The following is a 55804-nucleotide window of genomic DNA, read 5'->3' as shown; positions in this document are numbered from 1 at the left end:
AAGGCTGCCCAGGGCAAGGCCTGCGTCGCAGTCCGCAAGGACGGCGTTGCTGTCGACATCGACGGCGACTATCCGGAAACCCTCGCACGCATTGCCGCCAACAAGACCGGCGTCGGCGTATTCGGCCTTTCCTTCTACGAAAACAACGCCGACAAGCTCAAGGTCGCGAGCATGAGCGGTATCGTTCCGTCCACCGAAACGATCGCCAACGGCACCTACCCGGTTTCCCGCCCGCTGTTCTTCTACGTCAAGAAGGCACATCTCGGCGCTGTTCCGGGCCTGAAGGAATACGTCAACTTCTTCGTATCCGACCAGATGATCGGCCCTGACAGCCCGCTCGTCGAATACGGCCTGGTTGCCGCTCCGGATGCCGAGCGCGAAGCGATCCGCAAGGACGTCGAAGCCGGTAAGGCTATGTAATGACTTTTGCCGGCGCGGTGCCTTTTGGTCCGCGCCGGCATTGCTTATGCCCTGCGCGCCGGCGGTTCCGGAGCTGCAGGGTTGAATTCCTTCTCCATGATTGGAAGCTGAAGGCAGGCTGATCAAGCTGCCGGGCTTTTTGGGGCTATGGGCCTGGGGACGTAACGAATGAGCACATCCATCATACTTTTGTGCCTTATGGTGATCGGAGTCGCCGCCTATCTGGTCGCGCGCAACCGTGCCACGGCGCTTGCCGGAGGCAGATCCTCCTCACTGCATTCACGGCCGGCCTATTACGGCGCCTATGCGGCGATCTGGGCAGTTCTTCCCGCCCTCATCGTCCTTGGCCTCTGGCTCTCCATCAGCCCCGGCATCATCCAGTCCTCGGTTCGCGGCGCTTTTCCCGAAGACATCAGGGCTCAAGTCTCGGTCGAGCAGGATCTCGGCTATTCGACGGTGGCAACGGTTGCCCGTGGCCTGACGATGCTGACATCGGATGAAACTGCTGCGGTCGGCAACGATCCGGCTGCGCTGCAGGCCAAGCTCCTCGAAAAGGGCGTGCCGCTTGCCAGCCAGCCGCTGCCTTACATGATCGACGCCGCCAGGACGCTCAACGCCATGAGCATGACGAGCCGCATCGCCATGACGGCGATCGTCTTCGCTCTCGCCGTTGCCGGCGCCTTCTACGCGCTGCGCTCCATCGCTCCCCGCTTCCGCGCCCGCAACCGGGTCGAGCGCGTCATGCTCTGGGGCCTGCTGCTCGCCTCCTCGATCGCCATTCTGACGACGATCGGCATCGTGCTCTCCATGCTGTCGGAAGCCGCCCGCTTCTTTGCGGCCGTTCCCGCCATGGACTTCTTCTTCGGCACCGTCTGGGATCCGCGCTTTGCCGGCGCCGGCAGCTCGTCCTTCGGTCAGTTCGGCCTTATCCCGCTGCTGCTCGGCACGATCTATATCGGCCTGGTCGCCATGCTGGTCGCCGTGCCGGTCGGCCTCTTTGCCGCCATCTACATGGCCGAATACGCCTCGATGAAGGTGCGCTCGATCGCCAAGCCGCTGCTTGAAGTGCTCGCCGGCATTCCGACGATCGTCTACGGCTTCTTCGCGCTCGTCACCGTCGGCCCGTTCCTGCGCGATTTCTCCGCCCAGGTCAGCGGCCTTCTCTCCGGCAACTACAGCAATTTCATTCAGGCGCAGAGCGTTCTGACGGCCGGTATCGTCATGGGCATCATGCTGATCCCTTACGTGTCCTCGCTGTCGGACGATATCATCACCGCCGTGCCGCGGTCACTGCGTGACGGTTCGCTCGGTCTTGGTGCCACACGCTCCGAAACCATCAAGAAAGTGGTCTTGCCCGCAGCCCTTCCCGGCATCGTCGGCGCATTGCTGATGACTGCCTCGCGCGCCGTCGGCGAAACCATGATCGTCGTGCTGGCCGCTGGTGTGGCTGCCCGCATCCAGATCAACCCCTTCGAGCCGATGACGACGGTGACCGTCAAGATCGTCAACCAGCTGACCGGCGACCTTGAGTTCACCTCGCCGCAGACACTGGTTGCCTTTGCCCTTGGCATCACCCTGTTCTGCATCACGCTTTGCCTCAATATCTATGCGCTCTACATCGTGCGCAAATACCGGGAGCAGTACGAATGACGGATATTGTTTCTCCCACCGCCGGCGTCACCGTTTCCAAGGCGCCAGCCCGCCGCGATATCGGCATCAAGCGCCGCTATGCCGCCGAGCGCCGGTTCCAGGCCTATGGCATCGCCGCCATCACCTTCGGTCTCGTCTTCCTCTTCATCCTGCTGTGGACGGTGATCGGCAAAGGTTATACCGCCTTCCAGCAGACGGCGATCACCCTGCCGATCGAATTCGTTGAGAAGACGATCGACCCCGACAATAAGCGTGCGACCGACCCTTCGGTGCTGATCGCCGCCAACTATCCGGTTCTCCTGCGTGACGCGATCGTCAAGCAGCTGAACATCAATGCCTCGAGCCGTCCCGACGTGCGCGATGCATCCGCCATGCTGTCGAAGAGTGCGCCGATCCAGCTACGCGATATGGTGATCGCCGATCCGTCGATCATCGGCAAGACGGTCAATGTCACGGTGCTCGCCGACGCCAATGTCGACAGCGCCAACAAGGGCCAGATCGACCTCTTGGTCGATGAGAAGAACCGCAAGGTCAACGACAAGCAGGTTGGCTGGATGAACGAGCTGAAGGCGAGCGGTGCTCTCCACAAGCAGTTCAACACCGGCCTCTTCGTCAACGGCAACTCCAGCCGTCCGGAGGCCGCAGGCCTGGGCGTCGCCCTGATCGGCTCGCTCTACCTGATGCTGATCGTGCTCGTGCTTTCTCTGCCGATCGGCGTCGCCGCCTCGATCTATCTCGAGGAGTTTGCGCCGAAGAACAAGCTGACGGACCTGATCGAGGTCAACATCAACAACCTCGCCGCGGTCCCTTCCATCGTCTACGGTCTGCTCGGTCTTTCCGTCTTCATCAACTTCATCGGCCTGCCGCGCTCGGCTTCGCTGGTCGGCGGCCTGGTGCTGACGCTGATGACCCTGCCGACGATCATCATCGCGACGCGTGCGGCACTGCGCGCCGTGCCGCCGTCGATCCGCGCCGCAGCGCTCGGCCTCGGCGCTTCGAAAATGCAGATGGTGTTCCACCATGTGCTGCCGCTCGCCATGCCCGGCATCCTGACCGGCACGATCATCGGCCTGGCGCACGCGCTCGGCGAAACCGCGCCGCTGCTCTTGATCGGCATGGTCGCCTTCGTCGCCAATGCGCCGACGACACCGCTCGATCCCTCGACGGCTCTGCCCGTACAGGTCTATATGTGGGCCAACGAGGCCGAACGTGCCTTCGTTGAGCGTACTTCGGGTGCCATCATCGTCCTGCTCCTGTTCCTGATCGTCATGAACATGGGCGCCATCCTCTTGCGTCGTCGCTTCGAGCGCCGCTGGTAAACGGAGTTACAAGATCATGAACATGTTGACGGAAGCTGCAGTTGAGAAGGCGCTGGATCAGAAGATGAGCAACGTCCCGTATAAGATGATCGGCCAGGATGTCTCGGTTTACTACGGCGAGAAGCGCGCGCTTTTCGATGTGAACCTGAACGTTCGCGAAAACACCGTAACCGCCCTGATCGGCCCGTCCGGCTGCGGCAAGTCGACCTTCCTGCGGTGCCTCAACCGCATGAACGACACGATCGACGGCTGCCGCGTCACCGGCAAGATCACGCTGGACACCGACGATGTCTATGATCCCGATATCGACGTCGTCGAACTTCGCGCCCGCGTCGGCATGGTCTTCCAGAAGCCGAATCCGTTCCCGAAGACGATCTATGAAAACGTCTCCTACGGCCCGCGCATCCATGGTCTTGCCAAGTCGAAGGCCGATCTCGACCAGATCGTCGAGACCAGCCTGCAGCGCGCCGGCCTCTGGAACGAGGTCAAGGACCGCGTGCATGAATCCGGCACCGGCCTGTCGGGCGGTCAGCAGCAGCGCCTCTGCATTGCGCGCGCCGTCGCCGTCAGCCCGGAAGTCATCCTGATGGACGAACCCTGCTCGGCGCTCGACCCGATCGCCACCGCCAAGGTCGAGGAACTGATCCACGAGCTGCGCGAGAACTACACGATCGTCATCGTCACCCACTCCATGCAGCAGGCCGCGCGCGTCTCGCAGCGCACCGCCATGTTCCACCTCGGCAATCTCGTCGAGGAGAACGACACCGACAAGATGTTCACCAATCCCGACGATCCGCGCACCCAGGACTACATCATGGGTCGCTTCGGCTGATTTTGGCGACACCAAGCCTTCCCGTTATTCGAGGATAAAGCCCATGGCATCGACACATATTTTTTCTGCCTATGATGATGATTTGAAGTTCCTGTCCAGGCGGATTTCCGAAATGGGCGGCCTGGCCGAGCAGATGGTCGGCGAATCTGTGCGGGCGCTGGTCAACGGCGATACCGCGCTGGCGCAGAAGGTCATCTCTGACGATGTGATCCTCGATCACGCCGAACGCGAAATCGGCGATAAGGCGATCGTCACGATCGCCCGCCGTCAGCCGATGGCCTCGGACCTGCGTGAAATCATGGGTTCGATCCGTATCGCCGCCGATCTCGAACGCGTCGGCGACCTCGGCAAGAACACTGCCAAGCGCGTCATCGCCGTCCAAAGCACCGGCGTTCCCCGCAAGCTCGCTCGCGGCCTCGAGCATCTGTCCGAACTGGCGCTCGTCCAGCTCAAGGAAGTGCTCGACGTCTACACCAATCGTTCAGCCGACAAGGCGAATGCGATCCGTGAACGCGACAACGAGATCGACGCGATGTACACATCGCTGTTCCGCGAACTCCTGACCTACATGATGGAAGATCCGCGCAACATCACCAGCTGCACGCATCTTCTCTTCTGCGCCAAGAATATCGAGCGCATCGGCGACCATGCCACCAACATCGCCGAGACGATTTTTTACATGGCGACAGGCGCGCAGCCGGAAGGCGATCGTCCGAAGGACGACAGCGCCAACACCGTCGGCGCGGTCACCGAATAACGCCCACACCAGTCAATTGCGTGCGCGCCCGTCCGGGCGCGCAAAGAGGTCGCAGCCAATTTCTGAATTTGCGCAGGATGCATTGCTTAAATCACCCTGGTTTAAGGATCATGCGCGAGGAGATCGAGACGCATGATCCCGAGAGTTGCAGTTGTTGAAGACGAGGAAGCCCTCAGCGTGCTTCTTCGCTATAATCTCGAAGCGGAAGGCTTCGAGGTCGATACCATCCTTCGTGGTGACGAAGCCGAAATGAGGCTTCAGGAGCGCACGCCCGATCTTCTCATCCTCGATTGGATGCTGCCGGGCGTCTCCGGCATCGAGCTCTGCCGGCGCCTGCGTATGCGGCCGGAAACCGAGCGCCTGCCGATCATCATGCTGACGGCGCGCGGCGAGGAAAGCGAGCGCGTCCGCGGATTGTCGACGGGCGCCGACGATTATGTCGTCAAGCCCTTCTCGACCCCCGAGCTCGTTGCCCGCGTCAAGGCAATGCTGCGGCGTGCCCGTCCCGAAGTGTTGTCGACGGTGCTGAAATGCGGTGACATCGAGCTCGACCGCGAGACCCATCGCGTCCATCGCAAGACCCGCGAAGTCCGCCTTGGCCCCACCGAATTCCGCCTGCTGGAATTCCTGATGTCGTCGCCGGGCCGGGTCTTCTCCCGCTCGCAGCTTCTCGACGGCGTCTGGGGCCACGATATCTATGTCGACGAGCGCACCGTCGACGTCCATGTCGGCCGCCTGCGCAAGGCGCTGAATTTTTCCAACATGCAGGACGTTATCCGCACCGTCCGCGGCGCCGGTTATTCGATGGAAGCCTGAGGGCTTCCATCTGAGCCTGCTGACAAAGCCCTGGCAAAGCCCGCGACGTCATCCTCGGCCTTGTGCCGAGGATCTGCGCACGCCAAATTAAGCATCTGAAAATAAACGGTTTTCCCTCAAGTAGTTGAGGTGATCAGATGCTCGGCACAAGGCCGAGCATGACGGAGGGAAGCCTGAGCTTCCATCCGCGCATTAAAAAACGGGCCACTCGGCCCGTTTCTACATACTGACGATGGCTGCCCGCGTTCAGCTTGCCCGCGCTGCCGCCCGGCGGCGTTCGTTGACCGGCTGGTAGGCAAGCTTCTGGTGATAGCTGCAATAGGGCGAATTGTCGGGGGACTCGCAGCCGCAGAAGTGGAAGTCGTCCTTCAGCGGATCGCCGACCGGCCACTTGCAGGTGCGCTCGGTCAGTTCCGTCAGGCCGAGGCGGCGCGAAATCGGCACCACCACATTGCCTCTCGGCACGTATTCCATTTCCTCGATCGTTTCGATCTCGATCTCTTCCTTCAGCATCGTCGCGCCCTGCTGGCGGGTAACGGTGCGGGTGGTGATCCGGGAGGCGTAGTTCGGCGCGCGCGGCGCCGATGTATTGCGTTTCGGCGTTCGCGCCGCGGTGTTGGTGCCGCCGGCCTTGGCGCGGCCCGGAAGGCTTAGCCGGTGCACTTTGCCGATGACCGCGTTTCTGCTGACCCCGCCGAGTTGCGCAGCGATCTGGCTGGCGCTCAGTCCTTCGGCCCAAAGCTTCTTGAGTTTCTCGACCCGCTCGTCTGTCCAGTTCATGCCCTGTCTCCACCTTTTGCGTTGGTGATGGCAGAATCCCTCACCGTTGTCCCGGGAGCTCCGAAACAAGAAACGCTTGATCAATTTTGGTGACTAGTTCCGCCGCATGCAGTCTAGTAATTGATCTTTAACCTAGTGTGAGGCTGACTCCGTGACAAGAGTCGCATGAATCCGGATGAATCGAATTCGTAGTTTTCCCCAACTTGCTGCCTCTGCGTGTCATTTCTGCAATAATGCCTGTTGAAGACTGAGAATGCCGCTGTACACCCTTGCTGCATAGGCTAAGGGCGCAGTTTTGTTGACATTGCAGCGCGAAAAGGAAATAGTGCCAGTGGCCGCCGCAAGGCGGCATTTTTAATTTTTCGGGCCTGGTTTCCTTAGCCGGAGTCATTGCCCGGCAACTTTGATGGAGATCGCGCAATGGCTGAAGCCACGCCGCTTTATGACACCTATTCTCGTGCCCCGCTGCGGTTCGAGCGAGGCGAGGGCGTATGGCTGATCACCGAAACCGGCGAGCGATATCTCGATTTCGGCGCCGGCGTCGCCGTCACCTCCGTCGGCCACAGCAATCCGCATGTGGTCGGCGCGCTGAAGGAGCAGGCCGACAAGGTCTGGCACCTGTCGAACATCTATGAGATCCCCGGTCAGGAGCGCCTGGCAAAACGGCTGACGGACGCCACCTTCGCCGATAAGGTGTTCTTCACCAATTCAGGCGCCGAGGCGCTCGAGTGCGCGATCAAGACGGCACGCCGCTATCAGTTTTCCAAGGGCCATCCCGAGCGCTTCCATATCATCACCTTTGAAGGCGCCTTCCACGGACGGACGCTGGCGACGATCGCCGCCGGCGGCCAGGAGAAATATCTCGAAGGTTTCGGCCCCAAGGCGCCGGGTTTCGATCAGGTGGCTTTCGGCGATATCGAAGCGGTCCGCGCCGCGATCACTGAGGCCACGGCCGCCATCCTCATCGAGCCGGTACAGGGCGAGGGCGGCGTCCGCCCTGCCACCCCTGAATTCATGAAGGCGCTTCGCCAGCTCTGCGACGACAACGGCCTGCTGTTGATCCTCGACGAGGTCCAGACCGGCGTCGGCCGCACCGGCAGGCTCTTCGCCCATGAATGGTCGGGCGTGACCCCCGACATCATGGCTGTCGCCAAGGGCATCGGCGGCGGTTTCCCGCTCGGCGCCTGCCTTGCCACCGCCGAGGCCGCCTCCGGCATGAAGGCCGGCACGCATGGCTCGACCTATGGCGGCAATCCGCTTGCCATGGCCGTCGGCAGCGCCGTGCTCGACATCATCCTCGCCGATGGCTTCCTTCAGCAGGTGCGCGACGTCGCACTGGTCTTCCGCCAGGGCCTCGCCTCGCTGAAGGATCGTTATCCCGATGTGATCGAGGATATCAGAGGCGAGGGCCTTTTGCTCGGCATCAAGGCCGCCGTTCCCTCGGCTGAACTGCTGCAGGCGATCCGCGCCGCCCATCTGCTCGGCGTACCCGCCGGCGACAACGTCATCCGCCTTCTTCCGCCGCTCGTGGTCACCGCCGAGGAAGCCCGCGAGGGGCTCGTCCGCATCGAGCGCGCCGCCGAGAGCATCCGCGCTTCCAAGGTCAAGAAGACGGCTTGAAGAAATTGCCGCCTTCGGGCGCAGCACAGGTAAGAAGACGATATGAGCCCTAAACACTTCCTCGATCTTTCGGCGGTCACATCCGCCGATCTCAGAACGATCATGAACGATGCGCTCGCCCGCAAGCAGGCCTTCAAGGCAGGCACGGGCGACAAGCCGCTCGCCGGCAAGATGCTGGCGATGATCTTCGAGAAGCCGTCGACGCGCACCCGCGTCTCCTTCGACGTCGGCATGCGCCAGCTCGGTGGTGAAACGCTGTTTCTGTCCGGCACCGAGATGCAGCTCGGCCGCGCCGAGACGATCGGCGACACCGCCAAGGTGCTGTCGCGCTATGTCGATGCGATCATGATCCGCACCACCGAGCACTCGCGCCTGCTGGAGCTGGCCCAGCATGCGACCGTGCCGGTCATCAATGCGCTGACGGATGACACCCATCCCTGCCAGATCATGGCCGATATTATGACCTTCGAAGAGCACCGCGGCCCGATCAAGGGCAAGACCATCGCCTGGACCGGCGACGGCAACAATGTGCTGCATTCGCTGGTCGAGGGTGCCGCGCGTTTCGGCTACCGCATGAACATGGCCGTACCCCTTGGCTCCGAGCCCAAGGATCACTATCTGAACTGGGCCCGCAATGAGGGCGCCGAAATCATGCTTTGCCATGATGCCGACCGTGCGGTCGCCGGCGTCGATTGCGTGGTGACCGATACCTGGGTCTCCATGAATCAGGAACATCGGGCCCGGGGTCACAATGTCTTCCAGCCTTATCAGGTCAACGCGGCCTTGATGGCGAAAGCCGGCAATGATGCATTGTTCATGCATTGCCTGCCCGCCCATCGCGGTGAGGAAGTGACGGACGAAGTGATCGACGGTCCGCAATCCGTGGTCTTCGATGAGGCGGAAAACCGTCTTCATGCGCAGAAGTCGATTCTTGCTTGGTGCCTGGGCGCGATCTGAACCATAATCGGACGTCGCGAGTTACAAACTCGCGACCGCGTGAGCGAAGGGCACGCTGGCCCATCGCTCTGAAAACTAGGAGTGAAAGCCATGGCAGAAGCTGCAGCCGCCCTCGGCCAGTTCGATTTCGCCGGCGATGACCATGTCGTCCCCTTCCAGGTGGAGGGGCTGGATGTGCGCGGTCGCGCCGTCCAGCTCGGCCCGATGCTCGATGCGATCCTCGAGCGTCATCATTATCCCGCACCCGTTGCCCGGCTGCTTGCCGAAGTCGTCGTGCTGACGGTGCTGCTCGGCACCTCGCTGAAGTTCGACGGCAAGTTCACGGTGCAGACCAAGGGCGATGGCCCGGTCGATCTTCTCGTCGCCGATTTCTCGACGCCGGAAAATGTCCGCGCCTATGCCCGTTTCGATCAGGCGCTGCTCAACAAGGCGATCGAGTCTGGTGAAACCGAGCCGGAGCAATTGCTCGGCAAGGGCGTGCTCGCCTTCACCATCGACCAGGGCAAGTTCAGCCAGCCTTACCAGGGCATCGTCGCGCTCGACGGCACCACGCTGGAAGAAATTGCCGGCGTCTATTTCCGCCAGTCGGAGCAGATCCCGACGCGCGTGCGCCTTGCCGCGGCCGAGCTCTTCGATCGCGACGATGCCGGCAAGCCGCGCCATCGCTGGCGGGCCGGCGGCCTCGTCGCCCAGTTCCTGCCGGAAGCGCCGGAGCGCATGCGCCAGCCGGATCTCCACGGCGGCGACGGCGACACCGGCAACCGCCCGCATGGCGAGGACGATGCCTGGGTCGAAGCCCGTTCGCTGGTCGAAACCATCGACGCCGATGAACTGACCGACCCGCTTGTCGGCACCGAGCGGCTGCTGTTCCGCCTGTTCCACGAGCGCGGCGTCCGCGTCTACGAACCGCGCGCCGTCTTCGACCGCTGCAGCTGCTCGCGCGACAAGATCAAGGGTGTACTGAAGGGCTTTTCGGCCGAGGAGATCGAAGCCAGCCAGGAAAACGGCGAGATCGCCGTCACCTGCGAATTCTGCTCGACCACCTACCGCTTCGAGCCGGCCGAGCTCCAGCCGGCGGAGTAGGCGCGGTTAAGGACACGTTGAACGAATACAAAAGATTAGCGATGATCCAGCACAGTGACTCGACTTTCGGTAGTCGCTGTGCACCTATTCTCCAACTGGTTCAGGGATGGGGACTTCATGCGCTTTTTTTATTTCGTACTCGCATTCATGGCTGCGATGCCACGAATTGGCTTGGCTGATGATAAGGCAATCCAATGGAAAGAGGTCGGGGGCTGGACCGTGGCTGTCGACCCGACTTTAGACAATGGCTGTTTTGTTCTGACGTCCTTTGATGACGACACCATTTTTCGTCTTGGCTTCAATTTCCGAAAAAAGGACAAACCTCTGTACATTCTGCTCGGAAATCCGAACTGGAAATCCTTGGAGAAAGGTAAGCATTATCCCATCGAACTGTCGTTAGACCAGACTCAATGGACGGCTGACGCGAGAGGTCTGGATCTCGACGGCCTCAAATCATTGTGGATCGATACCGACGATACCGACTTGATTGAGGAGTTCTCTGGTAAACTGAGTTTCCGCGCCCGCTTTAACGGAAAAGAAATTGCTGCCCTCGGTCTGAAAGATTCCGAGAGGGCAGCGGATGAGTTGCTCGCCTGCCAAAAGGCGGTAAACGATGCGGTCATGAAACAGCCGGCGCCGCCACAATCAAAAGATCCGTTCGAAGCAAAGCCAGGCACCCAGGCCTCGGATCCTTTTGACCTTTAGCAGATTGATGACTGGGCAAGCCCGAGGATTTACGACCGCGGGCACGGCGTCCATGTTGGTACTGACTGGAAGGCTGCAGCCGGCCGCGTCCGAGCGCCGTGTTTGCACTGACGAAACGACCGCGAACCTACGCTCTCAATTGAGCACGCGCAGCAGTCCAGGCGAATCCAGCGAGAAGGCGGGGATGTCGACATCGAACATCTCTCCATCGTCCGTTTCCATCTGGTAATGGCCGAACATCAGCCCTGAGGGCGTGTCGAGCGGGCAGCCGGAGGAATATTCGTAGGTGTCGCCGGGGCTGAGCCGCGGCTGCTCGCCGACGACGCCGGGGCCGGTCACCTCGTCCACCTGGCCGTTCTGGTCGGTGATGTTCCAGTAACGATTGACCAGCCGAACGGCTATGTTGGAATTGTTGCTGATGACAATCCGGTAACCCCAGACATAGCGATCGTCTTCCGGATCGGATTGCTCCTCCAGATAGAACGGCTCGACGACTACTTCGATCTCTCTTGTGAGGGCGCGATACATGCCTTGCACCTTAGTCAAGATATGTTACCCGTATCTTATAAGAGGCCCTGTCCGTCAAGAAACGGAACAATTATCATCGCTGAAATGGCTGTGATCCGAAGGGGTTTCGATCGTTAAGCCTAATTGTCAGTGTTAATTCCGTTTCGGAACGCCGCGGCAGACGAACTTGTTCCCCCCCGGTCTCACCTTGGTGAGATCCGGCACGGCCGAACTCCAAGCATGTCGCGCAAAAATGTGCAGCGGTTTTGCGATAACGACATGCGTAAAACAAAAACTAAAGCGCGAGGAGCGAATGCGACGCGCTTTAGAGGTCCGGCCGCCTTTACCCCTAGATCAGGCCGAAACCTTGGCAAGCGCCCGCGCGAAATCCTCGATCAGGTCGTCGGTATCTTCGATGCCGGCCGAAAGGCGGACCGTACCAGGCGAGATGCCGAGTTCGGCGCGGGCCTCTTCCGTCAGGTTCTTGTGCGTCGTCGTTGCCGGGTGGGTGATCAGGCTCTTGCTGTCGCCGAGATTGTTGGAGATCTTGATGATATCGAGCGCGTTCTGCAGCGCAAAGGCGGCATCCTTGCCGCCCTTCAGCTCGAAGGCGACCAGCGTCGAGCCGCCGGTCATCTGCTTGGCGATGATATCGGCCTGCGGATGATCCTTGCGGCCGGGATAAATCACCTTGGCGACCTTGCCTTGCTCGGCCAGGAAATCGGCGATCTTTGCGGCATTCTCGGTCTGCTGGCGCACGCGCAGCGGCAGCGTCTCGATGCCCTTCAGCAAAGTCCAGGCGTTGAACGGCGACATGGCCGGGCCGGTATGGCGGAAATAATCGTGCAGGTTCTCGTCGATCCATTCCTTATCGGAAAGCACGACGCCGCCGAGGCAGCGGCCCTGTCCATCAATATGCTTGGTGGCGGAATAGACGACGATATGGGCGCCGAGCTCCAAGGGCTTCTGGAAGAGCGGTGTCGCAAAGACGTTGTCGACAACGACCTTGGCGCCGATCTGGTTGGCGAGCTTGGCGACGCCTGCAATATCGATCACTTCGAGCGTCGGATTGGTCGGGCTTTCCAGGAAGAACACCTTCGTCTTCGCTGTGATCGCCTTTTCCCAATTCGCCAGATCCCGGCCGTCGATCAGCGTGCAGTCGATGCCGTATTTCGGCGCCAGCGTCTCGACCACCCAGCGGCAGGAGCCGAACAGGGCACGCGCGGCGACGATATGATCGCCTGATTTCAGCTGGCAGAGGATCGCCGCGGTGACGGCGGCCATGCCGGAAGCGGTGGCGCGGGCGTCTTCGGCGCCTTCGAGCATGCACATGCGCTTTTCGAACATGTCGTTGGTGGGGCTGCCGTAGCGGGCGTAGATGAAGCCCTCCGTCTCGCCCTTGAAGCGGGCTTCGGCCGCCTCCGACGTCTCGTAGACGAAGCCTTGGGTGAGATAGATTGCCTCGGACGTCTCGCCATATTGCGAACGCAGCGTGCCGCCGTGGACGAGTTGGGTTGCCGGGCGCCAGGTCTTGCTCATGCCATCACCTTCACATAACAAAAAAACCGGTCGCAAAAGCAGACCGGTTTCAACCCGGTCTTTTTAGCCACTTGTTTAACGTGGCTGCAAGCCGACCGGCCAAATCACCACGGGATAATTCTGCAATACTGCTGTTAGCTGCTTGCGTCAATTCCCCGAGTTTGGTTTTGTCGGCGGCAAATGATGGATGAGGCATGATGGCTCGCGAAACGGGAATTCTGGCGGATCGCGCGATCTCCGCGCTGTTCGAAACGGGGCGTCTGATCTCCGAACGGGAGCTGGACCGCGACCAGATCCAGCCGGCAAGCCTCGACCTGCGCTTGGGCGCCAAGGCGTTTCGCGTACGCGCCAGCTTCATGCCCGGCCCCTCGCATCTGGTTTCCGACAAGCTCGACCGGCTGAGCCTGCATGTGATCGACCTCTCCGAGGGGGCGGTGCTCGAAACCGGCTGCGTTTACATCGTGCCGCTGATGGAGAGCTTAGCGCTGCCGGCCGACATGTCGGCCTCGGCCAATCCGAAGAGCTCGACCGGGCGCCTCGACATCTTCACCCGCGTTATCACCGATTACGCCCAGGAATTCGACAAGATCCCGGCCGGCTATTCCGGCCCGCTCTATCTCGAAATCAGCCCGCGCACCTTCCCGATCGTCGTGCGCCGCGGCTCTCGCCTGTCGCAGATACGTTTCCGCGTCGGCCAGGCCCTGCTCGGCGAGCCGGAACTTCTGAAGCTGCATGAGAGCGAGACGCTGGTCGCCAGCAAGCTGCCCAACGTTTCCGGCGGCGGCATCGCGCTGTCGATCGACCTCGCCGGAGACAAGGAAGGCCTGATCGGCTATCGCGGCAAACATCACACCGCCGTCGTCGATGTCGACAAGAAGGCCCAGCACGATATCTATGATTTCTGGGAACCGCTTTATAGCCGCGGCCGCAACGAGCTGATCCTCGATCCCGATGAGTTCTATATCCTCGTCTCGCGCGAGGCGGTGCACGTGCCGCCGGATTATGCCGCCGAAATGACGCCCTTCGATCCGCTGGTCGGCGAATTCCGCGTCCATTATGCCGGCTTCTTCGATCCAGGCTTCGGCCATGCCCCTGCCGGCGGGCGCGGCAGCCGGGCCGTGCTCGAAGTGCGCAGCCACGAAGTGCCCTTCATCCTCGAAGACGGCCAGATCGTCGGCCGCCTCGTTTACGAACATATGCAGGAAAAGCCGGCAAGCCTCTACGGCTCCGGCCTCGGCTCCAACTACCAGGCCCAGGGCCTGAAGCTCTCGAAGCACTTCCGCATCTAGCCTTCCCTGCGGCCGCGACTTGACAGCGGCCCCCATCTGTTGGAAATCTCGCATCGGTCGCGGGTGTAGCTCAATGGTAGAGCAGCAGCTTCCCAAGCTGAATACGAGGGTTCGATTCCCTTCACCCGCTCCAACTGCCCCGGCCGTCCGTTCGCCGCCTTTTGAAGGCGCTTCGTGATCTTTTATGAAAAGGGTTGCGCGCAGGCATCGGCTCCTACAAGGATACAGATGGCGCCTCGGCCGCGCGCAACCCCTAGCTTCGCCTTTATTTGGTCTTACTGACGCTCGTCTCAATTCTCCCCAATTGAGACCTCACGTAGTCGCCGTGGCGAAGCTTTGCGAATTCGTCGGTGGCTTGTGCCGGTGCGCTCTTGAAAACGTACCATTGACCGTCCGGTTCGCGTTTCTGATAGATCAGGCCGCCCTTCTTGCGGTGGCTGAAGCAGGTGATTGCCGTCGCCGTTCCGGTCTTGGCGTGCCAGTCGGCGTTGAAGCAGAGTTTACCCGACTCCGTGATGAACCAGCGGCCCATGCCGAAGGACGGCGAGCCATTTTCCCGTGACCAGGCGGTAAAGCGACGCGCCTTTGCGGAGAAGTGGCCGGCGCCGGCTTTCCACATCCAGGAATTCTGGTTGTAGAGCCGATAGATTTCCGCGCTGCTCATCGGCTTTGCGGTCTCGATCCCCGCAGGCTCATTGGTTCCGGCAGCGGACGCGGCCGTGGCGATACCGCTGGTCAGGGCCACGGCCAGGAGCATTTTTTGAAGCATGGACATGTTCAGGTTCCTTCTCGTTCAATTGATGCCTTGGCGGACGACCCGCCAGTCGGGGCGGCCATAGCCGTCCGGCCACGGATAGACTTCACGGTCGTTGAAGTAGACAACGGCGCTGAGCGCCGGGAACTGGGGATAGCGTTTCGTTACGCTCTCAGCCCAGTTTCGCACGAAGGAATCGCCGCCTTCGTATCCGAGTTCGGCAACCATGATGGGCTTTCCGTAACCGGCGACACGGGCGTATCCGGGCGCAAGGTGCTCGGCAAACGTCTGGTCACGGCCAGTCTTGTCCCTGTCGTATTGCTCCAGGCCAAAGACCGAGAGCCCGATAAGATCGACGACATCATTGCCGGGATAAAAGGCTTGAAGCCCCTCATTGCCCTTCGGTGACCACATGTATTTGGCCGTCTTCAGGTGGACCTTGCAGACCTCCACCATCCGGCGATAGGCCTTGGCATAATCGGCGCCCTGCCAATGCGACCAGGAGAACTGGCTGTCGGTTTCGTCCATTTCCTGTCCCCAGCGAATGATGACCGGACTTTTCAGCTTGGCAGCAGTCGAGCAGACGGCGGCCATGTTCGCATCGCGCGAACCGTCCAGGATGCTGTGCAGCAGTTCCTGCGAGGTTTGGCGCCAACCGGTCGACCAGGTCCAGGGCTCGACCGAGATCAGCAGGGTGCGGCCACGCGCTTGCGCATAATCATCGGCGAGGGCGAGCGTGCCCAGATCGACATCTTCCCAGGGCAGGAAGAGGTGTTCGATCTTCGAATCGGGCGAGGCGCCTAAATCTCCGTGCGGATCATAGGCGCCGAACGTGATCGACTCCTTCGTGACGACCGGCATTTTGCTCGGCGGCGCAATGGACGATGTCGTCATTGCAAGCGGCTGCCCTTCGGCAACGCTGCCCAGAGCGGTCGGCAGGACCGCGACTCCCGACAGCAACAGGCCGGTTAACGACAACAGGGCTATTTTGGATGGGCTATGCATTGTGTATTTCCTCCACGCTCGGCCGCACATCCGGGTGAGCGGCATCCGTTCTCAGTTGGATTTCCTCCGGATCGGAAATCCATCGTGGTTTGAAGGAGATCGTGCGCAGGGCGGTCCCGCCCCGGCCTGCACCGGAGGCGGCGTAGCGCTCTTCGAACAGCTGAAGGCGGCCGCTGCCCCAGGCGAGTGCCTCGGTCGCATCCTTTCCGCGCATGATGGTTGCAGTCCCCGGCAACGCGACGAGCGCAAGAAGCACGGTCGCCATCGCCGGACGGTAGAAACGCGGTGCCGCCGCAACCGTATTTTCCTTCGAATGGCGCCCGACGATGACCAACAGCAGCGCGCAGTAGATTGCCGCGTTCAGGATGGTAAAGAAGTATCCCCCCTTGGAGGCGCCGGCATCGCCGATTGCCAGGGCGGGCAATACCGCCATGAGCGCCAGCAAAGCGTAGGGCGCCAGGACACGCACCGGCAGCAGATCGACTTCGGACCGGCCTTTCGGCGTGACACGGAAATCGACGAAAGAGCCTGTCACAAAATCGTGCACCGCAGCCAGCGTGCCGGCGAGCGCCCAGGGCCAGCGCGCGAAAAGAAAGAGCATGCATTCCCAGCTCAGGATCTTGGCGTCGTAGGGGCGGAACGAGCTGCTGGCGCGCCAGCGATAAGCCATCACCACGAGAGCGATAGAAAGCGGTGCGAAATGCGCCAGGAAATCGGGATAGGTCACCGTCACGAAATTCTGGCCGCGCACGAGCGCGATGATCGGCAGCGCAAACATGAGCAACATAAAGAACGCAAAAAGCGGATACCAGAGTTGCGAAAAGAGGAACTGGAACTTGAGCCGGGGCGGCAGCCGGCCGACGAGGCTCGGCGAGTACCGCAACAGCACCATGACCAGGCTGCGCGACCACTGGAATTCCTGCGTCACGAGATCGCTGAAGGTTCTGGGGCCGTCACCATGGGCGATGGCATCCAGCGCATGCACACCCCGCCAGCCGCCGGCATTCATCATCAATGTCGTCGAATGGTCTTCAGCCAACTCCGGACCGAGGCCGCCGATCTGTTTGAGGGCGACGGTACGTACCGCGTAATGCGACCCTATGCACATCGGCGCCAGGCCGCCATTGTAACCGGCTTGGAGCGAGCCATGCATGCTGGCCTCGGCATAGAGCCTTCCACGTGCCGACCAGCTTTCGGAAGCGTTCTTGTCGCAAATGCTGGGGGCCGAGACATAGCCGACCTTTGGATCGGCGAACGGACGCAGCATGTGGAAGAGATAGTCGGGCGCGGGAACATGATCCGCATCGAGTTGCGCCACGAAATCGTAGCGGCTGTAGCCGTAGTGGTCGTAGAAGAAGGCGAGGTTGCCTTCCTTGCACCGCGTGCGTCGGGGCCACGACGTCTGATGGTAATCGGATCGCCCCTTGCGGGTCGAGACGAGGACCCCGTGGCCAGAGCACCAGTCGAGAGTCTCGGGGGAAGGGTCTTCGTCGGCAAGCCAGGTGTCGTGTTCCACCTCCTGGGCAAGCATTGCCAGCAGGGTTTCACGGACGACCGAGAAGGGTTCGGCCGGCGCCTTGGTCACGACCATGGCCACTCGACTGCCCGCCGGCAGGCGCAAGGGACCGTTCGGTCTTGCCGCCCGATAGAAGACGACGATGAAATAGGCCGGCAGAGCGGTAACCCAGGCAAGAACGAGGCTCACCGTAATTGTGCCGAAAGCATCGACGTGATGGCGCGGCTCCAGCCACCAGATCCAGAAATAGGCGAAGGCGCAGGCCCATACGGCCGCCGAGAACAGATATTCGGTCCGCCGATGCCCGGTCAGAACCGGGACAAGAAGCGGCTCGTGGGAGGGTCCCGGAGCATGCGTCGCTTGGGTAATCGCAAGTTCGGTCACGCGCGCGCCTCCAGTCCGAAGAACGGAGCCGCCGTCCGCACGATGGTTTCGAGATCGGAATATCGAGGCTGGAAGCAGAGCGTCTCGCGGGCCAGGCTGGCGTCGGCGTAGAGGCTGGGCGGATCGCCCGGCCGGCGTGGATGGATGACGACCGGGACTTCGCACCCGGTCGTTTCCTGGATCACGCGCAGGACTTCCCTGATGGAAAAACCCCGCCCGGTGCCGAGGTTGACAGCGAGGTTTGCTCCGCCTTTGGCGAGATGGGTGAAGGCCTGAACATGGGCGCGCGCGAGATCTGCGACGTGAATATAGTCCCTTATGCAGGTCCCGTCAGGGGTGTCATAATCATCGCCGAATATTTCCAGGTGCGGTATCCGGCCGGCCGCGGCCAGCAGCGCCCGCGGAATGAGATGGGTTTCCGGAACGTGCCATTCGCCAAGCTCGCCGTCCGGATCGGCTCCACAGGCATTGAAGTAACGCAGGGCAACATACCGCAGGCCGTAGGCCGCCGCATAATCGGCGAGCATATGCTCGAAGATCAGCTTGGTCTTGCCGTAGGGATTGATCGGAGCCTTCGGCAACGTCTCATCGATCGGCAGCACGGAGGGGACGCCGTAGACGGCGCAACTCGATGAGAAGATGACGTTCTGAAGCCCCGTCTGCCGGCAGGCATCGATAAGCGACAATGCACCGCAGACATTGTTGTTGTAATATTTCGCTGGGTTCTGCACGGACTCGCCCACGTAGGCCGAGGCGGCAAAGTGGATGACGGCATCGGGAGCATATTTCTCGATGACCTCGATTAGGCATGACGTGTCGAGGACGTCACCTTCGACGAAAGGGCCCCAGCGCACGGACGAACGGTTTCCCGTCGTGAGATTGTCGTAGACGACAGGCTCAATCCCCTCCGAGCGGAGGAGCTTGGCGGTGTGGCTGCCGATATAGCCGGCACCGCCCGTGACAAGGACCCGGGGCGCAGCCATCAGACCGCCTCCAGTTCGCGTGCCGGACGGGTGAGAAGGCCATCGAAATAGTCGATCGTCTGACGCAGACCGCTCGACAAGTCGATCTTCGGCCGCCAGTCGAGTTCCTGCATGGCAAGCGAAATATCGGGGCGACGCTGACGGGGATCGTCAACCGGCAGAGCGCGATGGATGATTTGCGACCGGGAGCCGGTCAATCCGATCACCTGCTCGGCCAGCTCCCGGATCGTGAATTCGCCCGGATTGCCGAGATTGACGGGCCCCGTCAGCGACGACGGTGAGGCCATCATGCGGACCATGCCGCTGATGAGATCATCGACGAAACAGAACGAGCGGGTCTGGGAACCGTCGCCATATATCGTGATGTCTTGCCCCGTCAGGGCCTGAACGATGAAATTCGAGACGACGCGGCCGTCGTCCGGACGCATCCGCGGGCCGTAGGTGTTGAAGATGCGGATGATCTTGATCTCGACGCCGTGCGTGTTGTGGAAGTCGAAGAACAGCGTCTCGGCGCACCGCTTGCCCTCGTCATAGCAGGAGCGTGGCCCGAACGAATTGACGTTGCCCCAGTAGCTTTCGACCTGCGGGTGGACGTTCGGGTCGCCGTAGACTTCGGAGGTCGATGCCTGAAGGATACGTGCGCCGGTGCGTGCGGCCAACTCCAGAAGGTTGAGGGAGCCCAGCACGCAGGTCTTTGTCGTATGGATCGGATCGGCCTGATAATGCGGGGGCGATGCCGGGCAGGCGAGGTTATAGATCTCGTCGACTTCCAGATCGAGCGGGTGGACGATATCGTGGGCGACGACATTGAAGCGATCGACTCGCTTCAGATGGGCGATATTGCGCCGCATGCCGGTGGAAAAATTGTCGAGGCAGATCACCTGGTGTCCGGCGGCCAAAAGCGTCTCGCACAGATGTGATCCGAGGAAACCTGCACCGCCGGTGACAAGAACTCTCTTGGGAGAAAGAGGTGTTACGGATGGATAATTTGCATCACGAGCCGAAATTTGAACAGAGCGCGCACGAATCTTGCCAAGATAATTCAAGACTACCTCCCGTATTTTCAGATTTTGCTATGTGATCTTCGATCTTTACTTCGCCACACGCGAAACCAGGCCGTTCGACCATGTGAATATTTTATTCGTCCGGTTTTCTTTGGGAAAGTACCGATGTTTATTTAGATACAGCTAAAGGAGGCAGTTGTCGTTATCCTCACGTCCTGGAAATTATCGCTCCGTACATTTCAGAGCGAAAAGGAATATGATAAACAACTTATGGAGGAGACTCTTCGGGCACTTCCGCTTTTTCAGACGGAGTTCTGCGGAGATTTCAGCCGCAAAAACAATTGCTTTTCTCAATTTCCATGGCTCGGGTCGGGTTATGCGCTGGAGGAATTGGATGGCTACAGGGTCTGAATCCGACGATGATCCTGCCGCGGAACAGGAACGGCCGGCGCATATGGAGCGGCGGCGCTGGCCGCGTGAACCGGCCCTGCGCAAGGAACGCCCACCCCACGCCCCCCCTGCACTCGTGCCGCTGCGATTCTCGACGCAGGACCTGCCACCGGCAGAACAATTCCAGGCCTGGCGGGCACATATGGCGCCGCTCGTGGATGTTCATCTGCCGGAGGGAAAATCACCGGAAGACGGGTTCCTCGCGGAGCAGATCGGCTGGCATCTCGGCGATATCCTCATCGTCCAGCAGCGCGCGCATGCCCACAGATATATCCGCGATCAGGCCATGCTTCGATCGAGCCCCATCGACCATTGGAACGTCGGCCTGCAGCGCAGCGGCCAAGCCTGGACCGAGGTCAACCGTCGTGTCACCGAGACCGGTGCCGGTGAGATACTTTTCATGTCTCTCGGCAGCCCCTATCGCGGACGGACGACCGATACCGAAGCTTTGCTCGTGTTCCTGCCGTATGAGCTGCTGGCCCGCGACGCGAGCCTTCTCCAGAGCGCCGGCAACACGGTTCTTTCGGGCAGCCACGCCGAGTTGCTCATGGGCTATCTCACGGGTCTCGAAACGAACCTCGGCAATCTGACGATAGAGGAAGTGCCCCGGATCATCCAAACCATCGGCGATATGGTCGTTGCGGGCGCCGCATCGTCCACAAGGACTGACACCGGCCAAAACCAGACCAACATGGGACTGATGGAGCGGGCGCACCGCTACATTCACGTCAATCTCCATTCGGAAAACTTGACACCGGACATGATGTGCCGCGCGTTGGGGATTTCGCGTACGCGGCTTTACCAACTGTTTGAGGCGAGCGGAGGCGTGCTCAATTATATTCGCAAGCGGCGATTGCTGCAGGCCTATGCGGATCTCAGCAATTCGGCCGACCACAGGCCGATTTCAGAAATCGCAGAAGCCGCCGGTTTCGAGGTCGCCGCCAATTTTACGCGCGCCTTCATCCACGAATTCGGGCTGAGCCCGCGTGAAATCCGAAGGACGATGGCAACCCAACAGCGGCCGGCTCCGGCCATCCGCTCGACGCGGCGTTACGGAAAAACGATCGGTGATTGGCTGGCCCTGACGGGTTAGTCCGGCTCGGGCAGGCTATACTCGATGTCACAAAATACCGCTTTTCTTCACACGTCCATCTCCAAAATCTAATCCCCGAAGAACCGGATCGGCTTGTATTGGCGGTGCGCGATGATCAGGCTTCGGTCTGGCTGGATGATGTAGGTTTCCTCCACCTGCCGGCCGTACTGGTCGATGAAATCATGTGGGAAGCTGGAGCCGGGCGGCGATTTGGTGAGTTTGGTGCGCGGCTGGCCACTATAGGTGATGCTGCCGGGGATGGGTTCGAGGCCCGGTCCGTCGTAGCTGACGGTGTTGCATCCCGCGAGAACGAGCGTGCCGACGAGGCCGATGACTGCAGGTTTCATGTCCATCCCTCCCAATGCCATGAATAGTATCACTCTACGCCTCGCCGAATAGGGCTCACGACACGAATGCTCATGCCGCTCTTCAATCCTTTGAGAAGCATCCCTGGGGACGTCGTGATCGAGCGACCGGACGCGACATCCACTTATTGATATTAGGGCGAAGATCCGGCTCCTCCAGGCGTGTGACCCATCCGTTGCCGAAACACCTTGCGCGGCGGCTGGCTATTCTATTGCACGGCGCCCGGAAACATCCTCGTCGAGATCGGCTGGTGGCCGGGTTAGGTCCCCAAATAGAAAGGGCGGCCGGAGCCGCCCTTTCCAATGCCTGTTTCGATCGGCTCAGAATTCCGTCCAGTCGGGATCCTGGCTTGACGACGTGCTGCTGCCGGCGCCGAAGGCGTTGGCGATTTTCTGGCCGAGCGCGCGGGCCGGCGAGGCGGCCGGGCGGGCGGTGCCTTCGCGGGCGACGCGGACCGGAGCTGCCCTGGCTGCCGGGCGGGCGGCAGCGCGTGGTGCTGTGGCGATTGGCGCGCTGGCGGTGAAGCCGCCGGTGCCGGTCAGCCTGAATTGGCCGAGCAGGTTGTTGAGCGCTGCCGCTTCGGTGGCGAGGTTGTGGCTGGCGGCGGTGGATTCTTCGACCATCGCCGCATTCTGCTGCGTGCCCTGATCCATGGTGTTGACGGCGGTGTTGATCTCCTGCAGGCCGATCGACTGTTCGCGGGAGGCTTCGGCGATCGCGTGGACGTGCTGGTTGATCTCCTGCACCTCCTGGACAATCGCGTCGAGCGCCTTTCCGGTTTCGCCGACCAGCGAGACGCCGGTCTGCACATGCGAGCCGGAGGTGCTGATCAGCGCCTTGATCTCCTTGGCGGCCTTCGCCGAGCGCTGGGCGAGCTCTCGCACTTCCTGGGCGACGACGGCAAAGCCCTTGCCGGCTTCGCCGGCGCGGGCCGCTTCGACACCTGCGTTCAGAGCCAAAAGATTGGTCTGGAAGGCGATGTCGTCGATGACGCCGATGATGTTGGAGATTTCACCTGACGACTTCTCGATCTGCTGCATGGCGGAGACGGCCTTGCGGACAACCTCGCCGGATTTCTCGGCCCCGAGGCGGGTGCGGGCGACGAGCTGACTTGCTTCCTCGGCCCGCTTGGCTGCGTCACGCACCGTCGTGGTGATCTCTTCGAGCGCGGCTGCCGTCTCTTCGACGGAAGCCGATTGCTGTTCCGTCCGCTGCGAAAGCTGGTCTGCGGAGGAACGAATCTCGTTGGCGCCGGCGCCGATCGCCCGGGCATTGGCGCCGACCGTATGCATGGTTTCGTTGAGCTTCTCGACCGAGTTGTTGAAATCCTCACGCAGCGCATCGAGATGCGCGACGAAGGGCTCGGCGATATGCGAGGCGAGATCGCCGGCGGCAAGGCGGCGCAGGCCGTCGCCGAGTGCGGTGACGGCGCGGTCGAGCTCGGATGCTTCGCGGGCCTTCTGCGCTTCGCGGTCGCGGCGCTCGCTGTCGCCAATGTCGCGGTCTGCTTCGGCGCGCGCTTCGATCCGGGCGCGCTCGATCGCATTGTCGCGGAAGACCGAAACGGCCTTTGCCATCTGGCCGACTTCGTCGCCGCGGTCGAGGCCGCTGACATCGCTTGTCGTATCGCCCTCGGCAAGCCGCGTCATGCGCTGGCGCAGCTGCATCATCGGGCCGGCGATGCCTATCTGGGCCACGACCACGCTGAAGCCGACGGCAGCAAGAACGGCGATGCCGATCAGAACGAGACAGAAGACGATCCGTTCGCTGACGGAAGCCGAGAGCGCATCGCCGCCATCGTTGAGCATCGCCATCATCGCATCATTGTTGGCGATCATCTTCGGCGTCAGTGTATCGAGCTTGGCATTGATCAGGGCAACATTCGCCTGGGCGCCGGCGCCGTCCTTGGCTTTGCTCTGTTCGATGATCTTGTTCGCCAGGGTTTCGATCTCATCGATGCCCGCCTGGATTTCATCGATCGCCGGCTTGCGGCTCGGCACCAGCGCCAGCGCCTGCTTCATGCGGTCACGCGCCTGCGGCAGCTTGCTCGGTGTGGCGAGCGCCGTCTGGAATTCCGGCGTATCGGGCTTCATGTCGGCAAGCAAGCTTACCTGCAGCACCGAGGCCACCGCCGATGCGCTGGCACGCGCGCTCAGCATCGAGGCCTGCGCCTCATGATCGATGAAGGCGCTGTAGGCGGCGTCCGCACGGCGGAACTCGGAAATGACATAGATCAGCCCGGCCATCGTGATCAGCCCCAGGAGCGCCACCACCGATATGATTTTTGTGCGGATTTTCAGATGTTTCAGCATGGAAATGTCACCCGATCGACGGGGCGTGCTCGCGCGCCCGGTGCTTTGAAATCAATTGTTGCAGAAAACGCTGCTTCAATATCGCGGTTTAGGGATTACGTTTGGGCTGACGCTTGCATCATGCGATCGGCTGGCGGGGTCCGATGTCGTCGCAACAAATAAGAGGCGATATTCTTTAATTCCGCGCTAACACGAGGCGGTGGCTGGCTGTGATTTTTAGGGACTGAGAGATTGGGTCCCATGGCCCCCCAAAGACCAAGCCGCAGAGCACCGGCATTCAAGAGAGCCTCATCCTGAGGTGCCCCGCAGGGGCCTCGAAGGGCGAGGCGGGCATTCCGGCGTCGGATCTATGCAAGGAGCGGCGTTGCGGCGTGTCCTTCGAGGCTCCGGCCCTTGGCCTGCGCACCTCAGGATGAGGGACCTTGGAGGGCGCCGCGCTGCTACGAGGCCGATGAGTTCGTGACCGTCATCCGCTTCCCTCGCTCCCACGCATATTCCCCACCACGCATGACTCTGATACATCTTGCCGACGCCGTACGCTTCGCGCTTAACCCTGAGACCACAATCACGATGATGCAATCCAAGCTGGCATCCCTGACTCTGAAGGGTTTTTTCACGCTCGGCCTGTTTTTCGGCGCGCTGCTTTCAAGTTTTGCCGCGTCGGCCCAGCAGGCTGCACCTTCGCTGCCGCTGCTCTTCGACGCGCGCGAACGTCTTGCGAGGCCCGATCTCTCCTCTCTGGTGCGCCTGCGCTTCCTGACGTCGGTCGATTTCCCGCCCTTCAATTTTACCGATCAGAACGGCAAGCTTTCCGGTTTCAATGTCGACCTCGCCCGCGAAATCTGCAGCGAGTTGGAGATTTCAGACAAGTGCCAGATCCAGGCGCTCCCCTTTGCTGACCTCAGGGATGCGCTCGCCGCCTCTCAAGGGGATGCCATCATCGCCGGTCTTGCCGTGACCCCGGAGCTGCGCCGGCAATTCGTCTTCTCCAGACCTTATCTGATGCTGCCGGCGCGCTTCGTGCGCAATCTCGCCGTGCCGCTCGACGGAAAGACCGCTGCCGCGCTTTCCAGCCATCCGGTCGGCGTCGTCAGGGGGACGGTGCATGAGGCGATGCTGGCCGCCTTTTTCCCCACGCTCAAGGCCGAGCCGTTCGATACGAAGGACGCCCTGCTTGCGGCGCTCAAGGACCGCAAGGTCGATGCCGCCTTCGCCGATGCGCTGCAGCTTTCCTTCTGGGTCTCTTCGCCGGCCTCGGCCAAATGCTGCGCGCTGTTCGACGGCCCCTATCTCTCCGAGCATTTCCTCGGCGAGGGCATGACGATCATGCTGCGGCAGAAGGACAGCGTGCTGACGTCAGCCATCGACCACGCGCTCGCCACGCTGTCGCGCAACGGCCGCCTCCAGGAAATCTATCTGCGTTATTTCCCCTACGGGCTCTATTGAAGCTGCAGTCCAAATTGTGCGTTCAGCCCTTGCGGAAGCGGGCAATCGCGCTGCGCTCGATCGCCGCGCAGGTCAGCTTGTCGAGGCCGAGCCGGTCGCGCAGCAGGCTGAGCAGCCGCAACTCCTCCGCCTTGACCGAGAGATCGGCGGATGCCACCTCGACGGCCAGTGCATAGGCCGTGTCGTAGAGCTTTGCGGGCAGGGTATCGCGCACGGTTTCGAGCACGACGTCGAGGCCTTCCGGCCCGGCCAGCAGCGAGGCGCAGTCGCGCGCCACCGCAATCAGCTTGTCGTCGTCGAAATCCCGGAAAACCGGCAGGAATCCGATCAATTGGCCGATCCTTGTCATTTCCCTGTCGTTCATCGTGCTGTCGACGGCGGATGCCATCACCATCACGTAGATCAGCGCATCATGGGCGGAAAGCGGCTTGTTCATCTCTGATTCCTTTTTCGGTCAGCCCAGATTAGGAATTGGCGACAGCCATTACAAGGGATCGGCCCGATCCCGGGCTGTCCGACCGCTGTTATGGCTGCCGGTTTAATGGCGGCGTGGATCGTCGCCGTAGAGGCCTTTTCCTGCCTGCCTGGCCTTTTCGGCGGCGGCCGCAAGCGGCGAACCGGCCGCCGGTTCCGCCCAGCCGTTTTCGGCGAGCCATAAGCCGAGATCCTCTGTGCCGAGCCGGCAGGCAGTCGTTACTGTTTCCTTCCATTCCACCGTCTCGAGATCGCAGCTGACGCTGCGGTTGCGCAACAGCAGGCGCAGCGCCGTCTTCGCCATCATGCCGCAGGGCCATTGCCGACCCGCCGGCCCGCATATCCTGTCGGTCGGTGTTGGCACGATGCCGGCAAGCAGAAGCCGGCGTTCGCCAAAGGAAAGAATGCCGGCATTTTCGACCATCGGCCGCGCCAGTTCCACCGCCTTTTTCGCGGCTGGACTTGCCGTTTCCCCGGCCGGCGTTTCCGCTTGTTGCGGTACATCGGCCGGTTTGGGTGCCCCGCTGTCGCCTGGGTCTGGGGACGGCGGAGCCGTTGGCTCCACTGAGCGAGCGATCATTTCGGCACGGTCGTCCGAGATTGTCGCACGTTCGCCGGCTTTGGGAGCAGCATCCGCAGCTGCCGTCACCGTCTCCTCTGCGGACGCCATGTCTTCCCCGGCCGTGCCGCCGCCAAGCCTTGCTTGCCCTGCCAGCAGCAGGCCGGCCACCACCGCCATCCCCGTGATACCTGTGATGAAGGCGGCAGGACGCATGGAATATCTTCCTATTGGCTGGCCCAGATGATCCGGGCGATCCAGTCGACGTCGGAAAGCTCGAGGGTGCGGTTGGGATGTTCGGGATTGAGCGACATCAGCTCGATCGACCGCGGGCTCTGGCGCAGCAGCACCTTAGCCATCACCTCACCCTCATTTGTGCGCACGACGACGCGGTCGTTGCGGCGCACCTGTGCCCCCGGCTCTACGATCAGAACGTCGCCGTCGCGGTAGAGCGGCATCATGCTCTCGCCCTGCACCTCCAGCGCATAGACGCCGGCCTTTTGCGACGGGGCTGCCGGAAATTCCACAACGTCCCAGCCCTGGCCGGCCGGAAAGCCGCCATCGTCGAAAAAGCCGCCGGCGCCCGCCTGGGCGAAGCCGAGCAGCGGAATGGAGCCGCCTTGCTGGGGAAATGCGCTTTCCTGTTGCTTGACCTGCTGCTCGGAGGGGCCGGCGTCCGGCCGCATGAAGGCCAGAAACTCCTCCATGCTCGCCCCTGTCGCATCGAGCACCTTGGCGATCGATTCCGTCGAGGGCCAGCGCAGTCGCCCGTCGGCGGAAAGCCGTTTCGACTTGTTGAAGGAGGTCGGGTCAAGGCCGGCGCGGCGCGCAAGACCGGATGGCGTCAGCTCGTGCCGTCCGGCAAGCCTGTCGATCGCTTCCCAAATCTGGTCGTGTGACAGCATGTGCGCCCGATCCCTGCGCGGCTGTTTCAACGGCGCGCTTCAACCGGGCGGAATGTTAACCGACCGGTCCGCCCGAGTAAAGATAAAGGAGGAATAAAATCCTGTCACATCAGGCGTGCCATGCTCAGGCGACCATCGCCATGTTGATCTTGCCGAGCTGGATGACGGCCTGCGTCCGGCTGTCGACATCGAGTTTCAACAGGATCGCCGAGACATGCGCCTTGATCGTCGCCTCGGAGACGCCGAGTTCGTAGGCGATCTGCTTGTTCAGCAGCCCTTCGCCGAGCATGGTCAGCACCCGGCTCTGCTGCGGCGTCAGCGTATGCAGGCGGTGGATCAGGTCGGCGACATCGGGATCCTGCTCCTGCCCGTCGCGATAGCTTTCCGGCGTGGCGATGTCGCCGGCAAGCACCGTTTGGATGCTGCGGCGGATGTCCTCGATGCCTGAGGATTTCGATATGAAGCCGGAGGCACCGAGTTCCAGCGCCCGGCGGATCGTCGTCGCATCGTCGGTCGCCGAGACGATGACGATCGGCAGGCTGGCGAATTCGGAGCGCAGCGCCATCAGGCCGGAAAAGCCGCTGACCCCGGGCATGGCGAGATCGAGCAGCATCAGGTCGGCATCCGCATGGGCGCCGGCGGCCCGGCGCGCGGCGGCGAAATCGCCGGCCTCGACGATCGACTGCCGGCCTTCCATGCCGATCACCGCCTGGCGCAGCGCGTCACGGAAAAGCGGATGATCGTCCGCAATAATGATGGTCTGTTCCTGCATCGAAAACTCCCTCCCAAGAGCCCGATCATGCCGGCATGTGCCTCCGCCCCTCCGCGTTGCATACCGGCTTGCTCATAGTGACTATATCAGATCAGGTCTTCTGCGGAAGGGGATTGGTGTTTTCCTCGGCCTGGAACTCCTTCACCATCCCCATGAAACTCTTCATCATCCGCTCCATGATGCTGATCGAACGGTCGACCTCGGCGTCGCTCGGCAATGCGCGCTGGATGACACCGCCCTGTTCGAGCGCCGTCACCCGCTTTGCCAGCCGGTCGAGTTCGTCCTCATAGGCCGCCCGTTCATCGGCCGCCATCCGGCAGACGAGGGCGTCGTCCTTGTCCTGGCAGATCGACATTGCCCCGGTCTGCCGGTCGAGCCGGACGAAATGGTCGCCGCTCTTTTCTAGCTGGAAGCGGCCCGCATCAGGTTCGACGGCCGCGGCCGCAAGCGGCAGGAGAGTAACGCCAAGTGTGAGAACCAAAACCTTCATCGTCTCATCCTCCGGATTTTGCCAATTGCTGTCCCGTTTTTCGGCGCCGGGGCGTGGACATCGCCGCCTCTTTCCGGCAAAGCCCTCGTGACCGAGGACCAGCAATCGCGAGGCCATGATGACCGTGACACCGACCCTTTACAAGATCGTGACGGAAACGCTCTGGCAGCAAGCCAGACAAACCGGCACTTTTCATGGCGCCGGCATCGATCTCAAGGACGGCTTCATCCATTTCTCGACAGCGGACCAGGTGAAGCAGACCGCCGCCCTGCATTTTGCCGGCCAGTCCGGCCTGCTGCTGATTGCCGTCGATGGCAGCGGCTTCGGTGACAGGCTGATCTTCGAACCCTCGCGCGGCGGCGATCTCTTCCCGCACCTCTACGCCGATCTGCCGCTTGCCGCCGTACTCTGGGAGGCGCCGCTGCCGCTCGACGAAGCCGGCGCCCATGTCTTCCCGGAGCTCGCGCCATGATCGATCCCTTCAAGCGTCTCGCCCGCAAGGGTCTCTTCCTGTTCGATCCGGAAACGGCGCACGGCATGTCGATCGCCGCTTTGAAATCCGGCCTCGTGCCGGCCTGTCAGATCACGCCCGATCCGCGCCTGCGCCAGACCGTTGCCGGCCTTACCTTCGAAAATCCGCTCGGCATGGCTGCCGGCTACGACAAGAATGCCGAGGTGCCGGAGGCGCTGCTGAAGCTCGGTTTCGGCTTTACCGAGATCGGCACGGTGACGCCGAAGCCGCAATCCGGCAATCCGCGCCCGCGCATCTTCCGCCTGGTGGAGGATGAAGCCGTCATCAACCGTCTCGGCTTCAACAATGAAGGCCATGATGCTGCCTTCGGGCGCCTCGCCGCGCTGAGGGGCGGTGGCATGATCGGCGTCAATATCGGCGCCAACAAGGACAGCGAGGATCGCATCGCCGATTATGTCGCCGGCATCCGCCGCTTTTATTCCGTCGCGCGCTATTTCACCGCCAACATCTCCTCGCCAAACACGCCCGGCCTGCGCGACCTGCAGGGGCGCGAAAGCCTTGCGGTGCTGTTATCAGCCGTGCTTGCGGCGCGCGACGAGATGGCGGCGGCCTCCGGCCGGAAGATCCCGGTCTTTCTGAAGATCGCCCCCGATTTGACCGAGGAAGGCATGGACGATATCGCCGCGGAAGTGCTCTCGCATGCGCTTGATGGCCTGATCGTCTCCAATACCACGCTTTCGCGCGACGGACTTAAGGATCAGCGCCAGGCGAAGGAGGCGGGTGGCCTCTCCGGCGTGCCGCTGTTCGAAAAGTCGACCGCGGTACTCGCCAGGATGCGCAAGCGGGTCGGTCCTGATCTGCCGATCATCGGCGTCGGCGGCGTTTCCTCGGCCGAGACCGCGCTGGAGAAGATCAGGGCGGGTGCCGATCTCGTCCAACTCTATTCTTGCATGGTCTATGAGGGCCCCGGCCTGGCCGGCGATATCGTCCGCGGCCTGTCGAAACTTCTGGACCGCGAAAAGGCCGGCTCGATCCGCGAAATGCGCGATTCCAGGGTCGATTACTGGGCAGCGCGAAAGGTCTGATCGGCCCGTTGCTTGACCAGCATCGCCAGGAAGAAACCGCGAAAGAGCAGGAAGGCGTTCATCGCCAGCCAGAGGCCGTGATTGCCGAAGAGCGGCACGAAGACCGCGAGCATCAAGAGATAGCCGGCAAAAGATATCAGCATCCGGTTGCGCATGTCGACCGACCATGTGGCGCCGATGAAGACACCGTCCATCAGGAAGGCGAGCGCGCCTGTCAGGCCCGTCACCGCCGCCCAGGGCAGATAGGTTTCGGCCGCCTGCCGCACCTCCGGCGAGGTCGTCAGCACCGAGATCAGCCAGGGGCCGGCGAGGAAGAAGAAGGCCGAGCCGAGCGCCGCCAGCCCGAAGGACCACAAGGTCGTGAGCTTCAGCCCGCGGTCGAAGGCCGGCCGGTAGCGCGCGCCGATTGCCCGGCCGATGATCTGTTCGGCGGCATTGGCAAGCCCGTCGAGATAATAGCCTGACAGCAGGAAGAAATTCATCACCACGGCATTGGCGGCAAGCGTCACTGCGCCGAAGCTGGTGCCGATCCGCGTCATGATGGTGAAGGCGCCGATCAGCACGAAGGTGCGGATCAGGATGTCGCGGTTGAGCGCGAAAAGCTCGGCCAGCCGGTGCCGGGAAAAGACCTCGGACCATGCCGGCCGCGCTGCCTTGCCGAAGCCGCTGAGCACGATGAAAAGCCCGGCGAGCGCGCCGACGCTTTCGCCGGCCATCGTTCCCCAGGCGACCCCCGCCACGCCCCAATCGAGCGTCAGGCCGAGATAGATGGAAAGCAGGATGTTGATGCCGTTGATGATCGCCTGCAGCAGCAGTCCGACATTGCCCTGTCCGCGCCCGAGCACGAAGCCGAGGATGGCATAATTGGCCAGTGCCGCGGGTGCTGCCAGCATGCGGATGGAAAAATAGGTGCTGGTCGCCTCGGCGATCGCCCCTTCCGCCCCCATCAGCCTCAACCCCGCCGCCATCAGCAGCGGCGAAAGACAGAGCAGCGCCAGTCCGCAGCCGAGCGCCGAAATCATCGCCCGGGAAAAGACCGCCTGCTGCTCGTGCAGGTTGTGACGGCCATAGGCCTGCGCCGTCAGCCCGGTCGTCGAGGCACGCAGGAAGTTGAAGCTGCCGAGGATCAGATCGAACAGCATCGCGCCGATCGCCAGCCCGGCCAGCGCTTCCGCATTGCCCATGCGGCCGACGACGGCGGTGTTCGTCAGCCCGAGGAGCGGCGTCGTCATGAAGCCGAGCGTCATCGGAATGGCGATCGACAGCACCATCAGGTGCGTCACGTCGAATGCAAGCGCGTTGTGATTGCTGCGTGTATCCATGCCGGCCTCGTCGCGGCAGCGCCTTGCGTCGTTTCAGACGCGCAAAAGACGCTGCATTTGAACTGCTGCAGGCGGAATCACCTCAGCTGGAAAGCACCATGGCCCAATAGGGCAGGTTCCTGGAAGATGTATTATGGGCGACGGCGACGCCAAGGCCGCCGTACCGTCCAAGCATGTTTTCCAGGTGATGCGGCGAGTTAATCCAGGCTGTCACCACGGCCTCGACGCTCTGCTGGCCCGACGCGATGTTTTCCGCTGCCGGCAGCCGCACGCCGCTCGCCTTGACCCGCGCGCCGAAACTGTCGGTCATGCCCATGAGATGCGTCATCTTGCCGGCACTCGCCATGCGTTTCGCCTGGAACAAGGCGGCAGTACTCGCCGCCGGATCGACGGCAAGCGGCGGAAGGCCGTTCTTGGCCCTGAGCTGGTTGACGAGCGGCAGTACGCTCGCCGTCTCGTCCTCGCCCTCCGACGGCGTGCCGGCCATCCGCGGTGTCGTGGTGCAGCCGGCAATGCCGGCGGCGAGCGCAAGTCCGGAAAGGCGCAGCAGGCCGCGCCTGGAAAGATCGATGGATGTCATGTTACCGGCGGTAGCTGAAAAGACGAAGGATGATGAAGAGCGGGATGACGATCGTCGCGCCGAGGAGGAGATAGTCGCCGACGCGCCCCAGGGCCGAGAAGCCCCGGTACCAGATCTCCAGGATGAAATCGCGTATGCCGTAGATGATGGCCCACGGCGTCAGGCCGAAGACGGTCATGACGAAACCGACGATCAGCGACACCACGATAAGCTTTATCAATGTGCGGCCGATTGAATCGCCGAGGAACCTGTTCGCCTGATCGGACATAAGCCATCTCCTGTTTGCCCTTGGAATAAGGTCGCGGCGCGGCGCCCGCAAGCCCTTTCCGGAATTGGCCGCTTCGCCTCTGAAATAGGACTTGAGTTTTTTTGTGGCCGCCGCCAAATGCGGCGAACCAATAAGGCCCATTGATGCAACCCCATCAGCTTTCCTCCGGCGATGTCATCGCCGACCGCCGCGCCGATTATGCCAGGATGCTTGAAGAAGGCGGTGAGCCGGAAGCGGCCGCCGAGCTGATGGAACAGGCCCTCGAGCTCGTGCCTGCCTGGGCCGCCGGCTGGTATCGCCTCGCCACCTATCGCGAAAAGTCGGGCAGGGGCGACGTTGCGATCGAGGCCTATCGCAGGACGCTTGCCCTCGATCCCGATGATATTTTCGGTGCAACCCTCAAGATCGCCCTTCTCGGCGGCGCGGCCATGCCCGACCAACCGCCGAGCCGCTATATCGAGCGCCTCTTCGACGACTATGCCGACCGTTTCGAATCAGCCCTTGTCGAAAAGCTCGACTACAGCGTCCCGCAGAAGCTTGCAGCGCTTATCGCCTCAACCGGCAGGCGCTATGAACTCGCCGTCGATCTCGGCTGCGGCACCGGCCTGCTCGGCCCTGAAATCCGCGGACGTGTCGGCCGCCTCGAAGGCTTCGATCTCTCCCAGAACATGCTGGCAAAGGCCGCCGAGAAACAGGTCTATGACAGTCTCGCCCAGGCCGATCTCTCGCTCGCGCCCGATCTTTCCGGCCTCTTTGCAGATGCGGCACGCCATCGCGCCGACCTGGTGACGGCGGCCGATGTGCTGATGTATCTCGGCAATCTCGAAAGCGTCTTTGCCATCATCGGAGAACTCGCTGCAGCAGGCGCCGATATAGCCTTTTCCGTCGAGGATGCGGGGGACGGCGAGCGCTTTCATCTCGCCCCGTCGCTGCGTTACGCCCATTCGGAAAGCTATGTCAGGACGCTTCTTGCCCGTTACGGGCTGGAGATCCTGAAGACCGTCAAGTCGGTCATTCGCAAAGATGGCGGCAAACCGGTTTCCGGCATTCTGTTCCTTGCGCAGAAGCCAGCGTGAGCGAACATTTCTTGCGATTTTTTAATAGGTCAGTATGGCTTACCTATTTCGCTTGATCGCAGGACCGAAAAACCCGATACTGCACCACATCGGCTGAGAGCCCGGCAATATTACGCCGAGGCGCTCGGGCTCCTTTCATGATCCAAAATTCCGCCGCGCCCGGGCCTTCCCAAGCGCGTTCTTGAACTCGTCTGCCGTGGAGACTGGCGACATGACACAGCTCATCAATGCCCTTGGTTTTTGGAATACGACTGCGACGCGCCACACGCCGATCGAAGATGTGCAGGGCATATTCTCGGGCAGCCTCGTTGCGGCGCTCGGCCTCTATGTGCTCGCCAGCGCTGGCCTTCTGACCGGCAGCACGGCCGGCGTGGCCTTCCTCCTGCATTATGCCTTCGGCGCCAATTTCGGTCTGGCCTTCTTCCTGCTCAACCTGCCGTTCTTCTATCTCTCCTGGAAGCGCCTCGGCATGGCCTTCACCATCAAGACCTTCATCGCCATCGGCCTGACGTCGGTGCTTGCCGATGTGCAGTCGCGCTTCTTGTCCATTTCAAGCATTCATCCGGCCTGGGCGGCACTTCTCGGCGGCCTGCTGCTCGGCTTCGGCCTGCTGGCGCTCTATCGTCACCGCGCCAGCCTCGGCGGCGTCGGCATTCTCGGCATCTACCTGCAGGAGCGTTTCGGCATCCGCGCCGGCCTCGTCCAGCTCGCCATCGACATGTGCGTGCTCGCCGCCGCCTTCTTCGTCACCACGCCGCCTGTCGTCTTCTATTCGGTGCTCGGCGCCGTCGTCCTCAACCTCTTCGTCGCCATTAACCACCGCGCCGACCGTTACATCGCGCTTTAGTTTTGCGCATTTCGTTATCGCAAAACCGCTGCACACTTTTGCGCGACATGCTCCAACGTTACAAATCGGTAAGCCATTCTAAACAAAACGTAACTTGCCTGTGATCGGTTGCGGCGCGAAACTCATCTCGCGCCGGATTTGATGAGGTGAGTTATGTCAGATTTGGAAAAACTTGTCAGACGCCGTATGCAGGAAGAATATGCCAAGGGCACTTCCGCAGAAGAAATTGCGAAAGTCGTTCGCGATCTATTCAACAGCATCGACCTCTCGGGCAATCGGTTTGACGCCGTTGCCGTACGGGCCGCCAGGAATCACGAGTAACCCGATATTCGACCGACCCGAGATTTTCGGGTCGGTTGCCAGGATGAATTCCCTGCAAGCGGATTTCGATCACGCTGCCTTCTGCGCCGCATCGAGCGGATGCTGCGAGCGGAAGCCGACGGCAAGCCGATTCCAGATGTTGATGGCGCCGATCGCCACCGTGATCTTCGTCATTTCTTCCTCGGAAAAATGGGCCTTCAGCGTCTCGTAGTCGGCATCCGGCGCGCCTGTTTTGGCGATATTGGTCACTGAATCCACCCAGCCGAGCAGCGCCCGTTCGCGAGCATCATAGACCGGGGATTCCCGCCAGACGCACATCAGGTTGATCCATTGTTCGGAGAGCCCATCGTGGCGGGCTTCCTTTACATGCATGTCGACGCAATAGGCACAGCCGTTGATCTGCGAAGCGCGCAGCTTGATCAGGTGGATGAAGCGGCGCTCCAGCCCGGAGGACTGGACATATTGCTCGAGTGCTGCGACCGCCTTGTAGGCATCGGGGGCGGCTTTGGCGAAGTTGAAGCGTGGTTGCATGGTCTTTCTCCTTTGTTGTGGCTCAACGAGCCGTCTTGCGTTCATGGATTTCAAGGAAGGCGCAGGCTCTAGCTGCGATCGATCCGTCGTCGACGGCGGCAAGTTCGATGCCGATATCGGCCAGGCTCGTCTTGGCGAGCTCGGCGCGATAGACCCGTTCGGCTTTCAGCATCGCCGCGTTGATGGTGCAGGGCTGGGCGAACAAGCGATCGGAGACCGGGTTGGGTCCGCGCTGGCGGATTTCAGCGCAGCGGAATGCCGGTGCTGACCCCTCGACCGCGAGCACGATGTCGAGCAGCGAAATCTCCTTCGGCGCTTTTGCCAGCCTGTATCCGCCCTTCGGCCCCGGCACGGTATCGAGGATGCCGGCGCCCGACAGCGCCTGCAGATGCTTCAGCAGATAACTTGTCGAGACGCCGTGGAATTCCGCCAGTGCGGCGGCCGAAAGCACGCTGCCTTCGGAGAGGCCGGCAAGCATCGCAACGCAGTGAATGGCCTGCTCAACCCCATCGCTCATTTTCATGCTCGTGGCCTCCTCAATTCGTGGATAAAAAATATCCATGATTAAGTCTGAAGTCAAGAGGCGTCCTTGTTGCTTGCCGCTTGCCTTTATCCTGACCGCGGATAGAAGACGGAAAAGCCGACAGGGGAACAACATGGCATCCAACGCTTTCGCAGGCCTTCTGAATTCCAGCGCCGATCGTCATTCGCTGTTCGACGACGCCCAGGGCATCGTCGCCGGCAGCATGCTTGCCGTGCTCGGCGTATCGCTTCTCTCCGGAGCGGGGCTGCTTGCCGGCGGCACGGCGGGCCTTGCCTTCCTCGCCCATTATGCGACGGGCTTCAGCTTCGGCCTCTGTTTTTTCGTCGTGAACCTGCCCTTCTATTATCTCGCCTTCCGCCGCTTGGGCGCCGCCTTTACCATGAAGACCTTCGCCGCCATCGCGCTCACCTCGGTCCTGTCGGAATTCGTCCCAGGCTTCATCAGCATGGCGCATGTCGATCCTATCGCCGGTGCGCTGTTCGGTGGCCTCGTCATCGGCGCCGGCATGCTGGCGCTCTTCCGCCACCGCGCCAGCCTCGGCGGCATCGGCATTCTCGCCCTCTATATCCAGGATCGCTTCGGCTGGCGCGCCGGCTTCGTCCAGCTTGGCTTCGACGGCATCATCCTGGCGCTCTCCTTCTTCGTCGCAAGCCCCTTCATCATCGCCTGCTCCGTGCTCGGCGCGATCGTTCTCAACCTCACGATTGCCATCAACCACCGCAAGGACCGCTATATCGCCATGTGAAAAGCCGCCGCTCTTCTTTTTCCCCGGCGTTTGACTACTTTCAGGGCGTGGACCAGATCGATTCCGAAGCCCGTGCCCTGCTTCCTGCCGCCTTTGCCCGCTGGTTTGCGGAAAAGGGCTGGCGCCCGCGCGCCCATCAGCTGGAGCTGCTTACCCGCGCCGAGGCCGGCGACAGTACGCTGCTGATTGCGCCGACCGGCGCCGGCAAGACGCTCGCCGGTTTCCTGCCCTCGCTCACCGATCTCACCCGCCGCGGCAAGATCCCGCCGGGCTCTGCCTTCACCGGCATCCATACGCTCTATGTCTCGCCGCTGAAGGCGCTTGCCATCGATATCGAGCGCAACCTGATGAAGCCGGTCGAGGAGATGGGCCTGCCGGTCACCGTCGAAAACCGCACCGGCGATACGCCGAACGCCAAGCGCCAGCGCCAGAAGCTCAACCCGCCGGATATTCTGCTGACGACGCCCGAACAGGTCGCCCTGCTTCTGGCGAACCGCGAGGCCGAGCGCTTCTTCAAGGACCTGAAATATGTCGTCCTCGACGAACTGCATTCGCTCGTCACCTCCAAGCGCGGCCATATGCTTTCGCTCGGCCTTGCCCGCCTGCGCCGCCTTGCCCCTGGTCTCCAGACGATCGGCCTTTCGGCGACCGTCGCCGAACCCATGGACCTGCAGAAATGGCTGGTCGGCCAGGAAGAGGGTAGCGAGCATCATGCAGGGCTCGTGGTCGTCGAAGGCGGCGCGAAGCCCGATATCTCGATCCTGTCGACCGAGGAGCGCATCCCCTGGGCCGGCCATGCCGCCCGATACGCCATTCCCGACGTCTACAACAAGCTCCTCGAACATCGCACGACGCTGCTCTTCGTCAACACCCGCAGTCAGGCGGAAATGCTGTTCCAGGCGCTCTGGACGATCAATGACGACAACCTGCCGATCGCGCTCCATCACGGCTCGCTCGATGTCGCCCAGCGCCGCAAGGTCGAGGCGGCGATGGCCGAAAACCGGCTGCGTGCCGTCGTTGCCACCTCCACCCTCGATCTCGGCATCGACTGGGGCGATGTCGATCTCGTCATCCATGTCGGCGCGCCGAAGGGTGCCTCGCGTCTTGCCCAGCGCATCGGCCGCGCCAACCACCGCATGGACGAGCCCTCGAAGGCGATCCTCGTGCCGGCCAACCGTTTCGAGGTCATGGAGTGCCAGGCAGCGCTCGATGCCAATTATATCGGCGCGCAGGACACCCCGCCGGTCGGCCGCGGCGCGCTCGACGTGCTCGCCCAGCATGTGCTCGGCATGGCCTGCGCCGAACCCTTCGACATGCTCGAACTCTACGATGAAATCATCAGCGCCTCGCCCTATGCCGATCTGAGCTGGGAGACCTTCGAGCGCATCGTCGATTTCGTCGCGACCGGGGGGTATGCGCTCCGCACCTATGAGCGCTACGCCCGTATCCGCAAGACCGCGGAGGGCCGCTGGCGCGTCTCCAATCCTGCGGTCGCTCAGCAATACCGCCTCAACCTCGGCACCATCGTCGAAAGCCCGATGCTGAATATCCGCATGGTCAAGCGCGGCGAGGGCGGCAGAATCGGCCGCGGCGGTGCCACGTTGGGGAAGGTCGAAGAATATTTCCTCGAGCAATTGTCGCCGGGCGATACCTTCGTCTTCTCCGGCAAGGTGCTGCGCTTCGAGGGCATCCGTGAAAACGAGTGCCTCGCCTCGCAGGCCTTTTCGCTCGATCCGAAAATCCCATCCTATAATGGCGGCAAGTTTCCGCTGTCGACCTATCTCGCCGAGCAGGTGAGGGCGATGATCGCCGATCCCGATCGCTGGCGACACCTGCCGGATCAGGTGCGCGACTGGCTGTCGCTGCAGAACGACAAGTCGATGCTGCCGAAGCGCGACGAGTTCCTGATCGAAACCTTTCCGCGCGGCAGCCGCGGTTATATGGTCGCCTATCCCTTCGAAGGCCGTCTCGCCCACCAGACGCTCGGCATGCTGCTCACCCGCCGGCTGGAGCGTATAGGCGCCAAGCCGCTCGGTTTCGTCGCCACCGATTATTCGCTTGCCATCTGGGGCCTCGAAGATATGGGGCTGATGATCCGCAATGGCCGGCTCGACCTCTCCGACCTCTTCGATGAGGACATGCTCGGCGACGATCTCGAAGCCTGGCTCGACGAATCCTTCCTGTTGAAGCGCACCTTCCGCAATTGCGCCGTGATTGCCGGCTTGATCGAGCGCCGCCATCCGGGCAAGGAAAAGAGCGGCCGCCAGATCACCGTCTCCGCCGATCTGATCTACGACGTGCTGCGCAGCCACGAGCCGGATCACATCCTCTTGCAGGCGACGCGGCAGGATGCGGCGACGGGACTTTTGGATATTGGCCGTCTTGGCGATATGCTGAGACGAATCAGGGGCCACATCACCCATCGCGCTCTCGACCATATTTCCCCGCTCGCCGTGCCGGTGATGCTGGAAATCGGACGCGAGGCGGTGCCGGGCGAGGCACATGACGTGCTCCTGGCCGAGGCGGCGGACGATCTGATCGCCGAAGCGCTCGCTTGACGAGAATCGGGCCTGATGAGAATGAGGGCCTGACGATTTAGGCCCTGACGACGATTTAGGAATGACGACCGTGATGAACCGCCTGGCGCTGGCGCGCGACATATCGGGACTTGCCGCGATGCCGGGCATCGAGACATCGGTCCATGGCATTGCCGCCGTCTGCGATCCGCTCGGCGCCCTCTATCTGCCCGATGCCGGCCTGCTCGTCGTCTCCGACCTGCATCTGGAAAAGGGAGCAGCCTTCGCCCGCCGCGGCATGATGCTGCCGCCTTACGATACGCTGGCGACGCTGACTGTCCTTGCCGCCGTCATCTCGCGTTATGACCCGAAGCTCGTCATCTCGCTCGGCGACAATTTCCACGACCGCATCGGTTCCAAGCACCTGCCGGAGAATTTTCGCGCCCTGATCGTCGAGATGGCGCGCGGCCGCGAATGGATCTGGATCAATGGCAACCATGATCCGGATGGCATCGTCGATCTGCCGGGCACATCTGTCGACGAGATGCATTATGCCGGCCTGACCTTCCGGCACGAGCCGAAGAACGGCTTGCAGAGCGGCGAAATCGCCGGCCACCTGCACCCGTCGGCGACCGTCCGCCGCCGCGAGAAATCCGTCCGCCGCCCGTGCTTTGCCACCGACGGCGCCCGCCTGCTGATGCCGGCCTTCGGCGTCATGAGCGGCGGTCTCGATCTCGGCCATCAGGCGATGAAGGGCCTGTTCGACAAGGCTTTGCTGGTGGCGCATCTGCTCGGCAAGGACCGGATTTATTCGGTGCGGTATGGGAATTTGTGGGGATAGCGCCTGTTATTCCAGGTCGGCGGGCTGGCACGGCACCACCTAACTCAATCGCACTCCTGCAGCTGCCGCTGATACGTCCCTGCCATCCGCGCAAACTTCTGCGCCGTCTGCTGCAATTGCCTGTTCGAGCGCCAGTCTCCGCGTTTGTATCCCGTCGGCCCGGAATAATAGGCAAGGTAGAGATTATAGGCATCGTTCAGCGGAATGCCGGTCTCCAGGCTGTTCTGGTAATGATACCAGCCGATGAAATCGATCGCGTCGGCGAAGTTCGCCCGCCGCGCGGTCCAGTTCCCCGTCTGCGACTGGTAGTGATCCCAGGTCCCGTCGAGCGCCTGCGAATAGCCGTAGGCTGTCGAAGGACGGGTCCAGGGAATGAAGCCGAACAGCTTGGTGCGCGGCGGCCGCGCATAGGGCTGGAAGCCGGATTCGGTATACATCGTCGCCATCAGGATCGGCACGGGCACGCCGTATTTCTTCTCCGTCCGTTCGGCGGCGCTCTGCCAGCTGGAGAAGAGCCCGTCGCGCTCGTCGAAGACGGCACAGATGTTCCTCGTCTGCTTCGGCGCCGTCGCGCAGCCGGCAAGCAGCGCGAGACCCACGGCCGTCAGAACGATACGAGTACGCATGACAAAACCTCTCGTTTCCGAGAGATTACTAACTCGTAAATGTTAAAAACCGGTTTTTAGTCGAATGCGAACTTCCCCGGCTGCTTCCCTGTGCGGCCAGGGATCGATACCCTGGCCTGACCATCTGGATGGCATCCCATCCACTACGCTTTGACGGGCTCGTAGCGCAGGATCATCGCACCGCCTTCCGTCGTCGAGGATTCGATGAGCTTCAGCGGCACCTGGCTCTCTGCCGGCTTGAAAAGCGGATTGCCGCCGCCGAGGATCACCGGCACCAGGCAAACCCTGATTTCGTCGATAAGGCCGGCTTTCAGCAGGCTGTCGGCAAGCTCGGCGCTGCCGAAGATCAAGATCATCTTGCCGTTCTCCTGCTTCAGCCGCGTCAATTCGGGGATCGGATCGCTGACGACGCGGGCATTGTTCCAGCCGGGCTCGCTCATCGTCCGCGACACGGCGATCTTGGCGATGCCGTTCATATAGGCTTTGATCTCACCTTCGCCCTCGGCGGTCGGCCAGTAGGAGGCCATGCCCTCATAGGTCTTGCGGCCGAACACCAGCAGATCGCTTTCCCTGCCGAACTGTTCGGCATAGCGCTGCAGCTCAGGCCCCCAGGCGAGATTGTGGAAGTCGATATCCCATGGCTTCGTGCCTTCGAAATAACCGTCGAGTGTCATCAGGTTCCAGACAACAAGCTTTCTCATTTCCATCCTCCTTCTGAATTGCCGTCCATCAAAACCGGTTGTGTTTAGCAACTGGTTAGAAGTTAGGTCGACTGATAGCGAAATGCAAGCGGTTTTTTTGGAGCAAACATTCGGGCAAGCGGCTGCTCGCCCAGGCCTTCGTGCTCAGCGCCTTGCCGAGCCTATTCGGGAGGAAATCCTGAGCGCCTTGGCTGTGGATCAGTCCTTGCGGAAGATCAGGCTGGCACCCCAGCCGGTGATCACGGCGAGCAGCACGGCCGCAAAGCCGTAGAGGATCGGCTGCTCATGCGCCGCATCGGTGATCGTCTGCTCGATGCCGGTCTTGATGACCCGCAGTGGCAGCGATTTCTCGGTCACGAAAAGCCCGCTCTTGAACAGATAGGCGCGCACGGTGTGCACGCCGTTCGGAATGTTTGCTGGCAAGCGCAGGCTCGCCTTGAAGAGGTTGGAGGAAACGAACCGCACGCCGCTCGGGTTGCGGTCGTAGAGCCCGCCGCCCTGCTGCAGTCGCCGGAAGGCATCGCGGAACTCGCCGAGATTGCTACCGTCGCCGACGAAGCCGACCGGCGTCAGCGGAATGTGGTCGATGCCGATCCCCTGATCGGTCAGCTCGAGCGGTGTTGTCAGATCGTCGATCATGCGCGAGCTCGACATCGAATAGGAATGCGGCACCGCTTCGAAGGTCATCGAGCGGGTGTTCACCCAGATGCCGAAGACGCGTTCCTTCCTGCGCACCGTCGCGTCCTCGCGCGGGCCCTCCAGCACCACGACCACGTCATATTGACCGATGGCGAGCAGCAGCTGGTCGGTATTCGAGAGCGCCCCGAAGATGGTCAGATCCGCGCCGTGGAAATCCGAGGTGATGGCGATTTCACTGGTCGACGTGCCGATTTCCAACCCTTCACGCACCGCTTCCGTTGCTTGCCCCGGCAACCACTGCGCTCCGGCAACAGCCGGCAGCAGGCAAAGCAATGCGATGGCGAAAGTCAGCAGACGCGTCAATTGCCTGCTCCCATCACCACCGAATAGACGTCGGCCGGCGTCACCACCAACGCGATCGCAAGACGCACGCCGACGGCGAGCACCAGCAGGCCGAGCAGGGCGCGCAGCTGCTCGCCGCGCAGTTTTTGGCCGACGCGCACGCCGTATTGCGCCCCGATGACACCTGCCACCATCAGGATGAAGGCGAGCACGATGTCGACGGAAAAGTTCGTCGCCGCCTGCACGATCGTCGTATAGGCGGTCACGAAGATGATCTGGAACAGTGAGGTGCCGACGACGACATTGGTCGGGATACGCAGCAGGTAGATCATCGCCGGCACCATGATGAAGCCGCCGCCGACACCCATGATCGAGGTGAGGATGCCGATCGCAAAGCCAAGCGCGACGATCGGAATGACGCTGAGAAAGATCTTCGATTTCTTGAAGCGCACCTTCAGCGGCAGCTTGTGCACCCAGTGCTGGTGACCGGGCTTGCGCGGTGCGGGCGGCTCGTTGCGCGCTGCCCGCCGCATGGCATTGACGCTTTCGAGCAGCATCAGTCCGCCGACGGTGCCGAGGAAGATCACATACATCAGCGAGATGATGAGATCGAGCTGGCCGATAGCACGCAGTAAAGAGAAGATCCAGATGCCGACCGTCGCACCCGCAAGGCCGCCGACCAGCAGCACCGTGCCGAGTTTGACGTCGAGCGAGCCGCGCCGGAAATGCGTGATCGCGCCCGATATCGACGACGCCACAACCTGGTTGGCGCCGGTCGCGACGGCGACGACGGGGGGAATGTTGTAGAAGATCAACAGCGGCGTGATGAGAAAACCGCCACCGACTCCGAACATTCCAGACAGGAATCCGACGGCCGCCCCCATGCCGAGAATGATGAAGATATTCACCGACAATTCTGCGATGGGCAGATAGATTGTCACAGCCGACCCCGAATGATGACCGCTCCTGCCGGGCGGTTTCTTGTCACGTCCCCGTTCGAATGCGCACCATACTGTGAAATCGTTGCCAGAGGCTTTCGATCGGCCCCGTGATTAGCCATAGAGATTGACGGAGAGATCGGTGGCAGAGGATTCGCCGGATGCGCGGATCGATATGTCCGGGCATAATCCGGCTTTTTTCAGGTTTTGTGACAGGCGACGGCAAAATTGGAAAAAGCCTTGCGGCATAGTGCCGCCAGGCGTTTTTCATCTCCGGAAGAGAGAGTCGAGACGATCCCGCGTCGATGCGACGCAGGCCTCAGATTGCCTTGCTGCCCTGTTTGTTGCGTTCGAGCAGCGCTTTCACGGTCGCGTCGGTCACCTTGCCGTCCGGCTCCTGCCCGACGGACTTCTGGAAGTTTTTGATCGCCGTCACGGTCTTCGCGCCCATTTCGCCGTCCGGCACGCCGGCGTCGAAGCCGTTATTGTTGAGGATCGCCTGGATATTGCGGACCGCCTTCTTCATGTCGACGCTCGCCGTCTTCGCGCCGGTGCCCGCCCATTCGTCGGGGATGTCGATGGCGTTCGTGCGATGGTCGACCGGCTCCGCCTTCCAGCGTTCGGCCTTGGCGCGCGCCCGTTCGAGCTGGTCGGGTTTCATGGCTTTGACCACTTCGTCGCGCTTCTGCGCCGCATCCTTGTCGCCGGCCTTGGCGGCGATCGCAAACCACTTGTAGGACTCTTCGAGATCCGCCGGAACGCCGTTGCCGCGTGCGCAGAGGATTGCCAGGTTGAACTGGCTGTCGGTGATGCCGAGGTTCGCAGCCTTGGTGAACCACGAGGCGGCCGTCGCATAATCCTGCTGGCCGAGCGCGCCGGAGGCGTAGAGCACCGCAAGATTGTGCATGGCGCTGGCATTGCCCTGGTTTGCCGCCTGCTCGTAAAAACCCTTCGCCTTGGCGATGTCGCGTTCGACGCCGTTGCCCTTTTCGTACATGCTGCCGAGGCGGTATTGCGCCGGCGCAAAGCCCTTGTCGGCCGAAAGCTGGTACCAGCCTGCGGCCTGCTTCTGATCGACCGCCATGCCGTTGCGGCCATCGGAATAACGCGCGCCGATCTCGAACAGTGCCAGCGCATCGCCGCCGCTCGCCGCATCGGCAAGCGATTTCGGCTGGACCGTGTCGGGAATAGTGATGGCGGCCTGCGGTGCGGGTGCTGGAACGAAGCCCGATGTCTCCTGTGCCGCAGCCGACGGACCGGGAGGGGCGAATGTCGCAGCCCCTTCGCCGTCAAGCGGCGTCACGTCGGTCAGATGCTCGCCGGCCGCCGGCGGGGTTGTTTCCGGCTGCGCCTGTTCAGCAGCGGGCGGCGTGGCATCCGCTGCCGGAGCGGTCGTTCCGAGAGCGGCGGCATCCGGCTGGGCAGGTGTCGCGTCAGGCAAGGCCGGCGGCGGGTTTTCCGCGCCGGTCAGCGCCGAGACTTCCGCTGGCGGCTGCGGCGCGCGCTCGCCGCTTGTCAGCGTTCGGGCAAGCGGAAAGGCCATGATGGCGAGCAGCACGGCGCCGACGGCCAGCAGGATCGGCCGCCGGTAGCGCGAAAAGGCGCTGGTCTTGCCAGTCTTGTCGGAAGTCTTGTCAGAAGCCTTGCCGGCATTCGCGCCCTTCTTCTCGGCCTTGACGGTTGCCTGCTTCGGATTGGCATCCACCTCCATCGCGGCCGCCTGCGCCGCACGGCGCGCAGCAGCGATATAATCCGCGCGATCGGTTTCGCCGGCAGGTTTGCCGCGTGCCGCACTCTGGCTGGCGCGAACCCGTTCAAGGATCTTCTTCACGTCAGGTGTGCCCGAGCCCGGCTCGAGCAGTTCGTTTGCCGCATCCGTCGGCACCACATCGGTGGGATCGATCGACGGCGCGGGGTCGATCATCGGGCGTTCGGTCGCCCGGCTCTCGGCCTTCTTGCCGGGTATCAGCCGCTTGCCGAGGCTGGCGAGCAGGCTGGCCTTTGCCGGTGCCTGTGTCCCTGGCGATGTCGCTGCCGTCTCCGTTGTCCTGGTCGCGGCTTCGATGGCGATCGCGCTCGTTCCGCTCATGGCTGTGGTTTGCGCCGGGGCGGCAGGTTCGGCGGCGACCTCGGCCGTGCGGATAACAGGAGAAGCCTTCGCTGTCGGGGCAGCGGCCGGCGTCCTGTTCATCTCGGCTTCGGCCACCATCAGCGCATAGGGATCGACATCGAAATCGACGTCGGCGATCGGCATCTGCGCGGCGGGCCGGCCGCGATCTTCCATGCCGTCGAGCCGATCGGCGATATGCACCAGCGTCTCGTGCAGCGCCTGGAAAGTCTTGTGCGTGCGTTCCTCGCTGTCGCGGCTGAGATCTTCGAGGTGGCGCAGATCCTCGGCCAGCGCCGTCAGCGCCGACATGTCGGCTGCAGGCATGACACCCTGCGGGCCGCCATGGCGCGAATAGGCTTCGACGACGGCCTCTGCTGCCTGGCGTGCCGCCTCGATGATATATTCATCGCTTGTCGCCATGTAATCTTCGATCGCGCCCATGCGCTGGTCGAGTTCGGGGGGTATTACAGCGCTTTCGCGCGGCGCGCTCATCAGTGCCGAAAGATTGGCGATCTGGTCTTCGAGGTTCTTCAGCGCCCGCGGATCGGTCGGCGCTGCCGATGTGCTCTCTTCCAGCCGGGCGGCAATGTCACTCAGCCGTCCTTCGAGACGCAGGAAGGCGCCGTCGTCGACTACCGCGGCCGGTGCCGGTGTCAACTGCTGATGGGCCATCTCGTCGATGCGCCGGGCGAGATGGTCGAGCCGCTGCGCCAGTACGTCGTTGACGGCGCCGTTCTCAAGCGCGTCGATCTTGCGGGAAATGTCGGAAAGCGTGCCGGTGAGGTCGGCCTGCGGTGCCGTCTCCTGCGTGCGCTCCAGCAGATAGGAAAGATGTTCCAGCCGTTCGTCGAGCCGCGACGTCGCTTCCGCCTTCGTCAACTCCTCGACGCGTCCCGTCAGCGCCTCCAGCCGCATCGCCAGTTCGTCGGCCGGGTTCACGCGGCTCGCCGCATCATGGCTCATCAGGTCGATCTGGTCGGCGAGCGCCGCAAGCCGGCTTTCCAGCCGCTGCATCATGCCCGGATCATTCGCAGTCGCCGTGCGCCCGCTTGCCGCGATTGCCCGGCTGATCTCGTCGAGACGCATGTCCATGGCGGCGAACTGTTCGGACATGACCCGGTCGTGCGGCTGGATCATATTGCCGAAATGCTCCATCGCCGTGGCGATTGAGATCAGCTTGTCTTCCAGCGCCCGAACGGCCGGGCTTTCGCCCATGCCGCCGATATGGCGCTTGATATCGTCGAGCCGATAGGCGAGCGAAACGAGCTCTTCCTGCAACCCCTCGGTATCGAGCGCCGCAAGCCGGTTTTCGAAGCCATCCCAGCGGTTTTCCAAATGGCGCAGCGAATCCTCGCGCGCCAGCCCGTCCATCAGCGAGCGCAGCTCTTCGAAATCCTCGCGCAGGCCGGCAGCCTCCGGTGCAGCGGAGCGGCCGGTCAGCTGGGTGATGCTCTGGGCCAGGCGGCCCATGTCCGCGCGTATGTCGTCGGCGAAACGGCCGTCCCCGGCATTTGTCTTGATTTCGCGCAGCTCGGTGCGTAGCGCGTTCATCTCGCGGGTGACGCCCTCGGAAATGTCGCGCTTCAGGTCTTGTCGCAAGTTGACGAGCGCCTGGGCGATCTCCGTCATCGTGTCGTCGCCCGCGCGGAAGGCGGGTGCCGGCACTGGGGCGGCGGCGCGCGGCGTGGGTTCACGAAGCTGAGGGGCCTGCTCGCGTGCGTAAGGCCGCTCGCGGCCGGCTTCAAGCGCGCGCTGGCGTTGACGGATTTCGGCGAGCGGATCCGGCCGCGGCTCGGGCGGGGCCTTTGCGGGCCGGGGAGCATGGGAAGCGGCATAAGGGTCGCGCTCGGCCGTTGCCGTGCGCGGCCGCTGTTCGCGCCCGCTGCCCATCAGCCCTTCGATGCGCGCCTCCAGCCCTTCGATCGTGCGGTTCAGCGCATCGAGCGAGGTCCTGTCGGACTGTCGGGAAGGATTTGATCGCGATCCGTTCATCTTCTTGCTCGCTTCGACTGCTCGACCTCTCGTCAGAGCTCGATCTTTGGCTTTTCCGTCTGCTGCCCGCCTCTTTACGGGGACCGGAGCGCACCATTCATAAGACGATAGTCAATTAGACTTTCCTCAAGCTGAACGGTGTAGCGGCATCCTTAGGGAACGCGAGACTGGGAAAAGGAATGCGGATCGCTACTGCTCAATCCGCACCTTTCACGAAACGTGGTAAACAAGCCGTTAATGCCGATGGGAATTTTTTAACGTTTGTGTTCCAAACGCCGTTTTTGGGGGCAATTGCCCCCGAACGCGTCATATCGAATGGCCGCTCGCGCGCTCAGGCCGGCCTGGATATTGCAGCTCGATCTTCACGCCTTCAGGGCCATAGACGAAGACTTGGCCGAGATCGGTGTCGGGAGTATCGTAATATTCGTAGCGATAGCCGCCCAGCAGGGCTCAGAAGCTCTCCGTCCAGGGCCGGACTTCAACCTCCAGCGACCATGCGCTGCGGTGCTGGCGAAGCACATCGATATAGGTCTGGGCGATCGCATCCGGCAGCAGCGTGCCATCAGGCTTTTCCGCCCGGTCCGGCCGGATCTGCGAGCGCACCGCGCCGTCGATGACGAAATGCGCGACATGAATGCCCATCGGCCCGAGTTCGCGGGCGGCACTCTGCGCAAGGCCGCGCAACGCGAACTTGCCCATCGCGAAGGGCGCCGATTGCGCAAAGCCCTTCACGCTTGCCGAGGCGCCGGTGATGAGGATGGCGCCGCGGCCGCGCGGGATCATCCGCCGCGCCGCCTGCTGCACCACCAGGAAACCGCCGAAAGCGGTGGTCGCAATCGCCTTCTCGACATCGGCGGGATCGAGTTCGGCCAGCGGGCCGCGCTGACGCGCGCTGGCATTGAAGATCACCACGTCAGGCCCGCCTATTGCGGCAGCGGCCTGTTCGAACAGTGCCACGACGCTCGCAGGCTGGGAGACGTCGGCGGTAAAGGCGCTGGCGCTGGTCTCCTTGATGAGCCCCTGCAATTTCTCGATATTGCGGGCGGCGAGCCCGACCTTGACGCCCTGCGCCGACAATTGCCGGGCGAGCGATGCGCTGATGCCGGAGCCCGCGCCGACGATAAGCGCACTCTCATAGGGAAAGTCGGTCATGATGTCTTCCTCGATGAATCGTCCCGAAGACTTAGGAAGTCCGAACGACCTGCGCTACTGCCCGGCCGACACTTCGTTCTGCGATGGACAAGCAAGATGAGATGGCGTCTGCTCCAGTGCTTTACGGCCCACGGATTCGTGCCCTCGAATTTTTTCAAGAAAAGACGACGCAACCGCAAAATTTGACGTTTACGCAAACGTCAATATTTTGTAAGACAGTGCCCAAGGCCGGCGCGACCCGGTCAGCCGAATGGGAGGAATTTGAGAGATGCCAGTCTACAAGGCCCCGGTGAACGATACGCTCTTCGTCCTGAACGACGTGCTGGGTCTCGAACGTTACAACAATCTGCCGGGTTTTGCCGACGCGACCCCCGATATGATCGAAGCGATCCTCGGCGAGGCCGGAAGGGTTGCCGAGGAAGCTCTCTTTCCGCTGAACTATTCCGGCGATCAGGAAGGCTGCACGCGCCACGACGATGCGAGCGTCTCGACGCCGAAGGGCTTCAAGGAGGCCTATAAAGCCTATCGCGACGGCGGCTGGATCGGCCTTGCCGTGCCGGAAGAATTCGGCGGCCAGGGGCTTCCCTATACGCTGCATACCGCCGTCGGCGAATATACCTCGGCCGCTAACATGTCGCTGATGATGTATCCGGGCCTGACGCAGGGCGCGATCGCAGCACTCCTCGTCCACGGTTCCGATGAGCAGAAGGCCACCTATCTGCCGAAGATGGTGGACGGCTCCTGGTCCGGCACCATGAACCTCACCGAGCCGCATTGCGGCACCGATCTCGGCATGCTGCGCACCAAGGCGGTGCCGCAGGCTGACGGCAGCTACAAGATCTCCGGCCAGAAGATCTTCATCTCCGCCGGCGAGCACGACCTGACCGACAACATTGTCCATCTGGTGCTCGCCCGCATCGAGGGCGCGCCGGAGGGCACCAAGGGCATCTCGCTCTTCATCGTTCCGAAAATCCTCGTCGGTAAGGACGGCGTGCTCGGCGCCCGCAACGCTGTCTCCTGCGGTGCGATTGAGCACAAGATGGGCATCCACGCCAACGCCACCTGCGTGATGAATTACGACGAGGCGACCGGCTTCCTGATCGGCGCCGAAAACCGCGGCCTCAACGCCATGTTTGTGATGATGAACGAGGCCCGCCTGATGGTCGGCCTGCAGGGCATCGCCATTTCCGAGATCGCCTATCAGAACGCCGCCAGCTATGCCCGCGACCGCATCCAGGGCCGCTCGTTGTCTGGCCCCAAGGCGCCGGACAAGAAGGCCGATCCGATCATCGTCCATCCGGACATTCGCCGCACGCTGATGACCATCCGCGCCTTCAACGAGGGCGGCCGCGCATTCCTGCTGTGGACCGCGCTCAAGTCCGATATCGCCCACCGCGCCAGCGACGAGAAGGAGCGCCAGACGGCCGACGATATTCTCGGCCTCGTCACCCCGATCCTCAAGGGCGTGATGACCGACAAGGGCTTCGATCATGCCGTCATGGCCCAGCAGGTCTTCGGCGGCCACGGCTATATCGAAGAGCACGGCATGAGCCAGTATGTGCGGGATGCCCGCATCGCCATGATCTATGAGGGCGCCAACGGCATCCAGGCGCTCGATCTCGTCGGCCGTAAGCTCGCCTTGAACGGTGGCCGTGCCGCCATGGCCCTCTTCAAGGAAATCGGTGATTTCTGCGAGGAGAACCGCGGCAATGAAAAGCTCTCCTTCTTCACCAAGCATCTGAAGAAGGGCTTGAACGACGTCCAGGGCGCGACCATGTGGTTCATGCAGAACGCCATGGCCAAGCCCGACAATGCCGGCGCCGGCTCGACCGACTACATGCACCTCTTCGGCCTGGTCATTCTCGGCTATATGTGGGCGAAGATGGCGAAAGCCGCCGAGGACGGCCTTGCATCCGGCGATGCCGCCCGCGAGGATTACCTGAAGAACAAGCTGATCACGGCCCGCTTCTTCATGGAACGCCTCATGCCGGAAACCGCGCTTCGCAAGGCCCGCATCGAAGCCGGCGCTGACACGATGATGGAACTGGCCGCCGAAGCGTTTTGAGCCGGTTCTCCCTCCCCCTTGTGGGGAGGGCTGGGGAGGGGTCTTTTCCCCTCCTTCCAAGATTTGAGGCAAGATAGATTGCCAGGGAGATGAGGAAATGACCGAGGTTTTCATTTACGACCACGTGCGTACGCCGCGCGGCCGCGGCAAGAAGGATGGCGCCCTGCATGAGGTGCCTTCCGTCCGCCTCGCGGCAAAGACGCTGGAAGCGATCCGCGACCGCAACGGGCTCGATACGGAAACGGTCGACGACATCATCATGGGCTGCGTCGATCCGGTCATGGATGCCGGCGCCGTCATCCCCAAGGCTGCCGCCTTCGAAGCCGGTTACTCCACCAAGGCGCCCGGCATGCAGATCTCCCGCTTCTGCGCCTCCGGCCTCGATGCCGTCAATTTCGGCGCCGGCAAGATCGCGCAAGGGGCCGACGACATCGTCATCGCGGGCGGCGTCGAAAGCATGTCCCGCGTCGGTCTCGGCATGTCCGGCGGCGCCTGGTTCATGGACCCTTCGGTGAATTTCCCGGCCTATTTCATGCCGCAGGGCGTCTCGGCCGATCTGATCGCCACCAAATACGGCTTCAGCAGAACCGATGTCGACGCTTACGCGGTCGAGAGCCAGAAGCGTGCCGCTCATGCCTGGGAAAAGGGCTGGTTCGACAAGTCGGTCGTCCCGGTTAAGGACCAGAACGGCCTGACGATCCTTGATAAGGACGAGCATATGCGCCCCGGCACGGATATGCAGGCGCTCGCCTCCCTCAATCCGTCCTTCCAGATGCCCGGCGAGATGGGCGGCTTCGAGGCCGTCGGCATCCAGGCCCATCCGGAGATCGAGCGCATCAACTATGTCCATCATGCCGGCAATTCCTCCGGCATCGTCGATGGCGCCGGCGTCGTCCTGCTCGGCTCGAAAGCCGGCGGTGAGAGCATGGGCATAAAGCCGCGCGCCCGCATCAAGGCTTTCGCCAATATCGGCTCCGATCCGGCCTTGATGCTGACCGGGCCCGTCGACGTCACCGAGAAGCTGTTGAAACGGACAGGCATGAGCCTGTCCGACATCGACCTCTTCGAACTCAACGAAGCTTTCGCTGCCGTTGTGCTGCGCTACATGCAGGCTTTCGAGATTGACCATGACAGGATCAACGTCAATGGCGGTGCAATCGCCATGGGCCATCCGCTCGGCGCCACCGGCGCGATGATCCTCGGCACGGTGCTGGACGAACTTGAACGCCGCGATCTCAACACCGCGCTGGTGACGCTCTGCATCGGCGCCGGCATGGGCACGGCAACGGTTATCGAGAGGGTCTGACAATGGGCTTCAACACCGGCACGATCGAAACCGAATATGCAGAGGTCAGCGAGTACTGGTCGCCCCGCGTCATCGCCGATCTCAACGGCCAGAGCGTCAAGCTTGCCAAGGTCCAAGGCCAACTGGCCTGGCATTCCCACCGCGACGAGGACGAGCTTTTTCTGATCTGGAAGGGGGCGCTTACCATCGAATATCGCGACCGCCCGCATGTGCATCTCAAGGCCGGTGACTTTCATGTCGTGCCGAAGGGTGTCGAGCATAATCCGGTTGCGCAGGAGGAATGCTGGATCGTGCTTTTCGAGCCGTCGCAGACCAAGCATACCGGCGATGTCGTCACCGAAAAGACGAAGACCTTAGACGCGCAGCGCAGCCATTTGCCGGCCTGATCGGGGAGGAAACGCAATGACTTACACCAATTTCACGCTCGAAACCGACGCCGACGGCATCACTCTCGTCACCTGGGACATGCCCGGCAAATCGATGAACGTCTTCACCGCCGAGGTGATGGCCGAACTCGACGCCATCATCGACGCCACGACCGCCGATGCCGCCATCAAGGGTGTCGTCGTCACCTCGGGCAAGTCCTCCTTCTCGGGCGGCGCCGATCTGTCGATGATCAAGTCGATGTTCAGCTCCTATCAGGAGGAGAAGGCAAAGAGCCCAGAGACGGCCGTACAAAACCTCTTCGGTCTGGTCGGCCGCATGAGCGGTCTGTTCCGCAAGCTCGAAACATCGGGCAAGCCCTGGGTTTCCGCTATCAACGGCACCTGCATGGGCGGCGCTTTCGAACTGTCGCTTGCCTGCCACGGCCGCGTCGCCTCCAATGCCAAGAGTGTCAAGATCGCGCTGCCCGAGGTGAAGGTCGGTATCTTCCCCGGTGCGGGCGGCACGCAGCGTGTGCCGCGTCTGGCAAACGCCCAGGATGCGCTGCAAATGATGACGACGGGCCAGTCGCTGACCGGCTCTCGCGCCAAGGCGATGAACCTCGTGCATCAGGTGGTCGAGCCCGATCAGTTGATCCCGGCCGCAAAGCAGATGATCAAGGATGGTCTGAAGCCGATCGCCCCCTGGGACGAGAAGGGCTTTAAGGCACCGGGGGGCGGCATCTGGACGCCGGCTTCCGCCCAGCTCTGGCCGGCAGCCCCGGCGATCCTGCGCAGGGAAACATCGGGCAATTACCCGGCAGCGCTTGCCATCCTGAAATGCGTCTACGAAGGCCTGCAGGTGCCGTTCGACACCGGCCTGAAGATCGAGCAGCGTTATTTCACCGAGGTGCTGCAGACCCGCGAAGCCTTCTCGATGATACGTTCGCTGTTCATCTCCATGCAGGAGCTCGGCAAGGGTGCTCGCCGCCCGGCCGGTCACGCGAAGACCGAGCTGAAGCATGTCGGCGTCGTCGGTGCCGGTTTCATGGGCGCCTCGATTGCTTATGTCACCGCCGCCGCCGGCATTCCGGTGACGCTGATCGATCGCGACATCGAAGCGGCGACCAAGGGCAAGACCGTGTCGGAAGGCCTGATCAAGGATTCTGTCGGTAAGGGACGTCTTACGCAGGATGAGGCTGCTTCATTGCTCTCCCGCATCACGCCCTCGGCAAACTATGCCGACCTCGCCAATGCCGATCTGGTCATCGAGGCGGTGTTCGAGGATCGCGAGGTGAAGAAAGCGGTCATCGAGGCGGTCGAAGCCGTGCTGCCGGAAGGCGCGGTCTTCGCCTCCAATACCTCGACCCTGCCGATCTCCGGTCTCGCCAAGAATTCGAAACGCCCTGCCGACTTCATCGGCATCCACTTCTTCTCGCCTGTCGAGAAGATGATGCTGACCGAGGTGATCCTCGGAAGCGATACCGGCGACAGGGCGCTGGCCGTTGCTCTTGATTATGTTGCAGCCATCAAGAAGACGCCGATCGTCGTCAACGACACCCGCGGCTTCTTCGTCAATCGCTGCGTGCTGCGTTACATGTCGGAAAGCTACGACATGCTGATCGAGGGCGTGCCGCCTGCGATGATCGAGAATGCCGCCAAGATGGCCGGCATGCCGGTCGGGCCCTTAGCGCTCAACGACGAGGTCGCCATCGACCTCTCGCTGAAGATCCTCAAGGCGACGGTCGCCGATCTCGGCGAAAAAGCCGTCGACCCCAGACATATGGACCTCATCTCCCGCATGGTGGAAAAGCAGGGCCGCTTCGGCCGCAAGAATTCCAAGGGCTTCTACGACTACCCGCCGAAACCGGCGAAGAAGTCCCTCTGGTCCGACCTCAAGACCCTCTACCCGCAGAAGCCGGCGGATGAGGTTGACGTCAACGTCCTCAAACAGCGTTTCCTCGTCACCATCGCGCTGGAAGCCGCCCGCACCGTCGAGGAAGGCATCGTCACCGATCCGCGTGAGGCCGATGTCGGCTCGATCCTCGGATTCGGCTTCGCGCCCTATACCGGCGGAGCGCTGAGCTATATCGACGGCATGGGCGCAAAGGCTTTCGTGGAACTGGCGGAAAAGTTAGCTTCTGCTTACGGAAGCCACTTCAAGCCGACACCGCTGCTGAAGGACATGGCCGCCAAGGGCGAGACGTTCTACGGCCGGTTCGATCCCTATGCGAAGATGGGGCAGGCGGCTTAGGCCGCCTTTACCATCCTGCCGTGGGGCAGAGGTGGCGATCACGGCACGACGTCAAGATTCCCCCTCGGCCCGACTCGACTTTCCCTTGCCGCGGCCTTGTCACGGACACAATTTCCGATTACATGTTCGCGCATCGATCTTGCTAGATGAACTTTGAAACGGCCTTTGTGTCGTTCCTGGCGAACTTCCTCCAAAATCGGTTTTCATCGCTGCTCGGCATTTATCCGAGCTGCAGTCTTCTATGAACGATTCAAAAAGGATATCGTCATGAGCACAGGTACCGTAAAGTGGTTCAACGCAACCAAGGGCTTCGGCTTCATTCAGCCGGATGACGGCGCAGCCGACGTTTTCGTCCACATCTCCGCCGTTGAACGCGCTGGCATGCGCGATCTCAAGGATGGCCAGAAGCTGTCTTACGAGCTCGTCCGCGACAACAAGTCCGGCAAGATGTCGGCAGACCGCCTCCAGGCGGCCTGAGCCTTTACAGCGCCGCGCGTCTTCTAGACGCGCAAAGGACGCTGTAACACTTTGACTTGCTGCAAAATGCAGCGGGGCTCTAAATATCATCTCCGGATCGTGACCACGGATGTACTGGCACGGTTCGTTGAGATAGCAGGGAAGGTCGGGTTAACCCGGCCTTTTTTTGTTTCTGGTTGGCTGATGTTGCGCCCTTTCCCAAGAAATGCGTCCGCGACACCCCCCTCTGCCCTGCCGGGCATCTCCCCCACAAGGAGGGAGATTGGCTGGGCGCGATGGTTTCCCCAAACAATATGCGTTGCAGCTTGACGAAACGGTAGAGAGGCGGGAAAGCCAAGCCGCTTGTGATCTCCCCACCTGTGGGGGAGATGCCCGGCAGGGCAGAGGGGGGCGGTCACGGCACGACCTTAAAGAATCTTTCGCACCGCCAAACTGAATTCGGCGCCGGCGACAACAAGTCCCGCACTACAGGCAAGTGGCTCAGCCGCGGGACGGTTCATCACCCTCCAGCATCTCCATGACCCGCGCCATCACCGCCCGCGCCGCATCGAGCTCGGCTGATGTAAACGCGGCACCCAGCCCATCGGCCCATCCGGCCTGCGCGATCTCGATGACGCCGAGCCGTGCGGCCCCTTCTTCCGTCAGCCGCACCAGCTTGGCGCGCTGATGATGCGGGTTGTCGGCATAGGCGATCAGCCCTTCGCTCTCCAGCACGTCGGCAAGCCGCTGCACGCCCTGGCGGGCGAGGCCAAGCGCGCGGGCGATCTGCGCCACCGACATGTTGCCGCGCCTTGCCGCGGCCAGAACCTGCCAGCGCGCGCTGGTTTGCCCTGCCGGCTTTGCCAACTGGTCGCCCGCCGCCGTCAGATGGCCGGCGAGGCGAAGGGCGGTGATCGCGAAAGCGG

General features: G+C 62.1%; 53 protein-coding genes, 1 tRNA gene, 1 pseudogene and 1 riboswitch (2 of these 56 running past the window's edge). Of the genes and pseudogenes, 28 read left to right on the top strand and 27 right to left on the bottom strand.

The window, feature by feature from the left end:
• The 6 genes from OIU37_RS16560 to phoB all read left to right on the top strand — a co-directional run.
• On the top strand, positions 1 to 420 hold the 3' end of the coding sequence (locus tag OIU37_RS16560) for a substrate-binding domain-containing protein (RefSeq protein WP_171601714.1). It extends 615 nt beyond the left edge of the window; 420 of the gene's 1035 nt are visible here — the last part of the coding sequence; its start codon lies beyond the left edge, outside the window; its stop codon occupies positions 418 to 420.
• 168 nt (positions 421 to 588) lie between these two features.
• The gene (pstC, locus tag OIU37_RS16555) at positions 589 to 2070 is read left to right on the top strand and encodes a phosphate ABC transporter permease subunit PstC (RefSeq protein WP_264258078.1); all 1482 of its coding nucleotides are present in this window, start codon (positions 589 to 591) and stop codon (positions 2068 to 2070) included.
• Positions 2067 to 3389 carry a phosphate ABC transporter permease PstA gene (gene pstA / locus OIU37_RS16550; protein ID WP_180693879.1) on the top strand — a complete coding sequence of 441 codons (1323 nt, stop codon included), beginning with the start codon at positions 2067 to 2069 and terminating at the stop codon, positions 3387 to 3389. Before pstC ends, pstA begins: the two co-directional genes overlap by 4 nt.
• Positions 3390 to 3405: 16 nt before the next feature.
• Positions 3406 to 4221, top strand: a complete 816-nt coding sequence (gene pstB, locus OIU37_RS16545; RefSeq protein WP_168312375.1) for a phosphate ABC transporter ATP-binding protein PstB — start codon at positions 3406 to 3408, stop codon at positions 4219 to 4221.
• Positions 4222 to 4264: 43 nt separating this feature from the next.
• Complete coding sequence (phoU, locus tag OIU37_RS16540; RefSeq protein ID WP_003545180.1) at positions 4265 to 4978, top strand: phosphate signaling complex protein PhoU; 714 nt, start codon at positions 4265 to 4267, stop codon at positions 4976 to 4978.
• Between the two features lie 132 nt (positions 4979 to 5110).
• Positions 5111 to 5794, top strand: coding sequence for a phosphate regulon transcriptional regulator PhoB (gene phoB / locus OIU37_RS16535; protein WP_003545181.1), 684 nt, complete (start codon positions 5111 to 5113; stop codon positions 5792 to 5794).
• Positions 5795 to 6040: 246 nt separating this feature from the next.
• On the opposite strand, the gene OIU37_RS16530 is transcribed toward phoB, so the two are convergent.
• On the bottom strand, positions 6041 to 6574 hold the full coding sequence (locus OIU37_RS16530) for a GcrA family cell cycle regulator (RefSeq protein WP_171601711.1): 534 nt from the start codon (positions 6572 to 6574) through the stop codon (positions 6041 to 6043).
• Positions 6575 to 6994: 420 nt separating this feature from the next.
• Here OIU37_RS16530 and OIU37_RS16525 point away from each other — a divergent pair, with 420 nt between their 5' ends.
• The 4 genes from OIU37_RS16525 to OIU37_RS16510 all read left to right on the top strand — a co-directional run bounded on the left by OIU37_RS16525 (position 6995) and on the right by OIU37_RS16510 (position 10939).
• Complete coding sequence (locus OIU37_RS16525; RefSeq protein WP_264258077.1) at positions 6995 to 8194, top strand: aspartate aminotransferase family protein; 1200 nt, start codon at positions 6995 to 6997, stop codon at positions 8192 to 8194.
• A gap of 42 nt (positions 8195 to 8236) precedes the next feature.
• Positions 8237 to 9151: an ornithine carbamoyltransferase gene (gene argF / locus OIU37_RS16520; RefSeq protein WP_064648672.1), complete on the top strand. Its 915-nt coding sequence runs from the start codon at positions 8237 to 8239 to the stop codon at positions 9149 to 9151.
• A gap of 90 nt (positions 9152 to 9241) precedes the next feature.
• Entirely contained in the window at positions 9242 to 10234 is a 993-nt protein-coding gene (locus OIU37_RS16515; RefSeq protein WP_018244649.1) for an Hsp33 family molecular chaperone, read from the top strand.
• A gap of 117 nt (positions 10235 to 10351) precedes the next feature.
• Entirely contained in the window at positions 10352 to 10939 is a 588-nt protein-coding gene (locus OIU37_RS16510) for a hypothetical protein (protein ID WP_168314530.1), read from the top strand.
• Positions 10940 to 11074: 135 nt separating this feature from the next.
• Here the strand turns inward: OIU37_RS16510 and apaG are convergent, their stop codons facing one another.
• Together apaG and OIU37_RS16500 are read right to left on the bottom strand one after the other, a co-directional pair.
• The gene (apaG, locus tag OIU37_RS16505) at positions 11075 to 11467 is read right to left on the bottom strand and encodes a Co2+/Mg2+ efflux protein ApaG (protein WP_025393038.1); all 393 of its coding nucleotides are present in this window, start codon (positions 11465 to 11467) and stop codon (positions 11075 to 11077) included.
• Positions 11468 to 11800: 333 nt separating this feature from the next.
• Positions 11801 to 12985, bottom strand: a complete 1185-nt coding sequence (locus tag OIU37_RS16500; RefSeq protein ID WP_171601707.1) for an O-succinylhomoserine sulfhydrylase — start codon at positions 12983 to 12985, stop codon at positions 11801 to 11803.
• A gap of 42 nt (positions 12986 to 13027) precedes the next feature.
• A riboswitch (SAM riboswitch) is annotated at positions 13028 to 13106 on the bottom strand.
• 73 nt (positions 13107 to 13179) lie between these two features.
• Between OIU37_RS16500 and OIU37_RS16495 the strand changes: the two genes are divergently transcribed.
• Together OIU37_RS16495 and OIU37_RS16490 are read left to right on the top strand one after the other, a co-directional pair.
• The gene (locus OIU37_RS16495; RefSeq protein WP_264258076.1) at positions 13180 to 14274 is read left to right on the top strand and encodes a 2'-deoxycytidine 5'-triphosphate deaminase; all 1095 of its coding nucleotides are present in this window, start codon (positions 13180 to 13182) and stop codon (positions 14272 to 14274) included.
• A 59-nt stretch (positions 14275 to 14333) separates the two neighbouring features.
• Positions 14334 to 14407: transfer RNA gene (locus tag OIU37_RS16490), tRNA-Gly, on the top strand.
• Positions 14408 to 14539: 132 nt separating this feature from the next.
• On the opposite strand, the gene OIU37_RS16485 is transcribed toward OIU37_RS16490, so the two are convergent.
• The 5 genes from OIU37_RS16485 to OIU37_RS16465 are packed head-to-tail and all read right to left on the bottom strand — an operon-like array spanning position 14540 to position 19962.
• The gene (locus OIU37_RS16485) at positions 14540 to 15049 is read right to left on the bottom strand and encodes a DUF995 domain-containing protein (RefSeq protein WP_264258075.1); all 510 of its coding nucleotides are present in this window, start codon (positions 15047 to 15049) and stop codon (positions 14540 to 14542) included.
• An 18-nt stretch (positions 15050 to 15067) separates the two neighbouring features.
• Positions 15068 to 16006: a glycoside hydrolase family 26 protein gene (locus OIU37_RS16480; protein ID WP_264258496.1), complete on the bottom strand. Its 939-nt coding sequence runs from the start codon at positions 16004 to 16006 to the stop codon at positions 15068 to 15070.
• 19 nt (positions 16007 to 16025) lie between these two features.
• Complete coding sequence (locus OIU37_RS16475; RefSeq protein ID WP_264258074.1) at positions 16026 to 17933, bottom strand: glycosyltransferase family 2 protein; 1908 nt, start codon at positions 17931 to 17933, stop codon at positions 16026 to 16028.
• On the bottom strand, positions 17930 to 18916 hold the full coding sequence (galE, locus tag OIU37_RS16470) for a UDP-glucose 4-epimerase GalE (protein ID WP_264258073.1): 987 nt from the start codon (positions 18914 to 18916) through the stop codon (positions 17930 to 17932). Before galE ends, OIU37_RS16475 begins: the two co-directional genes overlap by 4 nt.
• Positions 18916 to 19962: a UDP-glucuronic acid decarboxylase family protein gene (locus OIU37_RS16465; protein WP_264258072.1), complete on the bottom strand. Its 1047-nt coding sequence runs from the start codon at positions 19960 to 19962 to the stop codon at positions 18916 to 18918. The genes galE and OIU37_RS16465 overlap by 1 nt, the downstream gene beginning before the upstream one ends.
• Positions 19963 to 20314: 352 nt before the next feature.
• Here OIU37_RS16465 and OIU37_RS16460 point away from each other — a divergent pair, with 352 nt between their 5' ends.
• Positions 20315 to 21463, top strand: coding sequence for a helix-turn-helix domain-containing protein (locus tag OIU37_RS16460; RefSeq protein WP_264258495.1), 1149 nt, complete (start codon positions 20315 to 20317; stop codon positions 21461 to 21463).
• A 68-nt stretch (positions 21464 to 21531) separates the two neighbouring features.
• Here the strand turns inward: OIU37_RS16460 and OIU37_RS16455 are convergent, their stop codons facing one another.
• Positions 21532 to 21810 carry a hypothetical protein gene (locus tag OIU37_RS16455; protein ID WP_171601702.1) on the bottom strand — a complete coding sequence of 93 codons (279 nt, stop codon included), beginning with the start codon at positions 21808 to 21810 and terminating at the stop codon, positions 21532 to 21534.
• A 207-nt stretch (positions 21811 to 22017) separates the two neighbouring features.
• On the opposite strand from OIU37_RS16455, the pseudogene OIU37_RS16450 reads away from it, so the two are divergent.
• A pseudogene (locus OIU37_RS16450) lies at positions 22018 to 22092 on the top strand (VOC family protein); the annotation flags it as partial.
• Between the two features lie 57 nt (positions 22093 to 22149).
• On the opposite strand, the gene OIU37_RS16445 reads toward OIU37_RS16450, so the two are convergent.
• On the bottom strand, positions 22150 to 24141 hold the full coding sequence (locus tag OIU37_RS16445) for a methyl-accepting chemotaxis protein (protein WP_264258071.1): 1992 nt from the start codon (positions 24139 to 24141) through the stop codon (positions 22150 to 22152).
• 570 nt (positions 24142 to 24711) lie between these two features.
• Here OIU37_RS16445 and OIU37_RS16440 point away from each other — a divergent pair.
• Entirely contained in the window at positions 24712 to 25587 is an 876-nt protein-coding gene (locus OIU37_RS16440) for a transporter substrate-binding domain-containing protein (protein ID WP_222034750.1), read from the top strand.
• A 22-nt stretch (positions 25588 to 25609) separates the two neighbouring features.
• On the opposite strand, the gene OIU37_RS16435 is transcribed toward OIU37_RS16440, so the two are convergent.
• The 5 genes from OIU37_RS16435 to OIU37_RS16415 all read right to left on the bottom strand — a co-directional run bounded on the left by OIU37_RS16435 (position 25610) and on the right by OIU37_RS16415 (position 28787).
• Entirely contained in the window at positions 25610 to 26023 is a 414-nt protein-coding gene (locus OIU37_RS16435) for a tellurite resistance TerB family protein (protein WP_003545221.1), read from the bottom strand.
• 102 nt (positions 26024 to 26125) lie between these two features.
• Positions 26126 to 26836, bottom strand: a complete 711-nt coding sequence (locus tag OIU37_RS16430) for a thermonuclease family protein (RefSeq protein ID WP_171601700.1) — start codon at positions 26834 to 26836, stop codon at positions 26126 to 26128.
• An 11-nt stretch (positions 26837 to 26847) separates the two neighbouring features.
• Positions 26848 to 27525 (bottom strand): helix-turn-helix transcriptional regulator, encoded by a 678-nt coding sequence (locus OIU37_RS16425; protein ID WP_264258070.1) that lies wholly within the window; start codon positions 27523 to 27525, stop codon positions 26848 to 26850.
• A gap of 124 nt (positions 27526 to 27649) precedes the next feature.
• The gene (locus tag OIU37_RS16420; RefSeq protein WP_003545225.1) at positions 27650 to 28297 is read right to left on the bottom strand and encodes a response regulator transcription factor; all 648 of its coding nucleotides are present in this window, start codon (positions 28295 to 28297) and stop codon (positions 27650 to 27652) included.
• 91 nt (positions 28298 to 28388) lie between these two features.
• A complete protein-coding gene (locus OIU37_RS16415) occupies positions 28389 to 28787 on the bottom strand; it encodes a hypothetical protein (protein WP_171601697.1) in 399 nt (132 codons plus the stop codon).
• Positions 28788 to 28905: 118 nt separating this feature from the next.
• Here OIU37_RS16415 and OIU37_RS16410 point away from each other — a divergent pair, with 118 nt between their 5' ends.
• The gene (locus OIU37_RS16410) at positions 28906 to 29259 is read left to right on the top strand and encodes a DUF952 domain-containing protein (RefSeq protein ID WP_168312386.1); all 354 of its coding nucleotides are present in this window, start codon (positions 28906 to 28908) and stop codon (positions 29257 to 29259) included.
• Positions 29256 to 30344 carry a quinone-dependent dihydroorotate dehydrogenase gene (locus OIU37_RS16405; protein ID WP_171601696.1) on the top strand — a complete coding sequence of 363 codons (1089 nt, stop codon included), beginning with the start codon at positions 29256 to 29258 and terminating at the stop codon, positions 30342 to 30344. Before OIU37_RS16410 ends, OIU37_RS16405 begins: the two co-directional genes overlap by 4 nt.
• Here OIU37_RS16405 and OIU37_RS16400 read toward each other — a convergent pair.
• The 3 genes from OIU37_RS16400 to OIU37_RS16390 form a co-directional block, all read right to left on the bottom strand.
• The gene (locus tag OIU37_RS16400) at positions 30320 to 31666 is read right to left on the bottom strand and encodes an MATE family efflux transporter (protein ID WP_171601695.1); all 1347 of its coding nucleotides are present in this window, start codon (positions 31664 to 31666) and stop codon (positions 30320 to 30322) included. The two genes, OIU37_RS16405 and OIU37_RS16400, sit on opposite strands and share 25 nt — an antisense overlap.
• An 82-nt stretch (positions 31667 to 31748) precedes the next feature.
• Complete coding sequence (locus OIU37_RS16395) at positions 31749 to 32246, bottom strand: CAP domain-containing protein (protein WP_180693874.1); 498 nt, start codon at positions 32244 to 32246, stop codon at positions 31749 to 31751.
• Position 32247: 1 nt separating this feature from the next.
• Positions 32248 to 32514, bottom strand: coding sequence for a DUF6460 domain-containing protein (locus tag OIU37_RS16390; protein ID WP_180693873.1), 267 nt, complete (start codon positions 32512 to 32514; stop codon positions 32248 to 32250).
• A gap of 143 nt (positions 32515 to 32657) precedes the next feature.
• Here OIU37_RS16390 and OIU37_RS16385 point away from each other — a divergent pair, with 143 nt between their 5' ends.
• From OIU37_RS16385 to OIU37_RS16375, 3 genes are all read left to right on the top strand, one after another.
• Complete coding sequence (locus OIU37_RS16385) at positions 32658 to 33590, top strand: class I SAM-dependent methyltransferase (RefSeq protein ID WP_264258069.1); 933 nt, start codon at positions 32658 to 32660, stop codon at positions 33588 to 33590.
• A gap of 211 nt (positions 33591 to 33801) precedes the next feature.
• Positions 33802 to 34437, top strand: a complete 636-nt coding sequence (locus tag OIU37_RS16380) for a YitT family protein (protein ID WP_065282120.1) — start codon at positions 33802 to 33804, stop codon at positions 34435 to 34437.
• Between the two features lie 153 nt (positions 34438 to 34590).
• A complete protein-coding gene (locus OIU37_RS16375; protein ID WP_182210899.1) occupies positions 34591 to 34758 on the top strand; it encodes a hypothetical protein in 168 nt (55 codons plus the stop codon).
• A gap of 69 nt (positions 34759 to 34827) precedes the next feature.
• Here the strand turns inward: OIU37_RS16375 and OIU37_RS16370 are convergent, their stop codons facing one another.
• Together OIU37_RS16370 and OIU37_RS16365 are read right to left on the bottom strand one after the other, a co-directional pair.
• The gene (locus tag OIU37_RS16370; protein WP_011650365.1) at positions 34828 to 35289 is read right to left on the bottom strand and encodes a carboxymuconolactone decarboxylase family protein; all 462 of its coding nucleotides are present in this window, start codon (positions 35287 to 35289) and stop codon (positions 34828 to 34830) included.
• A 22-nt stretch (positions 35290 to 35311) separates the two neighbouring features.
• Positions 35312 to 35812 carry an Rrf2 family transcriptional regulator gene (locus tag OIU37_RS16365; protein WP_264258068.1) on the bottom strand — a complete coding sequence of 167 codons (501 nt, stop codon included), beginning with the start codon at positions 35810 to 35812 and terminating at the stop codon, positions 35312 to 35314.
• 133 nt (positions 35813 to 35945) lie between these two features.
• Between OIU37_RS16365 and OIU37_RS16360 the strand changes: the two genes are divergently transcribed.
• The 3 genes from OIU37_RS16360 (at position 35946) to pdeM (ending at position 39935) form a co-directional block, all read left to right on the top strand.
• Positions 35946 to 36578, top strand: coding sequence for a YitT family protein (locus OIU37_RS16360; RefSeq protein ID WP_171601689.1), 633 nt, complete (start codon positions 35946 to 35948; stop codon positions 36576 to 36578).
• A 47-nt stretch (positions 36579 to 36625) separates the two neighbouring features.
• Positions 36626 to 39136 (top strand): ligase-associated DNA damage response DEXH box helicase, encoded by a 2511-nt coding sequence (locus tag OIU37_RS16355; RefSeq protein WP_182210778.1) that lies wholly within the window; start codon positions 36626 to 36628, stop codon positions 39134 to 39136.
• Positions 39137 to 39197: 61 nt separating this feature from the next.
• Positions 39198 to 39935: a ligase-associated DNA damage response endonuclease PdeM gene (gene pdeM / locus OIU37_RS16350; RefSeq protein WP_182210779.1), complete on the top strand. Its 738-nt coding sequence runs from the start codon at positions 39198 to 39200 to the stop codon at positions 39933 to 39935.
• A gap of 44 nt (positions 39936 to 39979) precedes the next feature.
• Here the strand turns inward: pdeM and OIU37_RS16345 are convergent, their stop codons facing one another.
• The 6 genes from OIU37_RS16345 to OIU37_RS16320 all read right to left on the bottom strand — a co-directional run bounded on the left by OIU37_RS16345 (position 39980) and on the right by OIU37_RS16320 (position 48435).
• Complete coding sequence (locus tag OIU37_RS16345; protein WP_171601686.1) at positions 39980 to 40561, bottom strand: transglycosylase SLT domain-containing protein; 582 nt, start codon at positions 40559 to 40561, stop codon at positions 39980 to 39982.
• 143 nt (positions 40562 to 40704) lie between these two features.
• The gene (locus tag OIU37_RS16340) at positions 40705 to 41262 is read right to left on the bottom strand and encodes a dihydrofolate reductase family protein (protein WP_180693867.1); all 558 of its coding nucleotides are present in this window, start codon (positions 41260 to 41262) and stop codon (positions 40705 to 40707) included.
• A gap of 198 nt (positions 41263 to 41460) precedes the next feature.
• Positions 41461 to 42264 (bottom strand): TIGR02186 family protein, encoded by an 804-nt coding sequence (locus OIU37_RS16335; RefSeq protein ID WP_171601684.1) that lies wholly within the window; start codon positions 42262 to 42264, stop codon positions 41461 to 41463.
• A complete protein-coding gene (locus OIU37_RS16330) occupies positions 42261 to 43184 on the bottom strand; it encodes a sulfite exporter TauE/SafE family protein (RefSeq protein ID WP_003545257.1) in 924 nt (307 codons plus the stop codon). Before OIU37_RS16330 ends, OIU37_RS16335 begins: the two co-directional genes overlap by 4 nt.
• Positions 43185 to 43500: 316 nt before the next feature.
• Positions 43501 to 47283 carry a peptidoglycan-binding protein gene (locus tag OIU37_RS16325; protein WP_264258067.1) on the bottom strand — a complete coding sequence of 1261 codons (3783 nt, stop codon included), beginning with the start codon at positions 47281 to 47283 and terminating at the stop codon, positions 43501 to 43503.
• Between the two features lie 450 nt (positions 47284 to 47733).
• Complete coding sequence (locus OIU37_RS16320; RefSeq protein ID WP_182210785.1) at positions 47734 to 48435, bottom strand: SDR family NAD(P)-dependent oxidoreductase; 702 nt, start codon at positions 48433 to 48435, stop codon at positions 47734 to 47736.
• Between the two features lie 268 nt (positions 48436 to 48703).
• On the opposite strand from OIU37_RS16320, the gene OIU37_RS16315 reads away from it, so the two are divergent.
• From OIU37_RS16315 to OIU37_RS16295, 5 genes are all read left to right on the top strand, one after another.
• Positions 48704 to 50500 carry an acyl-CoA dehydrogenase C-terminal domain-containing protein gene (locus OIU37_RS16315; protein ID WP_182210787.1) on the top strand — a complete coding sequence of 599 codons (1797 nt, stop codon included), beginning with the start codon at positions 48704 to 48706 and terminating at the stop codon, positions 50498 to 50500.
• 97 nt (positions 50501 to 50597) lie between these two features.
• On the top strand, positions 50598 to 51806 hold the full coding sequence (locus OIU37_RS16310; protein ID WP_182210789.1) for an acetyl-CoA C-acetyltransferase: 1209 nt from the start codon (positions 50598 to 50600) through the stop codon (positions 51804 to 51806).
• Between the two features lie 2 nt (positions 51807 to 51808).
• On the top strand, positions 51809 to 52192 hold the full coding sequence (locus OIU37_RS16305; protein ID WP_182210791.1) for a cupin domain-containing protein: 384 nt from the start codon (positions 51809 to 51811) through the stop codon (positions 52190 to 52192).
• A 16-nt stretch (positions 52193 to 52208) separates the two neighbouring features.
• Complete coding sequence (locus tag OIU37_RS16300) at positions 52209 to 54422, top strand: 3-hydroxyacyl-CoA dehydrogenase NAD-binding domain-containing protein (RefSeq protein ID WP_264258066.1); 2214 nt, start codon at positions 52209 to 52211, stop codon at positions 54420 to 54422.
• 267 nt (positions 54423 to 54689) lie between these two features.
• Entirely contained in the window at positions 54690 to 54899 is a 210-nt protein-coding gene (locus OIU37_RS16295; RefSeq protein ID WP_003545273.1) for a cold-shock protein, read from the top strand.
• Between the two features lie 480 nt (positions 54900 to 55379).
• Here the strand turns inward: OIU37_RS16295 and OIU37_RS16290 are convergent, their stop codons facing one another.
• Positions 55380 to 55804, bottom strand: partial view of a MarR family winged helix-turn-helix transcriptional regulator gene (locus tag OIU37_RS16290; protein ID WP_264258065.1) — the 3' portion only. Its footprint extends 76 nt past the window's final position; only the last 425 of its 501 coding nucleotides appear in the window; its start codon lies beyond the right edge, outside the window — the gene reads right to left on this strand; it ends in the stop codon at positions 55380 to 55382.

The sequence above is a fragment of the Rhizobium sp. BT-226 genome (assembly GCF_025847085.2).
Taxonomy (GTDB): Bacteria; Pseudomonadota; Alphaproteobacteria; order Rhizobiales; family Rhizobiaceae; genus Rhizobium; species Rhizobium sophorae.
This window is presented reverse-complemented; position numbering and strand designations above follow the sequence as displayed.

Bases quoted from the DNA above. Each gene is read 5' to 3' on its own strand.
- pstC (WP_264258078.1), top strand. From the start codon at position 589: ATGAGCACATCCATCATACTTTTGTGCCTTATGGTGATCGGAGTCGCC.
- pstA (WP_180693879.1), top strand. From the start codon at position 2,067: ATGACGGATATTGTTTCTCCCACCGCCGGCGTCACCGTTTCCAAGGCG.
- pstB (WP_168312375.1), top strand. From the start codon at position 3,406: ATGAACATGTTGACGGAAGCTGCAGTTGAGAAGGCGCTGGATCAGAAG.
- phoU (WP_003545180.1), top strand. From the start codon at position 4,265: ATGGCATCGACACATATTTTTTCTGCCTATGATGATGATTTGAAGTTC.
- phoB (WP_003545181.1), top strand. From the start codon at position 5,111: ATGATCCCGAGAGTTGCAGTTGTTGAAGACGAGGAAGCCCTCAGCGTG.
- OIU37_RS16530 (WP_171601711.1), bottom strand. From the start codon at position 6,574: ATGAACTGGACAGACGAGCGGGTCGAGAAACTCAAGAAGCTTTGGGCC.
- OIU37_RS16525 (WP_264258077.1), top strand. From the start codon at position 6,995: ATGGCTGAAGCCACGCCGCTTTATGACACCTATTCTCGTGCCCCGCTG.
- argF (WP_064648672.1), top strand. From the start codon at position 8,237: ATGAGCCCTAAACACTTCCTCGATCTTTCGGCGGTCACATCCGCCGAT.
- OIU37_RS16515 (WP_018244649.1), top strand. From the start codon at position 9,242: ATGGCAGAAGCTGCAGCCGCCCTCGGCCAGTTCGATTTCGCCGGCGAT.
- OIU37_RS16510 (WP_168314530.1), top strand. From the start codon at position 10,352: ATGCGCTTTTTTTATTTCGTACTCGCATTCATGGCTGCGATGCCACGA.
- apaG (WP_025393038.1), bottom strand. From the start codon at position 11,467: ATGTATCGCGCCCTCACAAGAGAGATCGAAGTAGTCGTCGAGCCGTTC.
- OIU37_RS16500 (WP_171601707.1), bottom strand. From the start codon at position 12,985: ATGAGCAAGACCTGGCGCCCGGCAACCCAACTCGTCCACGGCGGCACG.
- OIU37_RS16495 (WP_264258076.1), top strand. From the start codon at position 13,180: ATGATGGCTCGCGAAACGGGAATTCTGGCGGATCGCGCGATCTCCGCG.
- OIU37_RS16485 (WP_264258075.1), bottom strand. From the start codon at position 15,049: ATGTCCATGCTTCAAAAAATGCTCCTGGCCGTGGCCCTGACCAGCGGT.
- galE (WP_264258073.1), bottom strand. From the start codon at position 18,916: ATGGCTGCGCCCCGGGTCCTTGTCACGGGCGGTGCCGGCTATATCGGC.
- OIU37_RS16460 (WP_264258495.1), top strand. From the start codon at position 20,315: ATGGCTACAGGGTCTGAATCCGACGATGATCCTGCCGCGGAACAGGAA.
- OIU37_RS16455 (WP_171601702.1), bottom strand. From the start codon at position 21,810: ATGAAACCTGCAGTCATCGGCCTCGTCGGCACGCTCGTTCTCGCGGGA.
- OIU37_RS16445 (WP_264258071.1), bottom strand. From the start codon at position 24,141: ATGCTGAAACATCTGAAAATCCGCACAAAAATCATATCGGTGGTGGCG.
- OIU37_RS16440 (WP_222034750.1), top strand. From the start codon at position 24,712: ATGATGCAATCCAAGCTGGCATCCCTGACTCTGAAGGGTTTTTTCACG.
- OIU37_RS16435 (WP_003545221.1), bottom strand. From the start codon at position 26,023: ATGAACAAGCCGCTTTCCGCCCATGATGCGCTGATCTACGTGATGGTG.
- OIU37_RS16430 (WP_171601700.1), bottom strand. From the start codon at position 26,836: ATGCGTCCTGCCGCCTTCATCACAGGTATCACGGGGATGGCGGTGGTG.
- OIU37_RS16425 (WP_264258070.1), bottom strand. From the start codon at position 27,525: ATGCTGTCACACGACCAGATTTGGGAAGCGATCGACAGGCTTGCCGGA.
- OIU37_RS16420 (WP_003545225.1), bottom strand. From the start codon at position 28,297: ATGCAGGAACAGACCATCATTATTGCGGACGATCATCCGCTTTTCCGT.
- OIU37_RS16415 (WP_171601697.1), bottom strand. From the start codon at position 28,787: ATGAAGGTTTTGGTTCTCACACTTGGCGTTACTCTCCTGCCGCTTGCG.
- OIU37_RS16410 (WP_168312386.1), top strand. From the start codon at position 28,906: ATGACCGTGACACCGACCCTTTACAAGATCGTGACGGAAACGCTCTGG.
- OIU37_RS16405 (WP_171601696.1), top strand. From the start codon at position 29,256: ATGATCGATCCCTTCAAGCGTCTCGCCCGCAAGGGTCTCTTCCTGTTC.
- OIU37_RS16400 (WP_171601695.1), bottom strand. From the start codon at position 31,666: ATGGATACACGCAGCAATCACAACGCGCTTGCATTCGACGTGACGCAC.
- OIU37_RS16395 (WP_180693874.1), bottom strand. From the start codon at position 32,246: ATGACATCCATCGATCTTTCCAGGCGCGGCCTGCTGCGCCTTTCCGGA.
- OIU37_RS16390 (WP_180693873.1), bottom strand. From the start codon at position 32,514: ATGTCCGATCAGGCGAACAGGTTCCTCGGCGATTCAATCGGCCGCACA.
- OIU37_RS16385 (WP_264258069.1), top strand. From the start codon at position 32,658: ATGCAACCCCATCAGCTTTCCTCCGGCGATGTCATCGCCGACCGCCGC.
- OIU37_RS16380 (WP_065282120.1), top strand. From the start codon at position 33,802: ATGACACAGCTCATCAATGCCCTTGGTTTTTGGAATACGACTGCGACG.
- OIU37_RS16375 (WP_182210899.1), top strand. From the start codon at position 34,591: ATGTCAGATTTGGAAAAACTTGTCAGACGCCGTATGCAGGAAGAATAT.
- OIU37_RS16370 (WP_011650365.1), bottom strand. From the start codon at position 35,289: ATGCAACCACGCTTCAACTTCGCCAAAGCCGCCCCCGATGCCTACAAG.
- OIU37_RS16365 (WP_264258068.1), bottom strand. From the start codon at position 35,812: ATGAAAATGAGCGATGGGGTTGAGCAGGCCATTCACTGCGTTGCGATG.
- OIU37_RS16360 (WP_171601689.1), top strand. From the start codon at position 35,946: ATGGCATCCAACGCTTTCGCAGGCCTTCTGAATTCCAGCGCCGATCGT.
- pdeM (WP_182210779.1), top strand. From the start codon at position 39,198: ATGACGACCGTGATGAACCGCCTGGCGCTGGCGCGCGACATATCGGGA.
- OIU37_RS16345 (WP_171601686.1), bottom strand. From the start codon at position 40,561: ATGCGTACTCGTATCGTTCTGACGGCCGTGGGTCTCGCGCTGCTTGCC.
- OIU37_RS16340 (WP_180693867.1), bottom strand. From the start codon at position 41,262: ATGAGAAAGCTTGTTGTCTGGAACCTGATGACACTCGACGGTTATTTC.
- OIU37_RS16325 (WP_264258067.1), bottom strand. From the start codon at position 47,283: ATGAACGGATCGCGATCAAATCCTTCCCGACAGTCCGACAGGACCTCG.
- OIU37_RS16320 (WP_182210785.1), bottom strand. From the start codon at position 48,435: ATGACCGACTTTCCCTATGAGAGTGCGCTTATCGTCGGCGCGGGCTCC.
- OIU37_RS16315 (WP_182210787.1), top strand. From the start codon at position 48,704: ATGCCAGTCTACAAGGCCCCGGTGAACGATACGCTCTTCGTCCTGAAC.
- OIU37_RS16310 (WP_182210789.1), top strand. From the start codon at position 50,598: ATGACCGAGGTTTTCATTTACGACCACGTGCGTACGCCGCGCGGCCGC.
- OIU37_RS16305 (WP_182210791.1), top strand. From the start codon at position 51,809: ATGGGCTTCAACACCGGCACGATCGAAACCGAATATGCAGAGGTCAGC.
- OIU37_RS16300 (WP_264258066.1), top strand. From the start codon at position 52,209: ATGACTTACACCAATTTCACGCTCGAAACCGACGCCGACGGCATCACT.
- OIU37_RS16295 (WP_003545273.1), top strand. From the start codon at position 54,690: ATGAGCACAGGTACCGTAAAGTGGTTCAACGCAACCAAGGGCTTCGGC.